The organism is uncultured Fibrobacter sp., assembly GCF_947305105.1.
Taxonomy (GTDB): domain Bacteria; phylum Fibrobacterota; class Fibrobacteria; order Fibrobacterales; family Fibrobacteraceae; genus Fibrobacter.
The window spans coordinates 1-57,671 of record NZ_CAMZCS010000011.1 but is presented as its reverse complement, the minus strand read 5'-3'; the positions used below and the strand labels follow the sequence as shown (position 1 = coordinate 57,671).

Sequence of the window (57,671 nt, the reverse complement as noted above, 5' to 3'; positions counted from 1 at the left end):
GCAAGGCGTGCCCAAGTCCAGCAAGCAAGCCGGTGCCATGAAGCTCGGCTCCGACATGCTGCCGCCGCTCCCGCGCGATGCCACCGACCGTAACCGTACCTCGCCGTTTGCGTTTACCGGCAACAAGTTCGAATTCCGCGCGCCTGGTTCCAGCCAGAGCTGTTCCGAGCCGAACGTCGTGCTCAACACGATTGTGGCCGAAGCCTTCGACATGATTGCCGAACAACTTGAAAAGCTCGACGAGAAGAACTTCCACACGGGTCTCCAGAAGCTGCTGCAAAAGATTGTGAAGGAACACAAGCGCGTCCTTTACAACGGCAACGGCTATACCGACGAATGGGTGAAGGAAGCGGAACGCCGCGGCCTCCCGAACATCCGCACCTCCATGGAAGCCCTCAAGGCGCTCGTCAAGGACGAAAACATCGCCCTGTTCGAGAAGTACGGGGTGATGAACCGTGCCGAGATGCGTTCCCGCTACGAGGTGAACGTCGAGGATTACCACAAGCGCATCCACATCGAGGGCGAAATTGCCCGCGACCTTGCCAAGAACGTCATCTTGCCGAAGGTGGTCGAGGCCTATTCCGGTGCGCTCAGGACGAACGAGATGGCCCTGAACCAGGGTTTCCCCGGTCTGGACGGCTATGCGAAATCGCTGGGCGAGGGCTGCAGCAAGCTCATGGATGCCGTTTCTGCTGTAGAATCGGCCCTGGATGGTGAACATGAGGGCATCATTTCGGCCATTGCGGATCTCCGCAAGGTGGTGGATAGCCTTGAGAAGGTTGTGCCCGACGAACTTTGGCCACTGCCGAAGTATCGCGAAATGTTGTTCATTTACTAGTAGGTGAGGCCTTTTTCCCTTAAAATTGAAGCGGTTCCTTTTTTTGGAACCGCTTTTGTTTGTATATTTGCGTTGCCTTATATCCTGGTAAAGGGGGAGATGTTTGGGAAACACAGGAGAACGTATGCTGAGAATGTCCAGAGTCGCATCTAAAATGCATCGGGCTTTGATATTACTATCCATTTCGGGTTTGCTTGCTTATGCCATGGCCGCGAGTGTGCCTGTGGCTCCGTTCTCGTTCGGAAGCTCCGGTGCTGATGCTGCCAAGTGGGACAAGCTCATGAAGTACAAACTGTGGGCTTTAGGAAGTGGCGCAAATACACCGGCAATTACTTTTGAATCGGACGTCCATATAACCGATACGGTTGGTTTTGTGGGTTCCCCAAAAGGCGGCCTTCAATTTATAAACGATCAGCACTCTTTGGGTGGCCCGCTTCTTTTTGCCGGAAACTTCACGAATGCAAATGGAAGTGATACGATTATAACGGGGCCGTTCCGTTTTGCGACATTTACAATCGCAGATAATAGTCGCAATAGCAACTATTTCTATGGACCATATTGTGTTACGAGCATGAGCTCGCATATCAGTTTGAATCATGGAAATGCTGTTGATTCTTGTGCAATCGTTCCGCAGGTAGATTCTGATCTTTCCTTGCCGACGGTCGGTTCTCATACGTATAGCGCTTCGCTTGGAACAGTTGATCGAAATGGTAATGCAAATAGTATCACTATTCATGTGCCGTCAGGTTCTACCGTTTATGATGTCAACATTTCTGCTTTGTATCTCAGAAATGAAGCAAACCTTTATGTGGCGATGCCCCCAGGCGGTCGTCCGACCCGTATTTTTATTATGGGTAATGTAGAATTGTCCAGTAAGACTTCTTTTAAAGTCATTTATGCGAAGAATGCGTCTCAATGGAAAAACAACGCCTGGGATGTAGGTCCTTCTGATGCGGCGTCGAATGATAAATATAATGGCGATCTTCTTGTTTATTTCAAAAATGGGGTGTCCTTTCCTGCGGGCGAGAATAGAATTATGCAGGGAACGCTCATTTCTTCATCGGATATTAGAATCCAGCAGCACATGAGTTTTGCTGGCCAGTTGATTGCAAAAAGCATTTACATCAATTCGGATTTCAAAGCTGACCAGTTCCGTTATGTGCCATTCGATCCTCCGGTAATCAATTCCACGGCCTTGGCTTCGGGAAGCCTTCATGAGGGAAGAACGAGTGAAACGTTGAATGTCCAGTTGGACAAGGCTCCCTCGGTCCCGGTGACGATTAAATATTGTATTGCCTTTGATTCAAAAGCGAATGCGAATCAGGGAAAGACGGGGAAGACGGGTTCTGTCATTACGGCTGCAGCACAGGCCGACCTCAATACAAGTGGAGTCACATTGTGCTCTAATAACGGCTCTAAGTCGGCTACCTTTAAATCTGACGGTAAATCTTTGGAAAATCCGATTACCCTAACTGCTACGGACGATATCCTCGCTGAGAATACGGAGTTTTTCTATCTGCGGATTTTGGACATTACCGGTGGTGTCTTGGAGAATGGAGCGCGTTCTGGAGACTTCAAAATCTACATCGAGGACAATGACAGCGAACCTAGTGGCAAGGACACGATCATTACCACGATTGTAAGTAGTGCGGGTGATTCCATCGGTTATGAGGACGTTCCCTTCAAGATTGAATCGTTCCCAGCTTACTACAAGGCGACGAGCAATATCAATAATGTGGTACTTACCCCGATGACGGACTACAAGGTCCAGATTGTAAACGCTCCCACGAAGGGCTCCCTCAAAAATGGAGCTGAGGCTGTCGATGGGGGAAGCGTCATTAGCTCTGCAGACATCAAAGCTGGGAAGTTGACCTACGTGAGCGGTTTGAACGAATTTGGTGATACGACTGGGACGAATCCAGAATTCAAGTATTCGACATTCACATACAAGATTGTCGATGATTATGGTGAGGCCTCTAAGAATACTTTCACGATGACTATCGCGATGAATCCGGTCAACGACAAGCCTGAAATTACAAACGCATTGTCGTCGGATTCGAAATTGCATTTGACGGTTAAGGAAAATTCCGCGATCGGGGTTAAAGTCGGCACGATTACAGCCCAGGATAGCGTTGATTCGAACCGAGATCTCGGGAACACCCTCACATACAAGCTCGAAAACATTTCCGGGAATCCATCCAGCGTGTTCCAGATTAACTCCAAGAACGGTGCTATCACGGTGAAAGCGGCTACGCTGGATTACGAAAAGCAAAAGACATATGAAATGAGAATCATCGTGACCGACAACGGTGTGCCGGGCGACCGCTCGAAGAAACTTACCGATACGGTTGTGGTGCATGTCGATGTTGAGAACCAGAACGACCCGCCGGTGATTTTGCGTGGAGATACCACAATTTCTGTACGTGAACATGCCCCGAAGGATTCCATCTTTATCGAGTACAAGGCGACTGACGAAGATGCTGGCCAGCATGTGACGTTCCGTATGGAATCTGCGGATGGTGCTACATCGCTTCCGTTTACGCTCGTCGCGCTGACAGACAGCGATAGCGCCTATATTAAGGTGGTGAGCATTAACTACGAAACCCAGCCGACGGTGTACAATCTCCGTATTATTGCCGACGATGGAAATGGTGGCAGTGCTACGGCAATGCTCACAATCAACATTCTGGACGTGAACGAAACTCCGACTTTTGCACAGTCCAGTTATGAATTCTCCATCGACGAGAAGTACAAGGGTGGCGATCTGGTTGGCCAGGTGACTGCAGCGGATAAGGACACCAAGGCTACCCCGAAGACCGTGCTTACGTATTCTTTGGTGGGTGTTAACGACGTGACGAATGGTTCCACTGCAGTAACGGGCTTGTTCACCGTCAATTCTTCGACTGGAGAAATTAACGTAGATCCTTCCATCAGCGGAATGTTGGGTCAATCTTATGCGAACCACGATTATGAGGTGACGGTCAAGGTTACGGATAACGGTAAAGAACAGAACTTCTCCGTGAACAAGAAGAACCTTTCCAGAAACATCAAGGTGGCCGTCCACATTGGGAATGTCAATGATCCTCCGGTCTTTGACAAGAAAAAATACACGTTCAACGTCAATGAAAATACTCCGCTTAATACGCGCTTCGGCAGCATCAAGGTCACGGATGAAGATGAAGAAGACGGTATGACTCTCAGCATTATCACTTCTTCGATTCCGTTCACTATTGCGACCGTGAAAAAGGGAGAGTACAAGCTGTCCGTGAACGGCGCTCTCGATTTCGAGACGAAAAATTCCTACTCGTTCAAAGTGCGTGTGACGGACGGTGTGGCTAGCGATACTGCCGATGTGGTGGTCAAGATTAACGATGTGAACGAAAAGCCCGTCATCGCCGACTACACGTTCAATGTGGATGAAAATTCCCCCAAGGGAAAAACGGTGGGCACGGTCAAGGTGAAGGACGTGGATACTTGGACGGTCATGGGTTATGAGCTCAAGGATTCCACAAAGAACATTGCCAACGTGTTCACGATTACTCCGGCGTCCAGTTGCGACAAGGGATATTTCTGCGGGGACATCAAGCTCAAGGATTCCGTGCTGGACTTTGAAAAGACCGCAACCTACTATATGTATGTGATTGCGACAGATAACGGAGAGAACGCGGGCTTCCCGCCGGACATGTCGGATACAGCTGTCGTGACGATTAAGATTAACGACAAGAACGATCCTCCTGTCATTGGCCCGGTTGCTGCGGATGTGAATGTCAAGGAACATGGGAGCGCCGGTGAATTCCTGGTTGGGTTCAAGGCGACAGACCAGGACAAGAACCATTCTCTCACCTTCAGCATGGTGTCTAAGAATGGCAAGACGTTACCGTTTGACATTGTGCCGGTTTCGGGTAAGGACAGTGCTTACGTCAAGACCAATAAGGAATTGAATTACGAAACGATGGACACGGTTTACAATATCTATGTCATTGTGAACGATGGCACGGCTAAGGATACGGCGAACTTGACGGTCCATGTCCAGGATATCAACGAAGCTCCGGCTTTCGACAAGGGTGAATACAACGCTCGAATCAACGAGAAGTACAGTGGCGGTGATTCGGTCTGGATTTTTGAGGCGAAGGATAAAGATACCAAGGCCAAACCCGCTACGGTCCTGACTTATTCACTTGGCAAGGTCTACGATGTGACGGATGCCTCGAACAAGGTTGAAGCGGCCGGATTGTTCAGCATTACCTCTGCGAGTAACAAGGGCTATGTCTTGGTGGCAACTTCGGGTATGCTGGGTCAGGCCTATGCCGGCCACACGTTCGAAGTTGTCGTGACGGTGAAGGACAATGGTTCGAAGCAGAACTTCTACGATAACAAGAAGGATCTTTCCGCTACGACCAAGTTGAAAATCGTGGTGACCAACGAGAACGATCCTCCCTACCTCGAAAATAGGCCTTTCAACTTTGATGTCGATGAGAATTCTAAGTCGGGAACGCTTGTCGGAACGATCAAGGCTGAAGACGAAGACCTGAAGGATAAACTGACATTTGATATGGTGCTGTCCGGTTCTGATGTCCCGTTTGAATTCCAGAAGGTATCCGACAGGGAAATTAAGGTGGTCGTGAAGAGCAATGCGAAGCTCAATTACGAAGCCGATAGCCTCTACACGTTCAAAGTCGCTGTGACGGACGGAATTGCCGGCGATACGGCCGATGTGACCATCAAGATTAACGACGTGAACGAGTATCCGAATATCGTGACTGCCGACCTCTACATTGACGAGAACTCGTCGACCGGAACATCAGTCGGTAAGGTCAAGGTCACGGATGAAGACCTCTGGACAAAGATGGACTACAAGCTCCTGGATTCCACGGCGGGTGCTACGAGCGTCTTCAAGATTTCCTCTTCGTCCACTTGTGATAAGGGCTATTTCTGTGGTGAAATCACTCTCAAGGATTCTGTCCTCAATTACGAAAAGGATAGCGTCTACTATATGTATGTGGTTGCTACGGATAATGGAAAGAACAAAGGCTTCCCGCCTGACCTCGCCGATACCGCGGTTCTCAAGGTTCATATCAACGACAAGAACGATCCTCCGACCTTTGACTCGAGCTCTGTGACTGTCGGTGTAGACGAGAATTCTCTGGTGGAAACGCTCGTGGGTTCTGTTTCCGTCTATGCCAAGGACGAGGACAACCTGATCAAGAAGAAGGATACGCTTGTCTACTCGCTCATCCCCGTTTCCAAGAATTCCACGAAGTTCTTCAAGATTGACTCTCTGACGGGTGAAATCAAGGTGGCGGAAGATTCGCTCGATTATGAGTCGGTGGCTGTGTACCAGGTGAAGGTGCGCGTGACCGACAATAGGGATCCGCAATCTGCCGATACGATGCTCGTCATCATCAATGTCAACGACGTGAACGAAAAGCCGACGGTTGTGCAGCAGAAGTTCGATATTGACGAACTGGAACCTGCTGGCTCCGTGTTGAACGGAAGCCCCGTCAAGGACGGCGATTTGGATACGGCCAAGGCGTTCAAGATGCACAAGTATTTCGCTATTGACGGCGATACGGCCAAGTTTGCTATTGATTCCCTGACGGGCGAAATCACGACGAAGGAAGTGCTTACTTACAGCAACACGGGCGCAAACGACTACTCCTTGACGGTACAGGTTGTTGACTACAGCGTGCCGAGCAAGTTGCTCGTTGCCGAAGAGGTGATGCTCATTGCCGTGAACGATGTCAACAAAGCGCCTGTCATCGCTCCGGATTCCTTCGTGGTCAAGGAAAATTCTCCAGAATCCACGTTTGTCGGCCAGATTAAGGCTACCGACGACGAAGACTCGCCTTCGCAGTTGACATTCACTCTCGTGGGTACATCGAAGGAATTCGATCTTTCGACAGACGGCATTATCACCGTGAAGAAGGGCGCAAACATTGACTACGAACGCACCAAGTCTTACACGTTGCAGGTTGAGGTGGCCGACCTTAAGGGATTGACCTCCATTGGCAAGGTGAAGATTAATGTCGAGAATGTGCCCGAAGCTCCGGTTCTCGAGGCCGACACCTTCCACGTGGCCGAAACGGCCGTGGCCAAGACGCTTGTCGGTAAGGCTATCGGCATGGACCAAGAAGACGCCGATTCGCTGTTGACCTATACGCTCATTGGCACATCGGAAGAGTTCGATGTTTCTACGTCCGGCCGCATTACCGTGAAGAAGAGCGGCGTGCTTGATTACGAATCGACGACCAGCTACATTTTGGAAATCTACGTGACCGATACGGACAGCATGTCCGATACGGCCCGGTTCCTGATTATCGTGGACGATGTGAATGAGGCCCCGGTAATTGAGCCTGCCGAATTCCATGTGGCCGAGAACTCTCCGGCAAAGACCAAAGTCGGGACTGTGGTGGCTCACGATGCCGAAGACCCGGATTCCGTGTTGGTGTTCTCGCTTGCGGAAAGTTCCAACGAATTCGAGATTTCTTCTTCTGGTCGTATTACCGTGAAGAGTGGCGCAAACCTTGATTACGAAACCAAGAACCACTACGATTTGAAGGTTTTCGTGACCGACACGAAGAAAGTTTCTTCTACGGCGATTGTGAAAATCTGGATTGATGATATCCGCGAGATTCCGACGATGGACGATACGACTCTCGTCATTCGCGAAGATGCCAAGCCGGATACGACTTTTGCCAAGCTTGTCATTGATAATCCTGAGAACGACAAGGTCAAGGTAACTCTCATTAACAATGTCAAGGAATTCAAGGTGTCGGAAAATGGCGAAATCAAGCTTGTTGAAGCGCTAGATTACGAGACCAAGAAGAAGTACGAACTGGTTGTGGTTGTGGAAGGCGACGATGGTAGCCTCGATACGGCGCACGTGACTATCAAGGTGCAGAACGTCGTCGAAGTGCCCGATGTCAAGATTACCCGTGCAAGCGATGAGGATTCCCTCTGGCTTGAACCCGATACCATCTTTACCAACTCCAGGAAAATCGATTTCGAATGGACTGTCGACAATAAACTGCAGCCGGATACCACGGTGAAGTTCCCGAAAGACAGCACCTACATTGTCAAGGTCTGCTTTGACGACCCGACAAAGGACAAACCGGGCTGCGATTCCGTTGTCGTCATTGTGGACAATTCTATCCCGAAGGTGACGATATCGAAGATTGCCGAAGATACGGTTGCCATTTCGAACGTGACGATTGTTGAACAAGTCGACGAGAACGATACGAACTTCTACGTGAACCACGAATTGAACGAGGTGCGTATCCATATCAAGGACAAGGCGACCGAGACAGACTCCACGTTCAATACGAATCTCCGTCTCGATTCCCTGTTGAATATCAGCAAGTCCTTGTCGGATGTCAAGAAGGTGTCCAAGAAGAAGGACATCACGATGGATGACGCCGAATCTGCCGAGACAACGCGTAACCTGATTAACGACAAGACATACGAAGTCTCCTTCGACATGAAGGTAGACGGTAAGAAGGTGAAGGTCTCTTACAACACCGACAAGAAGGGTCGCGAAATCAAGAACGAAGACGGCGATGTGGTGATGACGGTCAAGTACCAGACGGTCATTGGCGGCAAGGATGTCACGGTCTCTTACAAGGTGAACGGCACTACCGGTGAACTGATTAAGGACGATAACGGTGGCTCTTACGAATACTCCTACGAGTTCGACGACGACTTCGGCGGGCATGTGGGCGTCCGTTATTCTGTAGATGACAAGGGCGAAATTGTCAAGAACGAAGAAGGCAACTACGGTTACCAAGTCAGCTACACCTACAAGAACAAGTTCGGCAACATTGCCACGAAGAACATCTTCATCGTCGTGGACAAGGTTGTTCCGGTGGTCAAGATTACCTCTCCCGAGAACAAGGCTATCGTGCGCACGCGCGGAGTCAATGTCACGTGGACTGTGGATGGCGAAGTGCAAGACACCCTTACGATCCAGGGCTTGAAGGTGGGCATCAACGCCATCATACGTACATACCGCGACAAGGCGGGTAACGAGGCTTCGGATACGGTCTTCGTTGTCATGAAGAACCCGAAGTCCATCAATGTGCATGTCGTAAAACCGGTCACGAAAATCGATGCGGATTCCGTTGCCAAGTACTATGGCGACAATCCTCCGAAGGATGGCCAGTCGTTTGCAGTGAGCCTGTACAATCCGAAGGAAGACAAGGAAATGAAGACGCTTGTCGGTGGCTCGTTCGGCAAGAAGAAGGGTGACCTCGAAGAACCCTATCCGGGAGTCAATGGGGGTCACCTTGGTCCGACGCTCTCCTTTGATGCTGTGGCGCCTCGTTGCGGCGACAATCCTGCTTCCGGCCTCTGCACCTTGGACGACCTCCTCGAACGCGATGGCCTGATTTCGCTCGATGTCGGTGGTGGCTGGGACCGCGAGAAGGTGACTGTTGATGAATACGTCAATAATTACTGTAATGCCGAGTTCCGCAAGGAATACAAGGGCGACAACGCGAAGGCCAACCTCTTCAAGATGAAACTGCACGTGAATGTCTGGGTTTATTCCAATCTGGGTTCATTCTTGAACGAATACCGTTTTGAGCAAGACTTGAACGATCCGGAATTCGTCAACGATGTTGGCGAAATCAAGATGTTCTTCGAATTGACTCCTGACTTAAATGGCGACGTGGTGACGCAGGAAGGCCGCTTGCTTGGTACGGGCGCGTACATCTTCAAGACCGAAGTCAAGTCGGTTGCCGAGCTGCGCTGCAAACTCCCGGATGAGGAAATCGGCCACAAGCGTTATGCTTCGGACGAACTGCTCAAGTCGTTCGGCTACAAGAGGCCGAAGAAGAAAAAGAAATAGTGGCCTCGCTGCCATAATGAAATTAAGAGCATGCCGATGGGCGTGCTCTTTTTTTATAGCCGGGATGGCTAGGAGTAAGGGACTCTTAGCGACGGCGTTGAAGTATGCTGTTGGCGTGCTCCACTTGCTCGGTTGTCGGGCTCGGCGTGTCGCGGAGCGTATAGGGTATTTTGAGGTCGTCCCACTTGTGGATGGCCATGTTGTGGAAGGGGAGTACTTCCACTCGCTCAATGTTCTTTAGGGGCTCGATGAAGTCTGCCAGGGCCTGCAGGTCCTCGTCGCTGTCGGTAAGGCCTGGAACGAGCACGTAACGCAGCCAGACGGGCTTGCCCATGCGGGCGAGCCGTTGCGCGAAGTCCAGTGTGGGCTGGAGGGGCTTGCCGGTGAGTTTCTGGTGTGTCTCGGGGTTCATTTCCTTGATGTCGAGCAGCACGAGGTCCACGCTGTCGAACCATTCGTCGGGTAGGCCCGCGGCAAGGAATCCCTGCGTGTCAAGCGCCGTGTGCAAGTGCAGCTCGTTCTTAGCTCGCTCAAAGATGTCGTGTACGAAGTCAGCCTGTACGAGCGGTTCACCGCCGGTGATGGTCAGCCCCCCTGCCATGCGCAGGAACCCGGCGTATTTCCCTATTTCGGCCAGGATGTGGTCCGAATCCGTCTCGTTGCCGTCGTGGAGGTTCCAAGTGTCGGGGTTGTGGCAATACAGGCAGCGGAACGGGCAACCCGTAGTGAACAGCGCAAAACGAACACCGGGACCGTCAGATGCGGCCCCGGTGATGAAAGAGTGTACATAGCCTTTAACAGCCATTTCCGTTTAGAAGAAGATGTTTATACCCGCTGTCGTGTAGAACGTGAGCAAGGTAGAGTCCATGAATTCCTTCTGTGCGACCAGCGTCTGGTTCAAAAGGCTCGTGAAGCACTGCACCACGCGAATGTTGAAGTGTACGTAGCGGCTGAACATGTAGCCCAAGTCAAGCGCACCGCCGACTTCGACACCGGACGTGGCGATGGTGTTCTCGTAGTGCTTGTCGTTGCCCATGTCGAGGCCCATATCGAATTCCGAAGAACCCGTGAGCTTGAGGCCGATGTTGAGACCAAGGCCGAGATAGACGTTGTAATCTTCGAGGACATAGCGCACGATGATCGGGATTTCGAACATCATGATGTCGATGGAAGCTTCGTTCGTGCCGTAGTCCGTGCTCTGTTTGTAAAGGTACTGGCGGAAGTTGAACGTGAGTTCCGGAACGACAAACAAGTCCTTGATTCCCAGGGGCATCTTGACCATGAGGCCGCCACCGGCCTGCCAGCCCAAACCCCATCCGTCGGAATTGGTCCCGAAGAACGTGTTTGTACCGCCCTGGGCGCGCACGCCGAGCATGATGGCACGGGCGAAACCTTCCGTACGCTGACGGTTGATTTCGGCCTTGGAAGTCGCCTCGTTCTTGTAACGGGCGTAAGCCTGTGCGTAATCTTCGTCGTTTGCGAATTCGCTGTCATCTCCGCCGTCGTAGGAGCTGGATGCTGCTGGCCTACTGCGGCTATTGGAATCACCACCAATCCAATCATCCGAATCGTCGTCCTGTGCAAAGACGGCTCCAGAAAACGCGAAAATAAAAGCACAAATCAGGGAAAGTGTTTTCGTTTTCATACTTGAATTATAACAATATTAATTGTAAACAACGCTCTCCTAAAAATATCTTCAAAAATTTGTGTTGAGAAAATATATTGGTAATTTGTTTTTTACGAAAAATGTGCAAAAAACGGGCTTTTGGGGCCCGCGGATAGTTTCATGAATAAATTAGAATTGGTAAAAAATGCCGAAAGAAGCGTTAAAAGGCCATAATTCGGAACCAAACAGTGAGGATTCCGCCAAATTGTCTTCGTCCACGAGGTTGGTAAAATATTGCACGATGCGGATGTCGAACCCGAAGTGGCTGTTGAAAATAAAGCCGAAGTCAACTACCGCACCCAGTTCTACGCCGTTTGTGGGGATGGTCTTGTCGCGTTTGTCCTTCTGCATTTTCCCTTCGATTTGCGTTTCTTGCCGGAATTCGGAAAATCCGGAGAGCTTGAGGCCCAAATCTCCGCCCACGCCGAAGAAAAATCCGTCGTCTTCGCCAATGTAACGGAGCATGAACGGAATTTCGAACATGTACATCTCGACATAGGCTTCGTTGTCGCTGATTTCCGTGGTTTCTTCGTGCAGGTAGCGGCGATAGCTGAAATCCAGTGCCGTCATTATCCTGAATGTCTGGGCGCCGAACGGAATCCTGACGAACAGCCCGAAGTTGCCGAGATAACCGGGGTTCCAGGTGTCGGCTTTTTCGCCGAAAAGCAAGTTGACGCCACCACCTAGGCGGAATCCCAAATTGATGGAGGTGTAGAAACCTTCCTTGCGGGCGCGGTAAATTTCACGGTTCTCGTTTACGTATAATGCGTCGGCGTCTTCGTTGTATGTGACAGATTTCTTGGATGCAGTGGAATCGGCCGTGTCGTCGGCGCAGTCCGGATTGGCTGAATCGGCCGGAGTACACTCTTCTTCGTCGTCTTGGTTGTTTGCGGCTGCACTTTGCTGAGTGTCGCCTTGCCTAGTTTCGAAGGTGGTCACACCGCAGCCGTCACCGATACAGTCGGGGTTGGGCTCGTTGTTCCCGTCGTTCAGTTCTGTCCTGCCGCCGTTCTGGGAGGCAATCCATGCGGAGTCAACATCGGTCTCATAAGTGTTTTGACCGAATGATGTGACGCACATCAACAAAAAGATGACAGCAAATATGCGAAGTTTTGATAACATATTATAAAAATAGTTTTAATTCTTTTTATTAGGGCGGTGTAGGGCTGTTTTTTTATATCCTATTATGGAATATTTCTATGGAATAAAGGCTTTTGTGAGCAAATTTTCAAAAAAAGACAGATTTTGGCCCAAAATGTTTGCAATTGCCGAGGTCCTTGAGGCCTGCGCCTATTTGGAGCGACTTGCCAAAGCGTTATAAGAAAGTCTTTCATGACGAATTTTTTTTGCCGAAAGAAAGTGTGTGTTCAAGGGGTGACGAGGAAACATTCGTTTGTTTGAACTATGAGAGGAATTTCGCTTTTGGCGGTTTTTTTGTGTCCTGAGAATACGTGTAAAGAAAATATTGTTGCCAATATGTCAATAAGCGGTGCTTGTTGAAATTGTTTACAACAAAAACAAGTTTAATTGTTTTAGAAGGCTTTTCTTTTTTTTTATCTTAATATAAGAGATGCCAATAACCCGAAGGAGTCAATCATGTCTATGTTGTTCGAGAAAAATAAACGGATTTTCAATATTGCTGGCGTGTTGACTTTCGCTCTGACACTTTCTCTGACTGCCTGTAACGAAGACGGAACGTCACCTTCGGTGATCTCGATATCTGGGGATGGTCCCGGTGCCGAGACTCCGTCTCCCTTGACAAACTCGCCTTTGAAAACCGGGGACTTAGTTTGTAGCGATAGCATGGAAGTCGATGGCCGATATCTAGAAATGGTCAGCACCAGCTCTTCAAAACCGGCTGAAAAAGCTTACTACAAGTGTGAAAATGGCGAATGGGCCAGCGTCTCTAATGCGGAAATTCCTGTTGCGGATGATTTGATCTTGCATAAATGCTTGGGTGTTGCCTGCCTCAATACGAGAACCTTCGCCGATTTCCAGAAGTGCAATGCCAAGAACGAAGGCCTTGTTGATTCAACGGTAACTCTCGATGAGGGCGTGAAATATTACATGTGCGAAAAAAGCGAGTGGAATTTGATTAACGGCACTCTCGCTAAGTGTACCACGGCAGAAACAAAGGTTGGTGATGAATGCTGTGATGTCATTTATAGTACTTTTAAGGTGACATACCCATCTTATAGCGTCCTTTATAAGTACACTGAAGATGGCTGGACGAATCAGGGCGTATATAGCGACCTTGAATGTAAAGAATTCAGCTATGATCCTGCAGATTCGTGCTCTGTTCCGGCCGATGCGTGTACTGAAAGCATCAACAATAAAATTGATTCTACGCTCAAGTCTGCAAAAACTTCGAAGACGTGTTACTCATTATGCTTGAATAAAGAATGGAAGACGCTTTTTGCAGATGAGGTGGCGGTGCATTCCTATTGTGGCGAGCCGAACAATGGAAACGATAATCGGTGTTGCTATACGCCGCCTGCGGAGGTTACTGAACAGTATCCTTGGTATGGGAGTGCCATTTATGTTTACGAAACCTATTTTGGATGGAGAGTCAAAGAATATTACGATTTGCCTCATTGCAAGGAATCGGCGGAGTAAATTATCATGTCAATATTGCCCATGAAAAATAAATGCTTGTTCAAGGCCGCTTGCGCGCTGGCCTTCTTGCTGGCGCTTTCCTTGACCGCCTGCGATGGCGATGATAAGACTATGGTGCGATTGGATGATTCCGGTGCCGAGACTCCGTCTCCTGCAACAAAGTTGCCCTTGAAAGTTGAGGATTTGATTTGTAGCGATGACATGCAAGTTGACGGCCGATATCTAAGAGTCTTCACTCCAGAAGATGATGAATATTCTTACTATAAATGCGAAAATGGCAAATGGATCAGCGTTACTGAAGCGGAAGTTGATAAAGCATATGAATCTACTGAGGAAGATTTGGTTTTCAGTAAATGCTTAGGCGTTGATTGCCATATTAAAAGAGACCTCGCCGATTTCCGGAAGTGCAATGCCAAGAACGAAGGCCTTGTTGATTCAACGGTAGATTTAGATGATTCTAGAGAAGTAAGTTTTTATACGTGCGAAGACAATATGTGGGTGTATGATATTGATGCTACATGTGATGCATATCTTCGTGATTTTGAACCGAATATATTGTGTGATGAATCGTATGAGATTGATGGGGCGTTTTACAAATACAGTAGTTTTTATAATGGAGGTTGTGGTGATAGATATTATAAATGTGAGAATAATAAATGGTCTATTTCTAGGGGTGTAGATGGAATTGTGTATGATCCGTTTCCATTATCAAGTAGGGATTTAATCCAAAGACTTCGTTTCAAGAAATGCAACGCTGAAAATGAAGGGCTGGTAGATTCCGTCGTTCATATGGCTGAGTCAAAGTTCGATAACGGGTACACAGATTATTACAAGTGCGAACAAGGCTCTTGGATTAAATATGATAGCCATTATGAAAATGTTTGTGCAGTGAACGATTCTGATGAAGACGACTCGAATCTCGTGTGCGATACTGCGGGAGTGTCAGTAGGGGCAATTTGTAAAAGATCGGTTTGCGTTAATACGGGAAAATCCATCATGGGATGTCATTCTGTTTGTTATGGCAAAAATACGTATCTCTATATGGGTGACGGCGTTTGGGAGCCTTTGGCCTTTTCTGATGTTCTTGGTAATCGAAGTAATTCTGATAGCTCTTTGGCTCAATGGACAATGGAATGTACTGCTGAAAACGAGGGGAGAAAAGAAAAACATTCTTATGGTGTAGCTCCAGATGTTATTGAGTTCTATTACAAGTGCGTTGACGGCAAGTGGATCGAGATGAGTGAAAGCGATTATGAAAACGATTATGAAAACGATTATGAAATTGAATATTATTGCACTGCGGAGAAACTGGAGAAACCGAAAATTGGCGATACATGCTCCGTCAAGTTGGGAGATAGCACGCGGCATTATTTGTTTATTGATGTGCAACTGGAAAGTTCTCAGGACCCAAGAAATATGTGGGTAGAATCCACTGTAGACTCTGTGCTTGGCTACTGTCCGCAGGTTCATACGGAAACGAGGTATATTCAGAAAGACGAAAAATTTTATTACTGCTATGGGGGCGAGTGGTTGGAGGCAGGTCTTGTCCCGCATCAATATACGGATCCGCGTAAAGAGGGCCTGACCGACGAGGAATACGATGTGCTGGACTTGCCGAAAGAGGCTTCGGTAGGGGACCGTGTCGGCGGCTTGTTGGAGAAATGCTTTAATAGTAAACTAATTACTGAAAATTATGATGTATATTTTTGTTTGCGTCAAAACTACTATCGTTATCGCGAGGATGGTACCTGGACTTTGGAAACATGGGATGACATACAAGATGACCCGTCTTTCGATGTCCCCGATTGTACTCCAGAAACAGAAGGTATGGAATGGAGTAAGCCGCCTACTTCAGATGAACCGGGAACAATTTACAAACGCGAGAAGGTGGTGACTCCATGGGCTTCTGAATCCGGTCCCTATTATGATTGTGAAGATGAAATCATTGATTACATTTTTGTTAGGTCCCAAAAGAAGTAGGCTTGCTTTGTGTTCTTATTGTATTTTTTAAGTGCTCTTGTGCATGGAAGGTGAGATGTCAATGTTGCCTATGAAAAATAAATGCTTGTTCACGGCCGCCTGCGCGCTGGCCTTCTTGTTGGCGTTTTCCTTGACCGCCTGCGATGGCGATGATAATGTGTCGGCATCCGAGAATGATTCCCATGAGGCCCATTGCGATTCTCTTCGTGCTAGCGTTATTAAACCGATGCAACCTTGCAATGATTCTTTAGAGGGATATTTTTTTGCGAGCAGAGGGAGCAATAATTGGATTTTAGAGTCATCACCATGTGGCGCATCGCCTGATATTATTTATTACAAATGCGAAAATAATGAATGGAACGCTGTTTCTAGTACAGAAATCCCTGTTGGTGCGGTTTATGTATCAACTGCAGATAATAGAGACATGTTCCAAAAGAATGATTTTAAGGAATGCAACGCTGAAAATGAAGGGATAGTCGATTCTATTGTTGTACCAGATGGCCCTATCGAACTCAAACACTATTACAAGTGCGAACAAGGTTCCTGGGTTAATGACGATGTAGGATTTACTTGTGGTACCACGGACGTGCAAGTTGGGCAACCATGTTTGTATACAATTTATTACAGAAGGGGCTCGGTCGCGACAGCATACATATATACAAGTGATGGAATTTGGGAGCCTGCAGAAGATATATTGGGCGAATGCAATAATGAATATAAGGATTATTCATGGATTGTTGGATCAGATACGATAGTACGTTCTTATCGATGTATTTATGGAGATTGGTTTGATGGGGATGCTCGTACTGTGGAAGAAAATTGCGCCAAAGAAAAACCGACAGATGGGGATACGTGTTCCTATGAATCGGACGATGGCAAGATGGAGTACTATTACTTTGTTGAGCAATATGGATGGCGGGAAAGTACGTATGATTCCAAGTTTGGTTATTGTCCGCACCTTTTTGATCCGGAATATAGAACGATTTATGCTAAATCAGATGATGAGAAATATTTCTATTGTGATGGTGGCGAGTGGTTGGAGGCAGGTCTTGTCCCGCATCAATATACGGATCCGCGTAAAGAGGGCCTGACCGACGAGGAATACGATGTGCTGGACTTGCCCAAGGATGCCAAGGTTGGAGACCGTGCCGGTGGGCTATTGGAAGATTGTTGGTATAATGCATATCTAGAATTTGGGGATTCGGTTGGTGATAAGTACGATTACTGTTTGCCACGAAACTATTATAGGTATCGCGAAAATGGCTCTTGGACCTCGGAAACGAAAGACGATATAGAAAAAGATTCTCGGTTTGAGGATTTTGAATGCTCAGAAGAAAACGAGGGCCGTGAAGTTGAAGTATTGCCTACTTCAGAAGATGCGTATCCGCCTGGTGAGATTTACAAATGTACTTCTGGAAAGTTGGTGTTTGTGGACTATAATTATAGTCGATCACAAAAAAGTGGCTTGTAACTCAAGAAGTCAATTATGTCAATATTGCTCACGAAAAACAAATGCTTTTTCAAAGCCGCCTGCGCGCTGGCCTTCTTGCTGGCGCTTTCCTTGACCGCCTGCGATGGCGATGATAAGACTATGGTGCGATTGGATGATTCCGGTGCCGAGACTCCGTCTCCTGCAACAAAGTTGCCCTTGAAAGTTGAGGATTTGATTTGTAGCGATGACATGCAAGTTGACGGCCGATATCTAAGAGTCTTCACTCCAGAAGATGATGAATATTCTTACTATAAATGCGAAAATGGCAAATGGATCAGCGTTACTGAAGCGGAAGTTTCTGAAGCAAAAGATTCTACTGAGGAAACTATAGTTTTCGAAAAATGCTTGGGTGTTGCTTGCGATGTAAAGAGAACCTTCGCCGATTTCCGGAAGTGCAATGCCAAGAACGAAGGCCTTGTTGATTCAACGGGGCAAGAAAATGTACACATGTTTGTAGATTTCTACACGTGTAAAAACAATGAGTGGGTGCGTGATGATGAAACTTCGTGTGAAGCGTCTCTTCGTCATTTTGAAATTGGAGAGTCCTGTGATGAATCGCTTGAAATTGATGGTGCATATTATAAAGTCACGGAAACTTGTTCCTCGATGCCGCGATATTGGAAATGTGAAAATAGTAAATGGTCTCTTCTTTCCAAAGGGGATGAACCGCCTGATAGTGCGATGGTGCTAACTTATGCTATTGAACCTTTTAGGTTTAGTGGTGAAAGGGAGATGCTTGAATTCAAGAAATGCAACACTGAAAATGAGGGGCTGGTAGATTCCGTCGTTCATATACCTTGGAACCCAAAGATCGATTACGGTTACACAAAATATTACAGGTGCGAACAAGGCTCTTGGAATGAATTTGATGGCCATTATGAAGGTCTTTGTGGAGTGGACAATTCTGATGAAGACGGCTCGAATCTCGTGTGCGATACTGCGGGAGTGTCAGTAGGGGCAATTTGTAAAAGATCGGTTTGCGTTAATACGGGAAAATCCATCATGGGATGTCATTCTGTTTGTTATGGCAAAAATACGTATCTCTATATGGGTGACGGCGTTTGGGAGCCTTTGGCCTTTTCTGATGTTCTTGGTAATCGAAGTAATTCTGATAGCTCTTTGGCTCAATGGACAATGGAATGTACTGCTGAAAACGAGGGGAGAAAAGAAAAACATTCTTATGGTGTAGCTCCAGATGTTATTGAGTTCTATTACAAGTGCGTTGACGGCAAGTGGATCGAGATGAGTGAAAGCGATTATGAAAACGATTATGAAATTGAATATTATTGCACTGCGGAGAAACCGGAGAAACCGAAAATTGGCGATACATGCTCCGTCAAGTTGGGAGATAGCACGCGGCATTATTTGTTTATTGATGTGCAACTGGAAAGTTCTCAGGACCCAAGAAATATGTGGGTAGAATCCACTGTAGACTCTGTGCTTGGCTACTGTCCGCAGGTTCATACGGAAACGAGGTATATTCAGAAAGACGAAAAATTTTATTACTGCTATGGGGGCGAGTGGTTGGAGGCAGGTCTTGTCCCGCATCAATATACGGATCCGCGTAAAGAGGGCCTGACCGACGAGGAATACGATGTGCTGGACTTGCCGAAAGAGGCTTCGGTAGGGGACCGTGTCGGCGGCTTGTTGGAGAACTGCTTTAACGATATGGATATGGGATTTTACGTGTCGCATAAATTGTATTACGAGACGTATGATTACTGCATGTCGAAAAAATATTATCGATATCGTGAAAATGGCACCTGGACGTTGGAAACGGAAGAAGATCTGGAAAGCGACAAGCACAAGAATCCACCTGAATGTACTCCTGAATCGGAAGGCGCGGAATACATCTCTTTGCTCGAATCGCGAGAGCCTGGAAAGAACTTCAAGCGAATCAGCGTTGAGTGTGAGAGTGAAACAGAATGCACTTGTAAAGACGAGCTTGTGGGGTATACTTTTGGCCGGTCCGAAAAGAAGTAGATTTGCTTTGTGTTCCTATTGTATTTTTTAAGTGCTTCTGTGCATGGAGGTTGTCATGTCAATATTGCTCACGAAAAACAAATGCTTGTTCACGGCCGCCTGCGCGTTGGCCTTTGGCTTGACTCTTGCCTTGACCGCCTGCGACGATTCATCGTCGGCCCCTGTTCTGGAGTTTGCGCCTGAGGCCCCTGCTCTGGGGTTCTCAGAAACACATTCTGTTAAACTAGATTCTGCTTATTGCGATTCCGTGACTCGCACTGGACTGCCATATGTATGTGGCGATTCATTGGAAATAGACGGGGTATACTACAGAGAGACCGGTATCTTGCGGCAAGAGGCTGCAGGTTGTACTTATAAGTGCCAGGACAATAAGTGGTCCTTCGTTCCCGCCAAGGATATCCCTGATACTGCGATCATCGTTTCGGACGAGGACCGTATCGCTGAACCAGAATACGCTCAAGTACTGCATTTCAAGAAATGCAACGCCGAAAACGAGGGCATTGTCGATAGTTTAACGACTGGAAGTCCCAATCCCAAAGGCGGGAACGCACGTGTCTATTACAGATGTGAACAAGAGAATTGGGTTGAAAGTCCGGCATGGGTTGCCTGTGATACCACCGGGGTGAACGAAGGGGATCTTTGTCGGCTGCAAACTTCTTTTCGTGGAATCCAGTTTGGTTCCGACACCTGGGAATGCTACAGGTATGCTGGTGATGGTTCTTGGAAAAATGTAGATTGCCCTGCGGGTCCAGAAAAAGAATGTAATGACGAAAACAAAGAGGTTAAAGAAAAGCTTGTCTTCACCAATGATACGCTTTTTTATAAGTGCAATGGCGGAAAGTGGGTGGAGTTAAGTATAGAGAATTATTATTGCGCAACGGAAAATGATGTTTTTGGAGATACATGTTCTTTTGAAAGATTCGGCAAAATAAATTTTTTCCGGTACGATAGCGTTGATACGGATGTCGGCCGTTGGACTGCAGCAGTCTTTGACCCCGAATTAGGTTTTTGTACGGAGAACGATGGTAACTATTGGCGCCGTCGGTATGCTAAAAAAGGCGAGGAATACTATTACTGCGACGTTAACTCATGGTTGCCGACAAAGTTTGTACCGCGGCAATATACGGATTCACGGAAAGAAGGCTTGACCGACGAGGAATACGATATGCTTGATTTGCCCAAAGACGCCAAGGTAGGCGACCGCGCTAGTGGGCTGCTTGAATATTGTGAACATAATAAAACCTTGGGTTTTGATTATCCGAATGTCTACGATTACTGCTTCTCCCCGAATCACTATCGATACCGTGGGGATGGCAAATGGTCGCGGGAAACAATCGAAGACATACATGCCGATGATATTGACCTGGATAGTTTACCCTGCGGAGGCTCCACGTGGTGTTGTACGGAGACCGAAGGAATGAAGCGGAGGGCTAATGGGTATTCTTTTGATGAACCCGAAAAAATCTACCAGTGCATTTCTGGCGAGACGGTTCTAGTTGAACGCCTTTGGAATCGCTACGAAAAGAAGACAACGGCGGATTAGCTTTATAAATGCGCATTTTTGTGGATGACTAGCCCCGGGATTGCAAGCCGCTCTCCCGGGCTTTTTCTAAATTTATGCCCGAAAAATATAGAGCTATGAGGTATGGGCTCGGCGACCTCAAACCTCATACCTAGCAGAATCTATTGAGGTATAAAATAATGGCTAAGTATAATCCGCAAGAGATCGAAACCAAGTGGCAAGCCTACTGGGAAGAACATCAGACTTTCAAGACGGGCACCGATAAGTCCAAGCCCAAGTATTACTGCCTGGACATGTTCCCGTACCCGAGTGGCGCAGGCCTCCATGTGGGCCACCCCGAAGGTTACACCGCTACCGATATCATCTGCCGCTACAAGCGCAGCCGCGGTTTCAACGTGTTGCACCCGATGGGTTGGGACGCTTTCGGCCTCCCCGCTGAACAGTACGCCATCCAGACCGGTACGCACCCGGCCATCACGACCAAGAAGAACTGCGACAATTTCCGCCGCCAGATCAAGCGCCTTGGCTTGAGCTACGACTGGAACAAGGAAGTCAACACCACCGACCCGAAGTATTACAAGTGGACGCAGTGGATTTTCAAGCGCCTTTACGGCACCTGGTTCGATGAAGAACAGCAGAAAGGCCGCCCCATCGAAGAACTCCCGATTCCTGCCGATGTCGAAGCAAAGGGCAAGGAAGAAGTCCGCAAGTACAAGGATTCCAAGCGCCTCGCTTACTACGCCGACGCTCAGGTGTGGTGGTGCAAGCACTGCAAGATTGTGTGCGCGAACGAAGAAGTCTTGAACGACGGCAGCCACGAAAAGTGCGGCACCAAGGAAGTGGAACGCCGTAACCTCAAGCAGTGGCTCATGCGCATTCCTCTGTATGGCGACCGCCTGCTGAAGGGCCTCGACAAGCTCGACTGGCCGCAGGGCGTGAAGGACATGCAGAAGAACTGGATTGGCAAGAGCTTCGGTGCCGAAGTGGATTTTGCCATCGCCGATGCTGAAGGCAAGCCGACCGAAAAGAAGCTCCGCGTCTATACCACCCGTTGCGATACGCTGTTCGGTGCCACCTACATGGTCGTCGCCCCGGAACACGCCATGGTGCCGGAACTCACGACTGCCGAACAGAAGGCCGCCGTGGAAGAATATGTGCACGCCGCCGCTTTGAAGAGCGACCTCGACCGTACCGAACTCGCCAAGGAAAAGACCGGCGTGTTTACCGGTAGCTATGCCGTGAACCCGCTTACCGGCACCAAGATTCCGGTGTGGGTCGCCGACTACGTTCTGACCGGCTACGGCACGGGCGCCATCATGGCCGTGCCCGCCCACGATACCCGCGACTTCGATTTCGCGAAGAAGTTTAATTTGCCCGTCATCTGCATCATGGAACCCGATGCAAGCTGCCCCGAAGATGTGAAGCCGCTCGTGCTCAAGGGCGAAGCCTGCTGGGCTGCCGACGGCACCTACATCAACAGCGAAAATGCAACGCTCTGCCTGAACGGCCTCAACAAGAAGCAGGGTATCGCGAAGGTCATCGAATGGCTCGAAGCCAACAAGATCGGCAAGGCCACTGTGAACTACAAGCTCCGCGACTGGCTCTTCAGCCGCCAGCGCTACTGGGGTGAACCGTTCCCGATTATCCACTGGGAAGATGGCGAAATCTCTACCGTCGATGATTCCGAACTGCCGGTGCTGTTGCCGGAACTCAAGGACTACAAGCCGGGTGACGGCGGACGGTCTCCGCTCGCCAACGCTACCGAATGGCTCCAGGTCGTCGACAAGAACGGCCGCAAGGGTATCCGTGAAACGAACACCATGCCGCAGTGGGCTGGTTCCTGCTGGTATTACCTGCGCTACATCGATGCCTGCAACGGCGACGCATTTGTTGCAAAGGAACTTGAAAAGTACTGGATGCCGGTCGACCTCTATGTGGGCGGTGCCGAACACGCCGTGCTCCACCTGCTCTACAGCCGCTTCTGGCACAAGGTGCTCTTCGACCTCGGCCTCGTCTCTACCGACGAACCGTTCCAGAAGCTCTTCAACCAGGGCATGATTCTCGCCTTCGCTTACGAAGACGCCGCTGGCTCCAAGGTCCCGACTGACGAAGTCGAAGAAAAGAACGGAAAGTTCTTCAAGAAGGGAACCGACATCGAGCTCAAGCAGATTGTGGCGAAGATGAGTAAGTCCCTCAAGAACGTTGTGAACCCCGATGACGTTGTGCGCGATTACGGTGCCGACAGCCTTCGTTTGTACGAAATGTTCATGGGCCCGCTGGATGCCGTGAAGCCGTGGCAGACCAAGGGCATCGAAGGCATGAACCGCTTCCTCGGCCGCGCCTGGCGTTCTGTGGTGGGCGATTCTGACGAAGCCCCGGTGTTCGTTGATGAAACTGCCCCGGAAGCAATCGAGAAGGTGATGCACCAGACCGTCATCAAGGTCACGAGCGACATCGAGAACATGAGCTTCAACACCGCGATTAGCCAGCTGATGATCTTCAACAACGAAATGATGAAGATGGACAAGCGCTACCGCGAACCGTGCGAAACCTTTGTGAAGTTGCTGCACCCGTTTGCCCCGCACATCGCCGAAGAAATGTGGAGCATCCTCGGACACAACGAATCGCTCACGAACGTCGCCTGGCCGGAAGCCGACCACTCCAAGGCCGTCGAAAACACCGTGGAAGTCGTGTTCCAGGTGAACGGCAAGGTCCGCGCGAAGGCATCCGTTGCCAAGGACATGGACAAGGCCGCCCTCGAAAAGCTCGCCATGGAAAATGAACGCATGAAGGAATTTATGAACGGAATGCAGGTTGTCAAGTCGATTGTTGTGCCGGGTAAGCTGGTCAACATCGTTGTGAAGCCGGCATAATCCGCATGTCATGGCGAGGGGCGAATAGCCTCATTGTCATTGCGAGGCCGAAGGCCGTGGCAATCTCTAACAGCATTAAAAAAGACCGTAGCCTAACCGCTGCGGTCTTCTTCTATTTCCTAAACAACTCGCTGTGCGAGCCTGTTCGCGCTAGCGTCAATATGAGCGTGTCGCCTGAAATCTTGTAAATCAACAGCCAGTCCGGCTGAATGTGGCATTCGCGAAAAGAAACCCAATCGCCGACGAGGGCGTGGTCATGGTGCCGGTCGTCTAGCTTTTTCCCTGCCGCCAAATCATCAACGACCTTTTGCAGGAGGGCCATATTTAGCCCTTTCTTTTTTGCCTGCTTAAGATCCTTCCTGAACTTTGATGTGGTCTTGATTTCCATTATTCGTTTAGAATGTCCTTGATCATTGCGTTTGCGTTCTTGTAAGATTTAGCCTTGCGCTTGCCGCTGGCAATTTCGTTTGCTTCGGTCATGGCAGCGATGGTCTCGTCGTTTGGGGTGTCAAGTGCAATTTCAAAAGGAATCTTGCGTAGACGGACGACCTGCTTCAAGAAAACGGTGATTGCCGTTGACATGTTCATCCCGAGTTGGTCGAACAGGTTTTCGGCTTGTGTTTTGAGCTTTGAATCAATTCTTGCGCTGATTGTATTCATTGTGGTTCCCATAATGCGCTCCTTTTTACTAAAAAATACATAAAATTTAGTAAAAGAGCAATACAATGTATTAAAAATCATTCACTTTTGCCTGTTTCGGAACAAAAAAACACATAAAAATCCCCTTGAAAATCAGGAATGATTAAACTTCCAACAGTTACAAATATATAAATAACAAATGTCAGAATATGACAATTTGTGTTTTTTCTTAAGGAGGTCTTTTTACAAATTAGACAACTGTCTAAATAATTTTGCCAGTGTTAAATGTTATTGGTGGAGCAAGCCGCTTTCGTGGTCGACTTTCCGTGAATTCTTCATCTCTTTCTTGATTCGGTACATTTCTTTTTCGGCACGCTTTTGGACCATGGCGACGTTTGTGTCGTTGATGTCTTTGAGTGAATATCCGCATGCGATACTCAACCGTTCCCAAGCGCTCTCGGCTGTGGTCGATGCGTTCATCCTCTTGTTGATGCGCGTGATGAGGTCGCCGCGGTTTCGCAGGTCGTTGCCCATGAGAATGACAACGAATTCATCGCCACTGATGCGGAAAACGGGGCTATGACAGAAAATATCGCATATCAACTTGCAGCAGTTGACAAGATAGGCGTTGCCGTTGTCGTGCCCGTAATTGTCGTTAATGGACTTTAGGTAGTTGAGGTTGCAAACCAGGATGCCGAATTCGCGCAGTTGCTTGCTCGCTATTTTTGTGTCTACTTCTTTGCAGTAGGCGTCGTAAGCGGTGCGGTTGCGTATGCCGGTAAGCGAGTCCCTGTAGGCGAGCCCTTGGATTTGGCCAAGGTATTCTTGCATGTGGTCTTTCGCTGTCTGGAAACTTTTAGAAAGGTCGCCAATTTCGTCGTTGGTCTCGACCTTGAATTGCACCTTCATATTGCCGCTAATCAGCTTGTTCGCTGTTTCTGTCAAGTTGAGGATGGGCCTTGTGATGGAATAGGCCACCATTGCCGATATGAACGAGAACAGGATTAGCAGGAAGACGGCGAAGATGAAAATTTCCACAAGGAGCTTGTAACGCTCGGCGTTGATTTCGGCTTCGGGAACCCGGATGCCAAAAGACATCCCGTTCGGTAGCTGGGTGCGCAGTGCGCGGTACCCTTTTTTAGGTTTGAGGGTACTGCCCGGTTTCAGCTTGGGGTGGACGATGATTTTCCCGTTTTCGTCTTCGAGGAATGCGTATCCTGTTTGGTAAACTTTAATGCTAGAAACGAATTTGATAATATGGCTGAAGTTCAGGTCGATCCCGATGATGCCGATGTCCTGGTCGAACTTGGTGAGCGGGACAACGTAAGAAATCATGTAGACGTTGATATTCTTGTTCTGGTAGGGGAGCAGCCATGTGGGTTTGCCGACTTTGGTGGGTTGGTAATACCAGCCTACGTGCTCCGTATCGCTGGAGTCGTATTTCGAAAGGTCGGTGGGGGTCATGTTCTGGAATTCGCCGGTTTCCGGATTTTTCGAGATGAAAAGCCCGGAGGTGGGGGGCGTAAGTTCCGGATTGTACCGCAAGTAAGCCGAGGTTGCGTTCTTGATGTTGCCCAGCGAGGCCATGATGTAGTCGTTGATTTTTTCTGTAATCTCGTTGCGGGATTTTTCTTGCTTGAGGGCTTCTATCGAGGGGATGTCGCTGAGGATGGGTGCTGCGATGCCGTTTGCGAAATGCTCGATATCGGTAAAGAGGGGAACAATCTTGTGCTGCTCAACGATAAGCCTGTTCTGGAGGAATTCCTGCGAACGCTTCTGCAGAATGTCGCTGGTGAAATAAAGTGCCAGCCCTCCTAGCGAGAGGGTACAGAGGATCAAGCCGGACAGCGACAACCCGAATATTTTCCTGTGAATCGGTATTCTCATGTCTTCTCCCTTCTGTCACTTTCCTCGCACTTCGATGACCTTCTTGTTGCTAGTGCTCCCCAACACGACTTCTACATCCCGCTTGTGGACTTTGAAGTGATTTGCAACAAGTTCGCAGATGGCTTCGTTGGCCGCCCCGTCTACGGGTGGGGCCTTGACATCCACCTTGAAACTTCCGTCGGGCAGGGCCGTGATGCTGTCACGTTTGCTCCGCGCATGGACCTTGATGTTGATGCGCATGGCCCGATATTCCCGCCTATGCCAAAACGTTCCCGATCGATCCGCTGGTGGGCTCCTTCGGAGACATGGCTTCCAGCTCGCGTTGGTCGGTTTCCATAGCTTCCAGGAGTTCTTCCTGGCCACGGATGAGTGCACGGCAACGGATAAAGTAGTTGCTGCGGAGCTGCTTCAGCTGCTCGATTTCCATGCGGAGGTTTTCGGCTTCGCGCTTGGTGTTTTCCACTTCGCGGGTTGCCCTGGCCTTGGCTTCGGCGATGATGATTTCAGCTTCTTTTTCGGCAGTCGCTTTGACTTCGTCTACCGTCTTCTGCATGGTGACGACTGCGTCTTGGATGGTCTTCTCGATTTGCTTGTAATAGTTTACGCGTTGTTCCGCAATCTTGAGCCGTTCGGTCAGGTCGGTGCGGTCTCTTGACATCTGTTCAAAGGCGACGGCGGCAGTCTCTAGGAATGCCTTGACCTCGTCCGCGTCGACTCCGCCGAAATTTTTCTTGTGGAAAGTTTGATTTCGGATGTCCAATGGTGTCAGTTCCATATATTTACCTACCGAGGGTTGCTAGTTGGATAACTAAGGGCCATTTCTAAATCAATTTCTTGTAAATAAGGCATTTTTTAGAGATAGCCTAAGAAAAATATAATAAAGTGAAGAGGGGGGAGTCCACTAAAAAATGAACATAAAATAGGTTATTAACTCCATCAAATGAATTTTTTTCGGCAGTAATCAGGCTTTTAGGCGAAAAGTCCATTTTCCTTATGGTATGTAGACCCCCATTTTTTTGTAAATTATCCGTGGATTTCCTTATTGGCTATATTTTTAGGAGGAGTCATGAGAAGGAAGAAGTCTTTTTTGACAATGGGACTCCTTGTCTCGGCTGTGGCTACTTTTGTTGCGTGCGGGGACGAGGTCACCGAAGTCAGCGAATATTATACGACGGGTCTCGAGGTTCTTGAATCCAAGCAGAAAATGCCCACCTGCGACAAGAATGCACTCGGTGATATGCTGTATGTGACCGATTCCAGTAGCGTTTTTTATTGCAACGGGAAAAAATGGATCAACGTGAAAAGCCGTGATGGCAAAGATGGAATCGACGGCCAAGACGGTATTGACGGGGAAAAGGGCGCGAAGGGCGATCGCGGCGACAATGGCACTAGCTGTTCCGCACAGACGGTATCGAACAAGACCAAGACCCGTAAGGGGATCGAAGTGCGCTGCGACGAGGAAGTCGTGGATACGCTCTGGAGCGCCGATAGCCCCGATATGGATCTCGGCTGCAATGCAAGAGTCATTATGAGCAAGGATAGCACCGATTACGGAATCGAGATGGAATGTGGAGGCTACGTTATAGATACCCTTTGGGGCTTCATCCAGATTGCCCCGGATTCCGAGGAGACCTTGTCCGATTCGGGCAAAAGCTCTTCTAGCAAGAAGTAATGTATGAAAAGGAAATGGTACGGCGTTTCGGTGCTTGTCATGCTGCTCCTTCTCGCGGCGTGTAGCGTGAATCGTGGGAATACCGCCCTGCTTCGGGGCAAACTCGTTGTTCCGGAAGAGGGAACCTATTACAAAAAGCAACTTGAGGCTATCGAGCGCGACTCCCTCTCGGCCGTTCCCTATACAAACTGGCGCCAGTTCCGCACTGCCTTTTTCAAATGCCGCCTTGCAAACCCGTCAAATCTCGGCGTGCCGCTCAAGACGACGATGGAACTGACGAAGGCTGCGAATGGCAGCTATGAGGGGGACGTTGCAAAGCTTGCTTACGATATCTTGGAACGAGACTACACGAGCATTGCGGCGCATGCGGCCTTGTCGAAAAATCTTTCGATTTACCCGACCGTGCGTGAATTCCATGGTGCTGTCAGGAATGCGCTGGTAAAATCCATTGTCAATAGCGGTGATGGCAAGTCTCCCGAGACTGCTATGTACGTCATTGGCGTTGCCGAAGAATACGAAGCGCTCCAAGAACTCGGATTGACGCAAGAATCCCAGAGATTGGAACAGAAAAACAATCGCCATTACGACGTGTTCGCTGCCCGCGATTCCACGGGCGAAAAACGGGATGTGTATTTTGCCGTAGATGAGTTCTACGGGATGTTCTACTAGTCTAGCCTAGTTTTGATATTACTTGATCTGCTTGCCGCGCCCGTTTTCCCACTTGAATATCGAGAAGGGAAGGCCGTTGGGCAGGTAGATGGTCTGGGTTCCGTCGATGTAGTAAATCTTTTTGCCCTCTGAACGGCTTGTGCCGTGGAATTCGTGCATCATGTTTCCGCGGTCGTTGTAAATAAAGTAAAATTCTGATTTATTGTACTCGGTAGACAGGTTGCCGTTGTCGTCGAAGAACTTATACGAAATTGTTTCGCCGTTGACCGTGTGCAGTTCAAATTCTAGCGAAGTGCCGTTCCGGTACGACTTGCTCGTGACTTTGTCTTGTATTGTCCCGGCAGAATCAGTGATTTCTTGCCAGTATTCAATGTATTTCTGCCCCTTCTCGTTGAACGAGGTCACGTGGCATTTGCCCGAACACGCCGCCTTGTCCACATTGATGGTCACGTCCCCTTCGTGATCTTCTTTAGGAGTCCCGCTCGGGTAGTACGACTTGTAGTGGTGGGACTTTTGGAAGTCTTTCACAAGGACTTCGCCTTCGTAGCCTTTCTCTTCGGTGATAATCCCGTCGTTTACGACAAAGAAGTTTTTCCCTGTCTGCAAGCGGTAGTTCTTGTCGGGGGCGTCCTTGCTGTATTCGATGTCGAAGAATATGTAGTTGACCGCGTTGCGCTTTTCCCCGGCTTTCGTAATTCTGCCGTCACGGGTCTCGGTGAATGTTTCCGAGGAGTCGTTCGCAAGCGATGCCTGCAACGTCGCCGAGAATCTCTTGACGACGATATCCGGCAGTTTGGACTGGATCATCGCCATCGAAAGGGCGCTCCCTTTCAGGAAGTCTGCAGTGACGGAATCCTTGACCGCTCCGTTTTCGTAGGTGTATTCCTTGCCGGCTTTGTGGTTGTCAACAAAGTGTGCCAGTCGGACCAACTTGCCGTTTTCAAATTCCCTCTGTTCTCCGTTGTATTTTTTCCCTTGTACGGCAGTTTCCTGTATGTGTCCGTTTGCTAGAGTGTCCCGTTGGATGTACTTGCATTCCCCGCACGGAGTTCCGTCGGAAAAAAGGGGAACCTTGGGGGACGACTGAAATAGGGCACAAGAGGCAAGAATGAGCGACAGCGGCAGGAATGTTAACCAGTAGAACATTGCCTAACCATAGCATTTTTGGCGCTGTTTTGTATTTATGCTGTGCTGAAAATAATGGAAGAGCGGTCTCTTTTTCAAGAGAACCGCTCTCATGAGTTGTCTGCAGGAGTATATTGGAAAACAAAAGGTTGATAAATGGACTCTAACAACCTTTTAAGGTGCTTCAAAAATATATTCTTGGAATTATGTTGTCCAATAGATTATATATATTAAATTGATAAGAAAAATCTATTGGTTTTTTTCGTGAATGGATAAATTAATTATTATTATAAGTAAAGGTTTATATGGGTTGATTGAGATATGGAATTAACACACTTAAAATATTTTTTGGAAGTTGCTAAAAACGAACACGTTACCAAGAGTGCCCGCAACTTGTGTATTGTCCAGCCGGCGCTGACGCAGGCAATTCACAAGCTAGAAGCGGAGTTGGGCGTGGACCTTTTCAAAGTACAGGGGCGTAACATCAAGCTTACGGAGTGCGGCCGATTTTTCTACAAGAGCCTCAAACCGCTCTACGACGATATCGAGGCGCTGCCAGACCGCCTTCGTGCGATGGCGAACGAACTAAACCAGACTGTGAACTTGAATGTGCTTGCGGCCTCGACACTCGTGACGAACGCCGTGATTAAGTATAAGCAGACGGATCCCGGCTTGAGAATTAACTTGATCCAGAACGAATCGACGACGTTGTACGATGTCTGCGTGAGTACCAGCGAGAAGTATGTACCCGTGCAGGGCTCCGACGAGGAGACATTTGTCTGTACCGAAAAGATTTTCCTTGCGGTTCCGAATACGCCACAGTACAAAAAACGGAAGAGTGTTTCGCTCAAAGACTTGAAAGACGAAAACTTTATCGGGCTCTACGGGTCGAAACGCTTGAGTTCCATTTATGCCGAGTTCTGTAACCGTGTGGGGTTCCATTCCAACACTTCGTTTGTGAGCGACAATGCGACAGCGGTCAAGGATGCCATTGCCGGTGGTGTCGGTGTAGGTTTCTGGCCTGAATTTTCGTGGGGAAGGATGGACCGGCACAAGGTTCGGTTGCTTGAAATTACCGATGGGGAATTCAAGCGCGATATCGTTGTCCGCTTGCGCAAGAATAAACAGAACAATGCACGCGTTGAACAGTTCTTTGCATTCCTGTGCAGCTTTTTGAAAAAGGAAGCACAAAAGCATAGGCAGTTGGCGAAGTAGTTTTTGAGAACTTCATGAATATAGACAAGGATTTGTTGCAAGAAATAGTCCGTAAGCGGATAAAAGCTTCGTTGCTGTCGTTCGCGTTGCTCCCTATCCTCATTTTTGCAATGTATTTCTCACAGAATTATGGTGGCTGGGAAAGTGCTGCGGAACCGAGACCATCGCACCATGTAGACCTCCAACTGCTTTACTCGTTTCTCGTTCGCGGTGTGGAAGATTCTTCGCTTGGAGCTCCGTTCAAGGCATACCCGATAGATGTGGACGGTCACCATGCGACATTGGTGGAGTACCCGTTCGGGAGTTCCCCGCGACGCACAGATTCCGCTTCGACTCCCAAGGGAATCGCATTGTACATACACGGATTCAACGATTATTTTTTCCAGAGAGAAATGGCGGAAAAGATGGATTCTGCAGGGTATGCCTTCTTTGCTGTGGACTTGCATGGGTATGGTCGCTCCATTCGCGAAGGCGAGCCGCGTAGCGACATGCACTTTGCTTCGGAGTTCTTTGCCGAAATTGATTATGCCGTGGAGATGGGTTGGCATTTGGTCAAGTCGAATCTGGAGCACAAGGTTTATGATACAGTGCGGGATTCCTCGAACGAGGTGATTACAAGGGCTATTACGGCGATAAAGCGCCCGCCGAGTATATTGGTGGCTCATTCGCAAGGTGGCTTGATTGCATCGCTCTACATGGAAGATGGCCGTAGGGACAAGTTTGGTGCGGTCGTGATGAACAGCCCCTTTTTGGAGATGAATTTTGGTTTCCCGATACGCAAAATTGTTTTGCCTTTGGTTGCTTCGATTGGCCTTTATTTCCCTGATTATTCGGTGGGTTCCACCGGGAACCCGAACTATGCGAATTCCTTGTACAAGGGAGAGAAGGGCGAGTGGGAATACAATACGGACTGGAAACCTTTCAAGCGTCCGGAAACGTATCTCCATTGGGTGCGCGCGATTCACAAGGCTCAAACCAAGGTGCGCGAAGGCCTGCATATTGCATCCCCTGTACTTGTGTTGCATAGCGGTTGCAGCGTGAAGGGAGAGGAATGGGTGGAAGAATATACCCGTTGCGACGGTATCCTTGATGCGCGTCTTATCCGCGACGCATCGCCGAAATTGGGACCGAAGGTGCAAACGGCCCAAATTGACGGTGCCTTGCACGACGTGTTCCTCTCGAAAAAAGAAGTGCGCGACAATGCTTACGATTTGACATTCCGGTTTATCAATGAATCCCTTGCGGGGTCGCAGGGACACTAGCCCTTTTCTATATTATAGCCAAACGAGGCAAAGTATTATGATTATCGATTTGAATGGCATGGAGACGACTGTCCTCCCGAACTTCAAGGGTGGCGAGAAGGAATTCAAGGCCAAGATGTATTTCGACGGCACAACCCGCATTATGCGCGGCACGCTTGAACAGGGCGCTTCTATCGGGTTCCACAAGCACGAGACCAACAGCGAAATCATGTTCATCTTGAGTGGCGAAGGCAAGGTGCTCTTTGACGACGGCGTGGAATACGTGAAGGCCGGACAGTGCCATTTTTGCCCCAAGGGCCATTCCCACAGCTTGATTAACGAAAGCGCAGAACCGCTCGTGTTCTGTGCTACCGTGCCGGAATTGGGATAGTTGCAAGGCCATGCCGATTCTTACCGCCCAGAACCTGCTCTTGCGTATCGGTGCGAATGCACCGCTGCTCGACAACGTGTCGTTCGACATCGAGGCGGGCGACCGCATTTGCCTGGTCGGCCGCAATGGCGAGGGCAAGAGCACGCTGCTCAAGGTGCTTAGCGGTGAGATGGAGGCCCAGTCGGGCGACATCGTAAAAAAATCCGGGCTCCGGATTTCGCGCATGATTCAGGAAATCCCTGCGCACATCGAAGGGACGGTCCGTGATGTGGTGATGGCAGGAGTGGTTTCCGACAGTGCGCATGATTCCCACGCCGAGGCAATTCTTGGCAAGACGGGTATCGATGCGACCGCCCTGTACGACGACTTGAGCGGTGGGCAAAAGCGCCGTGTGCTTTTTGCGCGTGCTGTGGCGCAGGATCCCGATTTGCTCTTGCTCGACGAGCCGACAAACCATTTGGACATTCCCGCTATCCAGTGGCTGGAAGGAATCGTGACGCGGCTGAATTGCGCCGTGATGTTTGTAAGCCACGACCGTGCCTTTGTGCGCCGCGTGGCAAGCCGCATCTTTGAACTGGACCGTGGTCGCTTGCGCGGCTGGGATTTCCCTTACGACAAGTTCGTGCAGTTCAGGGATCAGGCACTCGCCGAAGAAGACAAGGCCAATGCGCTTTTCGACAAGCGCCTTGCCGAAGAAGAAGTCTGGATCCGCAAGGGAATCCAGGCGCGGCGGACCCGGAACGAGGGCCGCGTTCGCGCATTGATTAAAATGCGCGAGGAGCGTGCCGCCCGCCGTACCCGCACAGGTAGCGTGAACATGCAGATTACCGAGGCGGAACGCTCCGGGCGCCTGGTGGCTCGCCTCACCGACGTGAATTACTCTTACGACGGCGCCCCCCTCATTAGCCACTTGACGACCGAGGTTTCCCGTGGCGATCGCATTGGCATCGTGGGCCCGAACGGCAGCGGCAAAACGACGTTGCTCCGCCTGATTCTGGGGGAACTTCAGCCCGATTCCGGTGACGTGCGCCTCGGCACCAACTTGCAAATTGCCTATTTCGACCAGATGCGGACCAAGCTTCGCGAAGACAAATCGCTGGTCGAGAACATTGGCGATGGTCAGGCTTACATTACGCTGAACGGCGTTAAACGCCATGTATTAAGTTATCTGCAAGACTTCCTTTTCTCGGCAGACCGCGCCCGTGGCCCTATCAGTGCGCTATCGGGTGGCGAAAGGAACCGCCTTTTGCTCGCTTGCCTGTTTAGCCATCCGAGCAACGTGCTCGTGCTGGATGAACCGACGAACGACCTCGACATGGAAACGCTAGACTTGTTGGCGGAACTATTGGCCGATTACAAGGGGACCGTGCTTACTGTGAGCCACGACCGTGCCTTCTTGGATTCCGTCGTCACGAGTGTTCTGGCTATCGAGGAAGGCGGCACCGTCTTTGAATCGGTAGGCGGTTACAGCGATTACGAGGCCAAAAAGAAAGTCCGTGACAAGGAAGCGGCGAATGCGGCCCGTATCGCCGCCGAAAAAGAGGCCGAAAAGGCTGCTCGGGTATCCCAGAATTCCGAGGTGGTTGCTGCCCCGGCCAAAAAGAAAAAGCGCAGTTACAACGAAGAGCGCGAATATGCGGCCCTGCCCGACAAAATCGAAAAACTGGAGGCCGAAATCGCCGAATTCCAGTCGGAACTTTCAAAACCTGAAGTTTTTACCAATGCGGCCCGTATTGTCGAACTCCAGAAGGAAATTGCCGACCGCGAACAGGAACTTGAAAAGGCTTACGAACGCTACGAAATCCTGGATTCGTATTCTTCCTAAGTCCCGTGTCTATTTATTGCTTTTTTTATCACGAAAAAATGCAATTCTACTAGCCATTTTTCCTTTTTTTTGCTCAAAATCGCCGTTGTAAACATTCTAAACTATATTTTGAGTTTCCCGTGTGACAAAATGCACATTTTGATATAATTTTATAGTAATGTAATTGAAAGATGACGAGGGAGATTCCAATGGTTTTTATTGAAAGAAAATATTCTTCCATACTGCCTCTCTGTATGGTAGCGTGCTTCTGTTTAGTGGCACAGGCCGGAGCGGCCGAACGTTTAATATGGGATGAGAGTGGCGTAAGCGAATACTATGGTCCGCAGAATATTTATAGCTATGAATATCCTGGGGATAATGGCAAGAAGGACATCTTTATTGATCTGGATACTGCCGAGATAACCGATGCGCCTTATTACATGAAGGCGACGTTCGAGGCGCAAGAGAAGGCCAAGGGCGGAGCCGGCTTTGGGTTCTATTGGAGTGTGGACGCAGAGTACAATCCTACAGTAACCAATCTTTCATCTTTTGGTGGCGTTTGCTTGAATTACTCGGCCACGAATCCAGTGCGTATGGATTTTGTGCAGTACGATATAAGGCAGGACGACGAGGTGAATCCTGATGGTGATAACAACTATTTTGGCTATAGGCTTCCGTCTACGGATGGCCAGAGAAAGAACGTGTTCGTCGCCTTTGCAGACCTTGAATTGGGTTGGGACAAGAATACATCGCAAAATGTATGGAAAGTCAAGCAGCAGTTGGGTCTCCAGTTCAGTTACAAAGCGGATCTTGCTAGTAGGTTCGGGCAGAGCAATGTTTTCAGTATCCATGCTTTAAATTTGGCTGATGAATGCCCGCAGCATCCTCCTGTGGTGAATCCGGAATATCCGACCCGTGTTGAATTGCAAGAGGGGCAATCGTTTGTTGTGCGCCTTTCTGAAGTGTTCAGTGATGCAGACGGAGATACCCTTTCCATTACTGCGAAACCGTTGGGCTCTGGCGTGAATACCGATTTCAACGATACAAAGCAGTTCTACCTGGGTGATTCCATGACGTTTGTGTCGGTGGCTAATCCGAAAGAAACTGACTCGCTAAAAGTGGAACTGATTGCAGTAGAAGTGAAGACCAATAAGAAAGTTACGCATAATATGGTTTTCAAGCCAATTGACCTTGCTCATGTCCCCACAATCCGTGATACGACGTATAAACTGTCTCAAGGGGATACGATTGGGTGTACGGGAAAATGCTCTTTCTACGATACATTCGCTTACGATCTTGACGAGGATGAGTTTGACCTTTATCTCTTAGATGAACCGGAATTTGGTGAGTTTAGTTTTGATGCAGAAAAGGGTCAGTTTACCTATATCGCACCTACGGACACCTTCGGAGAAGTGTATTTCTCGCTGTACGCTATAGAAACGAATAATCCAACAAGTGTTAGCGATACAGTGAAGTTCAAGATTAACGTGCTGGATATCAATGATCCTCCGACTGTGGAAATTTTGGATTCCGCGATTAACTATGTCATTGGGGAGGGCGATACCGCCCAGATTAAGCTCGACAATTCAAAAACGTTCATCGAAGTGGACGAGGATTTCGAAGATTCCATAAGTGTGTTTATCACTGCGGATAATGCTGTATTCAGCGATGTGGATTCGGATATCAAGATGCGTGTGAAGACGAACGGGCTGGTAAATGCAGAAATTGCGACAATCGGCAAGTTCCAGTATATCCTGGTTACCGCTAAGAAAGATGCCAATGGCCTGGCCAAGGTGACGTACTATGCAGATGACGGAGAATTCCAGGCTGGTGTAGACTTTTATGTAAAGGTGGCTCCGGTCGAAGATCCTCCGGTGGCCGTTGACGACAAGTACGATGCCGTTCAGGATTCTACAATCAAGGTGGCCGCAAAGAAAGGCGTACTTGCAAACGACAAGAATCCGGATGATCCCGATGCCGAACTGAAGGCCAAAGTCAAAACGAAGCCGGAACATGGCACGTTGACCCTGAGCGAAGATGGTTCCTTCAAGTACGAGGCCGATGAATCGTTCCGTGGCAAGGTCACCTTCACCTATATCTGTGTCAACGCAGACGGTGTGGAGTCTGAACCGGCGACCGTCACTATCAATGTCGCTGCCAAGAACATGCCTCCTGTGGTCCGCGAGGGAATCGCAGACTCTCTGGAAACCGTGCTTTCTACTTTTGTCGAAGACAAGATTACCACGGCGAAGACTTTCAATACGAAGGTTTTGAATTCCTGGTTCGAAGATCCAGATGATAATCCGATGACTTTTGATGCCGTCAATGAAGATGGCAAGCTCAAAATCACTGTTTCCAAAACGGCTATCGTGCTGTCTCCGGCTCCAGATTCCTGCGGTGAATCCGAAGTGACCTTCATTGCAACGGATAGCCTTGGCGCAGAGACGAAGCTGACTGTGCCTGTGAAAATCAAGCCGGTCAACGACGCTCCTGTTGTGGTCTCTCCCGAGGATGCCCGTTACAAAGTTGAAACTAGTGGCTGGGAGATGAAAATTGATTTGGATACTCTTGTTTCAGATATTGATGACGATTCTTTGACCTATTCTGTTGCCAAGAGTTCCTCTAGGTTGTCGCAATATCTGGATATGAAAATCAAAGGTTCTATATTCACTATCAAGCCGCATTCTATTGGCCTTGAAAAGAATACCGATTATCCTGTCACGATCGATGTCAAGGATTCCGAGAAGTCCGTGCAATTGGTGCTGACGTTCACTACAGGCTCGTCGACCAAGCTCAGGACCATTGTCCAACCCAAGAAGGATTGGATGGGCGAAATTGCCGCCAGCCGTGGTGCAGTTGTTCTCCTTGATATGCAGGGCCGAGTGATGTGGACGGCTAAACTTCCGGTGTCTGAGGCCCAGGTTCGCGCCGCTGCCGCTGCCGTGCAGGGCCGCAAGATCCTGCGGGTGAATAACCAAACTTGGACGGTCAAGTAGTAGGAAGTAGACAGTAGAATGTAGACAGTAAAGGCTCCGCGATGCGGAGCCTTTGCATATTTCAAGTAGCCTGGCGGATAGGCCCGTAGGGCCACTGTCTACTGTCTACTTCTAACTTCCTACTTTACTAATGCTTCGGTGTCGAGCGCAATCAGCAGTTCTTCGTTGGTGGCGACGACCATGGCGGTCGGCGTGCCGTCCTTGCTGATGATGTGGCCGGAGTTCTTGCCGTTGTCCTCGTTGCGGGTGTCGTCAATCTGGTAGCCGAGAATCTTCAGGTTTTCCATGACGGTCTTGCGAACCACGCGGCTGTTCTCGCCAATACCGCCGGTGAACACGAGTGCGTCGATGCGCGGGAGTGCCATGGCGATGCCGCCGATTTCACGGGTCAACTTGTAGCAGAAGGTTTCAAGGGCAATCTGTGCGCCGAGGTGGCCTTCGCTTGCGGCCTGCGTCAGGGTGCGCATGTCGTTGCTTAAGCCGGAGAGGCCGAGCAGGCCGGATTCCTTGTTCACGAGCTTGTCGAGACGGTCGATGTCGTAGCCGTACTTCTTGCTGATGAAGAAGAGGATGGCCGGGTCGAGGCTGCCGGAGCGCGTACCCATGATAAGGCCGTCGAGCGGGGTGAAGCCCATGGTGGTGTCGGCGCACTTGCCGTTGAGAATCGCGGAGCAGCTGGAACCGTTACCGAGGTGGGCGGTGATGAAGCAGCAGTCTTCCGGCTTCTTGCCGAGGATGCTTGCGGCTTCGGCGGTCACGAAGCGGTGGCTGGTGCCGTGGAAACCGTAACGGCGGATGGCGTCGTCTTCGTAGAACTTGTATGGGATGCCGTAGAGGAAGGCCTTGCGCGGCATAGTCTGGTGGAAGGCGGTGTCGAACACGGCCACTTGCGGGAGCGTCGGGAAGAACTTGGTTGCGCATTCCATGCCGGTCGCATGTGCAGGTTCGTGCAGCGGGGCGAACAGCGTGATGCTGCGGATGTAGTCGATGACTTCCTGCGAAACCTTCTCGCTCTTGATGTACTTGCCGCCATGCACCACGCGGTGACCGATGGCTTCGATCGTGTCGATGAGCTTCTGTTCGGCGAGGAACTTCTGGACTTCGGCGACGGCTTCGGCGTGCGTGGGGCAGTCGAAGTTGAAGTCGATGTTGCCTTCGGGGCCCTTGGCCTTCACGTGGCCGTTCACGCCGATATTTTCGACGAGGCCGCTGGAGATGGACTGCTTGGTCTGGGTATCGATGACGGCGAACTTGACCGAAGAACTGCCGCAGTTGAGAACGAGTACGCGCATAGTTAAATTAGGGGTTAGGATTTAGAATCTAGGGTCTAGGGATGATATCCCGTCCTTTTGTTTAAATAATAGCATTTTTTTCTAAATTCACCTTGATGCTCAACGAAAACGCAGATTTTGTTCAGGCCAAGGATTTCTTCAAGGGAATCCTTCCGGACGAGCGTGTCTTTTTCTTGGTGAGGCATGCCGAACGTGACCACATCAAGCCCACCGATGCCGACTATGGTGCGCATGTCGGCCTTACGGAACGCGGCCGTGAACAGGCGCTGGCTCTGGGGCGCTGTATTCCTGTTGATGGTGATATGGTGTTTTTTTCGAGCCCGGTGGGGCGTTGCGTGGAGACCGCGCGATGCATAGGGAAGGGGCGTGCTGCCGCCGCTGGTGTTGCGTTGGCTCCGGACATGCCGCTGGTGGAACCTCTCGACGCTCTTGGCAATTTTTTTGTCCAGGACTACGACGAGTTCACGAAGGTGCTGCGTGCCGGTTTTTACGAGGGCATCTGCGAATGGCTGGTGAACGAGGTGGCTGGCAATCCGCGTAATCAAATCGAGGCGTTCTGCCCGCTTGCGAACCGTTCCGAAGAGATGCTTGCGATGATGCTTGAAAAGGGAAATATGCGATTCAATATTTTCGTGACGCACGACGCTTGGTCCGTTCCGTGCCTTACGCATTTTTGCAAGATGCGCTTTACGCCGCAGCGTTGGATGAACTTTTTGACAGGGATGGCTGTGGTGACGGATGCGCAAAAGAATGTCCGTCGCATTGTACCCGTGACCGGCCTTGAAACCGGCTGGTTGGAGTTTTGAAACTAGAGAATAGAGACTAGAGAATAGAGGCTAGTGAATAAGAATCACGCACTTCGTGCGTCAATATAAGACGGCGAAGCCGTGAAATTTTTCCCTAGCTCCTAGATTCTAACCCCTAACCACTTTATTATATTACTACCATGGTCTCCTCTTCTAGTACTTATCGCCGTGTTTTTGTGCTGGGTTCCGGTTTCAGCAAGTCTTTCTTGCCGAGCATGCCCACGCTGAAGGATTTGAATGCCCTGATTCCCGATGGCATTCCGGACGAATTCCCGCATTTCAAGGAATATTGCCAGCGTTTCCTTTGCCTTTGTAACGGACAGCGCGAATATCTTGGCATAGAACAGTTGGCCACGTCTATTCTCTCGGCCCGTATATTCCCGGGCGAACGCGACCGCCTCTATCGTGCGACGTTGCGTTTTGAACTGCTGCGTTTTATTGCGAGTGTTATTCGCCGTGACGAAATCGTGAAGGGCGAGGCTTCGTTTATTCTGAAGAATTTTCTGAAGTCCTGTGCTAACCACACTGCATCGGGTGAACGCGAGACGCTGCTGCTCAGCTTCAACTACGACACGCTTATCGAGACGGCCATTGCCAACTATCCCGAACTGTCGGAACAGATTTCCGTGGACTACGGTGTCCGCATCGAGCCTGCCGACCGTTCCGCCCACCGGATTGCCGCACCCCAGACGGTCGACTTCATCAAGCTGCACGGCTCGCTCAACTGGTTCCCGGTGAAGGGCGCCACCGACGAGCTCGACCTGAAGAACGTCTGCCAGGTGGAACCGCAGGACCGCAGCTTCCCGATCTACAGCGAGGACACTCCCATCTATATCCCGATGGCGCATGCAAAGGAATCTTTTTTGCGGGGGAGCCTGTTCAATCTGCTTTGGTCGCGGGCTGACTACTACCTCGCTCATGCGCGCGAAATCATTTTTGTCGGGTACGGTTTCCCCAAATCCGACGTGAACAATCTTGAGTTCTTGCTCAAGCATCGCGACCGCTTCAAGACTGCCGTCATATTCGAGAAAGAAGGAACTCCGGATTTGGAACGCCTCCGGGCCCTGCTTGGTAAGGACATTGTCGTGGACTGTGACGCTAAGGAGTACTTGAAGTCGACTTGCGGGTAGTTTTTGCTATCTTACATGGCGGAGATTCATTGTATGTTCAAGAGAATCCTGATAGCTGTTACTTTGTTCTATATCGGTGCGGCCAATGCCCAACTTGTGCAGAAGGGCGGCGCTCCAGAGGACAAGGTGAATTTATCTATGCAGCAGCCGCTTGTCGTGACTGGTGATTCACTCAATAAGGTAAAGGCTCTGGACGATTCCGTCAATACCGTGAACAAGGATCCGACGCTAGTCGATGCGGTGCGTACAGGAGCCATCTCGAAAGGTGCCGAAATTGTCGGGCAGACGTTGAAGGGGATGCTTTCCCCGAATTCCATGGAAGCCAATGCTGTGGAAAAGGAACGCGAATACCGCTGACAGGGTACAAAAAAAGACGGTCCCTTCGGTTGAAACACTCGAAACTACTAATCTTGTAATGATAGCAGCGCCTCGGGGCTTTGTTTTTCGCATCGGAGTGCGCCTAAACTGAACCGCAAGAGCAACGAGCTGTATAAATTCTGTTAGATCGGGCGTTAATACCGTGGGACCGCCGATGATTATAATATACTATCGGGAAACTGAGAAAGCAAGTAATATTTTTGTATTTTTTATCTCGCGATATTCGCCTAAAATCGGCTTTTTTTAACACAAACGTGACAAAACAGCCGTGGGCTATATCTGTTGCTCGGGGCGGTCGATGCCCTCTTCGAGCAAGCTCCCGAGGTCTCTGGCGGACTTGTCCATCTGTTCACAGTACAGTTTTGCACGGCGCATGTTCTTGCGCACCTCGAACAGCTCCGAGGTCAGTTCGACTGCAAGGAGCGAGAGCCGCTTCTTGTAGTCCATCTGGTATTTTTCGTAGCGCTTGAAGCGTTCGTCGATAAAGGCGATGATTTCACCCAGTTCCGCATCGGGCAAATCCGTGCGGATCTGGATCCTTTCCTGTGCAACCGTGACTGTGACGGATCTGAGTTCTAAGTCTGCCATTATCTCATTCCTACGCCGAATGGATCATCGTCCATCAGCCACTTTAGCCGAAAAAACCGCCTTGCGAGCCTCCATTGCTCGCAAACAGGTCGTTGTCTCTTTCGTTGGCCGGGTGAACTTCGATGGCGGGTTCGTCATCGATGGAGGGTTCTTCTTGCGGGATATCGAAATCGCTGCGTGAAGACTGGATGATAGGTTCGTCGGCTGGTTCCTCGGCAGGGGCGGCGGCCTCTTCCAGAGTTTCCTCGGCGGGGGCTTCGGGCTCCTGTATGGGGTCTTGTGCCGGCATGGTGTGCTGCTCTATGGGAATCTCGGTGCCGAGTTCCTTTTCGATAGTGGCGAGCAGTTGCTGGAAACGTTCCTGCGCTTCGGCGATTTCTTCGCCCTGGGAATTGATAATCTGAATCTTTTCTTCGAGAAGGCGGCCTTTTTCGATGACCTGTGCGTTAAGGGTGTCAATGAGGCCGTTTTTCTCGGCGACTTGCGCATTGAGCGTGTTGATAATTTCGTCCTGCTCGCCGATATGGTCGTTCAGGCTGCCGATTTGGGTGTTCCGCTCTTCGACTTGCTTGCTAAGTGTCGCGATGGAGCTGGCTTGTTCGGCAATTTTGCCATTGAGCATGTTGATGGCGTTTGCGCTTTCGGAGAGTTTGCCGTTGAGCATATCGAGCTCGGAACGCATTTCGTTCAGGGATTCGTTCTGTGCGGCGGCTTGGTTGGCTCGGGCGTTCAGGGCAGCCTTGCAGTCCATGAGGTCTTTATTGGCTGCGTCAAGTAGCATGGACTTGTCATGAGCTTCGGCCTGCGAATTCTGTAGCGCTTGTTGCAGGGCGCCGACTTGCGCGCGCAGGTTCCTTACCGTGGTCAATACTCCCTCGACCTTCTGCGAAAGGATATTCATGTTGTCAAAATTCATTTTTTCTCCGTTATGGCGTTCGAGCCGTTCCTTATGGTTATAAGATAATTAATATTTAAGCCGTAAGAAAGAAAAAGTTTTAGTTTTTCTATGAACAGATGATTGAAGTGAACGAACATATAGGCCGCCGTATAGCCGAATTGCCCGAAAGGCCCGGAGTCTACCTGATGAAGAACGCGTCGGGCAAGATTATCTATATCGGCAAGGCGAAGGTCCTCAAGAACCGTGTCCGCAGCTATTTTGACGGGAGCGACCATGCCGGGCACCGTGCGGCGACCTTGATGCTCCCTTTTATTCGCGATATCGAGTGGATTATTACGGAAAGCGAAGAAGAAGCGCTGATTCTCGAAGCGACGCTAATCCGCAAGCATACGCCCAAGTACAACGTTTTGCTGAAAGATGACAAGCATTTCCCGTACTTGGCTTTTTCGGTGAAGGAGCCGTTCCCGAGGCTGTTTCTGAGCCGGTCGGTCCATAAGGACGACTGCCTGTATTACGGCCCCTACATGAATTCGCGCGTGGTGTCGCAGCTGACGGATTTGGCGGCGAGGCTTTTCCATATCCGCGAGTGCCGGCTGAAGTTGCCGCTTGCAAGCCCGGCGCGGCCGTGCCTCAACTACCATATCGGTCGGTGCGATGCGCCGTGTGCTGGGCTTATAAGCGAAGAAGATTATGCGAAGTCTGTTGCCCAGGCAAAGCTCCTGCTCGAGGGCAAACGCGACGACCTTGTTGCGCAGTGGCAGGCCGAAATGCAGCAGGCGAGCGAAAATCTGGACTTTGAGTTGGCGGGCAAGAAGCGCGATGCCATCCAGGCGCTGCAGGCTACCGGGATTCACCAGAAGACGGATACGAGCGACCCGAACCTCTCTTTGGACGTGCTCAGTTTAAAACGCAATGGCTCCATGGCCGCTGCAGTAATCCTGGAATACCGCAAGGGCGTGCTCACCGGGCGGCGTCATTACCGCATGGAATGTAGGCTAGAAGACGATGTCGCAGAAATTTTGAGACAGATGCTTGTGCAGTGGTACATGGACGTGCCCATGGTTCCGTCCGAAATCGCGGTAGACGTGGAAGACCTTCCGGACCGTGATATGCTTGCCCAGGCGCTGTCGGAGAAATCTGGCCACAGGGTGCTCTTGACGCAGCCGCAGCGCGGCGACAAGGTCGGGTTCCTCAAACTGGCCGGAGCCAACGCTGACATGATCCTTGTGGAAATGCGGGCCGAGGTGCAGAAGTACAGCGAAGTCGACCAGAGCGTGTTCGAGTTGCAGAAGGTGCTCGGGCTCAAGAAGACTCCGTTCCGCATCGAGTGCGTCGACATTTCGCACCTGAGCGGCACGAATACGGTCGCAAGCCTCGTTGCGTTCAGGAACGGGCGACCCGACAAGAAGAACTACCGCAAGTTTATCATAAAGACAGTCGAGGGCGTGGACGACTTTGCCAGCATGCGCGAGGTGATGACCCGCCGTATCCGCAGGCTCGAAAGCGAGGGAATCCCCATGCCCGATTTGTGGGTGTGCGACGGCGGTAAGGGCCAGGTGGATGCGACGATGCAGATTCTTAAGGAACTAGGCCACGACAAGGACTTGCCGCTGATTGGCCTTGCCAAACGTCTCGAAGAAATTGTGTTCCCCGACGACCGCAAGTCTATCGTGCTGCACCGCACGAGCCCGGCCCTAAAACTTTTGCAGAATGCCCGCGACGAGGCGCACCGTTTCGCTATCACTTATCAGCGCAGCAAACGCAAGAAGGACCTCGAGGTGGAATGGCTCAAGATTCCCGGGGTGGGCCACGAGACCCGCGTCAAGATTCTGTCGAAGTACAGGAGCGCCGAGGCGTTCATGGCCGCTCCGCTTGAAGATATCGAGCTTTTGTTCGGGAAGGTGCGTGGCAACAGGCTCCGTGAGCAGGTTGCCCAGTATTGTGCCGACGAGCCTGAAGATCCTAATCTTTCAGAAACATAAAAAAAACGGCCCGTCGGGGCCGTTCCTTTAAAGTCGATATTTTCCAGATTACTTTGCCTGGACGCAGCGGACGCTGAAGCCCTTGGCTTGGCTATCGAACTGGAACTTGGTTTCTTCGTCGCCATACCCGGGGGCGTCTGCGACGAAAATCATGGCGCAACTACTGCCGTTATTGCAACTGTCGCTGATCTTGTCGTCAGTTTGAGCTTGCTCGTCTGTGCTAAGCCAGTAGAAACCCATGTCGCCCATGAAGTCTTCGTTACCGTCTTTGCCGCGGCCACCGTATTTCCAGAAGTCTGTCAGGTTTCTGGCTGCTTCAAAATCGGAACGGGAAGGAAGTTTCCAACCTGCAGGGCAGGCTTCCTGTGCGGCAGAGAGGTTGTACAGCCTGCCGTATTGCTTGCAGTTGTTGTTGTCGCCCTTATAGCAGTTGCTGCCGGTGAGGGAAATGTTCATGTTCTGGGTCCAGATGGTCCCATTTATGTCTCTGAGATTGTATTTCTGCGAGTCGCGCATGTCGGTCATGACCAGACCTTCGATGACAGGAGGCGCATCCAGGTTGGGCTTGTTGGGCACGTCGCTGCTGAGGGAAATCGAATCATCGGGCGGAATGTCCGGACCAGAAGCGGAGGATGCCCATTTTTCGCAGCCTTCTTCCCAGCAGAAGACTCCATCGCTGGAGTAAGGAAGATCAAATTCGGTGGCTCCGGTGTCAATCGTGACTTGAGTTTCCATGACAACAGAGTCCTTCTTTCCCTTGCTGCTGGAAGAAGGAGTGGCCGTCTCGGACGATGAATCCGGTGTTTTCTCTGCGGATGCAGGCTTAGGAGCCGCTTCCTGGCTAGAAGAAGAAGTGGCTACTGCAGAATTGTCGGGACTAATCGGATCAGGCGCATCGTCGCCGGAACATGCGTAAAAAACGGAAATAACCCCTACGATACCCAAAAGAGATAAAAAGTGTTTCATGCTATGAAATATAGTTTACAAAAGAGCCATAGATTAGCAAAAAGAATTTTACTATTATTGGTGTCACTATGGGAAATGTTGAAATATTCGATACGACATTCGCCTTGACCATTTTGGTCGTTATGGCGCTTTGCATCCCGACCGTTCTTCTTTTGGCGAACTGGGTCTTGCATCCCGGCAAGATCAAGCAGGTCCTCATCAAGGGGTCCTCCTATGAATGCGGCCTTGCCCATGTTTCCGGTACGGCAAATGAACGCTATCCGGTCAAGTATTACATGGTGGCGATGCTTTTCCTGGTTTTTGACCTCGAAGTGGCGTTCCTCTACCCGTGGACGGTCCAGTTCCTCGTCGGTGGCTGGGAACTTCTCTTTGTCCTCCTGGGTTTCCTCGTTATTCTCGAAGCGGGCTACATCTACCTCCTCAAGAAGGGTGTGCTGGACTGGTCCCGCATTACCGACTAAAGGCTATTCTATCTCAAAATAAAGCGAACGCGGGCCTTTGGCCCGCGTTTGCCGCTTTATGCGGCTGCGCCCGATGGGGCGCCGCTAGAATGCTTGCCTGATGTAGATGGTAAGGCCGATGGACTCGTAGTCCACCCACGAAATATCGCCCCTCGCATACAGGCTTTCTTTCATGTTGAGGCCCAGCTCGCCACCGAACCCGACCGACTGGTGCCATTTCTCGCGCCTGAGGTCGCTAAAGTAGTCCCCGGCCTTGCCTCCTTCGAAAAAGATGGTGCCGGCGAGCCGCCAAAACAGCACCTTGCGGAGTTCGGTCTGTAACAACAGGGCCTGGTTCCCGCGGAAGTAACGGTCTTCTACTCCACGGAACCGCGACTTGCCGTCGGGGCCCGCGAGCATGTCGAACGGGACGTCTCCGTCGGTGCGCTGCCAGAGGGCGGCTACGGCCATCGAAGTCTTCCAGAACAGGAACGTGTAGCCGCGCAGGTCGAGCTCCTGCCGGGTGAATTCGCAGTCGCCCATCATGTCGGTAAAGAAGAGGTGGTTCCAGTGGGCATAGAAGCCGTGCCTAGCCCAGTTCTTGTTGTCGCGGGTGTCGTAGGCGAGCCGGTAGCCTAGCCCGGTTCTCAGTTTTTTGTCGGTATCAGGTTTTGCGAGTGTTCCGTCGTACTTGCGGAAGTCGATGTCCGAGTATTCCACATGGAACGACGGGCCGTAAGTGAAGTTGTTCCATGCCTTGGGGAGCCCGAGATTGGTGAGCGTTGTGTTTGTCGCCCTGAAGGTGTTGCGGTCGAATGTGCGTCCGTCGTCCAAGTCAGGATCGTTGCCGATGCCGTAGTAGTGGCTTACCCAGTTGTCGTAGACGAATCCCGCTTCGCCGATGATGCGGTCGCGGTAAAAGTAGTAGCGCGGCACGATGAGCACTTCGAGTTGCTTCTTTGCCGTGCCGATGACGGCGAGGTCCACCATGGAAGTTTTTCCGCCTGTGTACTCCGGCTTGAAGAACAGGAGCAGCATGGCTCCGTATTCCAGGCCGGTTTCTTCGGTGTAGCCGAGGATGGGGAGTGCCGAGAAACGCTGGAAATCGTCCGCTTCGGTCTTGGTGGCGGACGTATCTGCAGACTCTGCCCAGAGCACGCCGGTGCAAATCCAGAGGATGAGGAACGCGACGAGCCGGTTTGTTTTTTCTAAAGGCTTTCCCTTCACGTGACTCAATATAGATATTGCTATAATTCCAACCGAACTGCAAAAAACGAAATGCAGGAAGAAGAGGTTTCATGTCCAAGCTGATGCGTTCTATTTCGGGTATCCGCGGAATTGTGGGCGATACCCTGACCCCCCAAGTTCTTAAAAGCCATGTGAGTGCCTTTTTGCAGATTACGGCTGCAAAGCGCGTGGTTATTGGCCGCGACAGCCGCCCGACGGGCGATGCCATCAGCCAGTTCGTCGCCGGTATCTGCCGCCTGTCGGGCGTGGATGTGGTGGAAGTCGGGCTCTCGACGACTCCGTCGGTCGAAATCCTCACGACCGAACTCAAGGCCGATGCAGGCATTATCATTACCGCAAGCCATAACCCGCTCGAATGGAACGCCCTCAAGTTCCTCAACAACAAGGGCCTTTTCCTCGGTCCGGACGATGTGAAGAAGTTGTTTGAACTTGCCGATGCGGACAAGTTTGATTACCCCGACTACCGCAACATGGGCAAGTACGAGTTCATGAAGGACGCTGACGGCGTTCACGTGGATGGCACGCTCAAGATTCCGTTCGTGAACGTGGAGGCTATCAAGGCGAAGCATTTTAAAGTGGCTGTCGATGCCGTGAACGGCGCCGGCTCCTATATCGTGCCGCGCCTGCTGGAGCAGCTCGGCTGCGAAGTCGTGCGTGTGCATTGCGAGCCCGACGGCACGTTCCCGCGCGGTGCAGAACCTATTCCCGAGAACCTGGGTGACTTGCGCAAGGCTGTCAAGGACAACGGCTGTGCGGTCGGGTTCGCTGTGGACCCCGATGCGGACCGTTGTGCTTTGGTCGATGGTTTGGGACAAAGTATCGGCGAAGAATACACGCTTGCTATTGCAACAGAGGAAGTGCTTTCGCAGAAGAAGGGAAGCGTTTGTGTGAACCTCTCTACGAGCCGCATGAACCAGGATGTCGCCGAGAAGTACGGTTGCGAGTTCAGCCGTGCGAAGGTAGGCGAAATCAACGTGAGCTTGCAGATGATTGAGAAGGGCTGCGTCATCGGTGGCGAAGGCAATGGAGGCGTCATCCTCCCGGCACTGCACTACGGTCGCGATTCCCTGGTGGCTGCGGCACTCGTGCTCAGCTGGATGGCCCATCACGATGGCGGTCCCGAAAAGTTCGTGGCCGAAAACCCGTCGTACGCGATGCCCAAGAAGAAGTTTGAACTCGGCGACAAGAAGGTCGCGGACATCCTTCCGAAGGTCAAGGCCGAATTTGCCGGCTGGGAAATGGACGAACGCGACGGTCTCTGGCTCGGTCAGGGCAAGTCGTGGGTACACGTGCGCGCCAGCAACACCGAACCCGTCATCCGCGTGATTGCCGAAGCTCCTACAGCAGCAGAAGCCGAAAACCTCTGCTCCCGCGTAGAAAAGCTTATTTAGGAATCGCGGTTGCTCCGCGTTAGAATAACCACAGAGTGGCTCCGGCCTGCGCCAGCCACTCACGTGGACGGATTTCGTCGTAAAGGTATTTGGCTACCCTGTCGTTGAGCAGGGGGGTGAGGCCGAATGTGAAGTTCCAGTACAGTTCCAGCACCCTGTTCCCCGGAAGCGGAAACGTCTTGCCCGCTGTTGTATAAACGCCCAGCTCGACGCCTGCCGCATAAGAATGGAAGTCCAGCGAAATTAAGTCTACTTTGAGGTTCGCAGAGAGAATGTAGGCGAACAATCCCCCGATTTCGATAAAGTACCCTCTCGGCGCCTTGTAGCGGATGCCGAGAGGCAAATCCAGGTTCCAATAGTTCAGGACGATGTCGTAATTCCCTTTACTGCCGTCTTTGTAGCTTGTATGGTCCAGTTCGTCGTCTTGGTAGTATTCGGTTTCCCTCCAGTGGTGTTCCGTGGCATTCACGAAACGGTGCCGTAGGGATATGTACAAATTTATATGTAGCGCAAGTTTTTCTCCTAGATCCCGCATCCCAGAAATCCCGAAACTGAATCCGAGACCCTTGAAATCGTGCCCTCCAGAAAGGTACTGCTCGTAATGTTCTTTCTCCAGCCCCTCGTCTGTTTCCGTCTCCGAATCTTTTTTCTTGACGTACACGTCGTTGTTCAGGTGCCAGATGCCGATATACGCTCCAGCTGCAGAAAAACCAAGGTGGTAATGCTTTGTAGCATCAAAACCCTCCGGGGTTTCTGCCCGAAGGGTTGTGGCCAATACGGCTAAAATCAAGATGGGAATTACAGGAACCAGTAGCCTACACCGAGACTGATAATTAAATCCTTAGGATTGGCGATTTTGGTTCCGTCAATGGAGTAGTTTTCTGCTATTTCAGGAACGCTGATGTCGTCGCTTACGATGTTGGTGAGACCCATCTGGAAACGCAGACCGAAATCAAGTTGCTGGCTGCCCGCAATTTTTAGGGAATAGCCGACGTCTGCTGCGAGGCCTATGACAAGTGTTGTCGTGTAATCGTCAATGTCCCTCTTGAAAATGGATGCCTTACCGTCGGTATCGAGATTCAAAGAAAAGACTGGACCTGCGCCAAGGTAAACTCCGGCACCCGTTGTGAAACGAAGCAGAACCGGAATTTCCAGATACCACTGAGTCAGTTCGACATCGTTCATGGTAAACATGTTGTTGTTGGAATTTTCGTTGTTATAATAGAAAGTATAGCTGACATCATCGTCGGTATAAACGCTGTTGTCGCGCGAGTTCGTTGCTGCGACCGCTGTTATGTCGGCAGTGCGGTTACGGTAGGAGAAAAGGAGTTCGGGGGCGAGTGCGATGCTATTGCTGAGGGAAAGCATAAAGGTCAGGCCGAAATCCACACCCAAGCCACCGGCGTCATCAAGGCCATTGATCTTAACAGAGGCTCCGTCAAATTGGTCTTCGAACTGTTCGGAACTGATGCCAAGGGTTCCTGCGTCTATGGTAATGTCTGTATTCCAGAACATGTTGTATGTGCCAGCCACCTTGGCGCCCATGTGGAAGTTGCCACCTGCGAATGCGCTAGTCGATGCGATGATGAGGGATGAAACCGCTACTTTGAAGATGTCCATGCTGGAACCCCTTTGGTGAAATGGAATTTGTATGCGAAATTTAATTCATTTATTACTTCAACACAAGGTGGAAAGTAAATCTTTTTTTTGCATTTTGGCAAAGAGAAAAATTAAACAAAAAACCTTCCCGCAAAGGAAGGCTTTTTGTATGAAAATTGTAGCAAACGTTAGAACTGGGTGAAGAATTCCCAGGTTGTTTGCGGAACCCAAGACTGATTCTGGCCGGGGTCCTTGTGATCCCACTGGTGGCCGGCATTATCGGTGCACCACTTCACAGGGAAGCGCTCGTCGACATCCTTATAGTCGTAGCACTTATGCTGGCCACTGTTGGATTCTTCTGCATTTTCCTTGGTGGCATCCTTGCCCTCGGCGCTTGCGTTTTTCAATGCGGTGTCGCGAGCGGAGCGTCCCATGGCGGGAGTGCAGAGGTTGTCGCTCATTCCGTGGACACCCATCCATGCGATGGGCTTGTTCACGACATCCGGGAGCCAGATGTTCACGTCGGCCGTTTCATAGACGGCCACAGCACGAAGGACATGCTGATGGTTCCTGGAAAGACCGTTGGTGAACATCGAACCGTAGCTGAAACCAGAGGAGAACACGCGGGAAGAGTCGATGCAGAGTTCGCTTTCCAGCTTGGCCAGGAGTTCGTCGAAGAAGGCGTAGTCCTTTTCTTCCCACGGGGCGCACATATTCTCGTGGCACTTTCCGTCGGGAGCGACAAAGATGGTCGTGCCGTCCTTGTCAAACGGCTTCATACCGTAGTAGTTCTCGCCGCGGGCCACGTTCTGTGCAGAACCGCCCATGCACTGCATGCCAAAGATGAGTCGGTAGGGCTTGTTCTTGTCGTAGTTGCTCGGGAGGTCGTAATAAACGTCGCGCGTGGTGCTTTCGCCCTTGTAGGTCCAGGTGAACTTGAACTGGCCGGACTTGGACATTTGCGTATCCTTGCCGCAGCCGCTGGACGGGACGGGATCGTTACCCTTGGCCCAGCCAAAGGCGTGGGTCTGTTCGCTGGAAACCTTCGTGAGTTGCAGGGTTATAGTTGTGTCGAGATTGGGAAGGGCGACATTCAATGTGTCGAACCCTTCGGCGATGATGCGGAGAGTGTCGCCTTCGCCGGGTTTCAGCAGCGCCTTGTGACCGCCTTGGCGGATGGCGTTGCTGACGCGGGAACCATCAGATGTGAAACGGACTGTCTCAACTGCACTGCCAACGTGGACGCGGGCGTAATAGGCGCCTTGGCTGGTCACTCCCTGTCTCAGATCCACCTGGCCCGATCCGCGCAGTTCCTGACGGAGGACGAGGTTTCCCATCATGTCGAATATGCGCACCTGTACTGGGGCGTTGCTGCTCTGCGAAAAACGGAGTACGCCATCGACAATGTCGATGTGCCCGGGTTTAAAGGCTCCTGCGGAAAGACCAAGGGGGTCATCTTCGTGGAATGTGAACTTGCCGTTGCTGTCGGTTGTTGCCGTGTCACCTTTGACGAGAAGTTTTGCAAGTGCGCCCGAAACGGGGCTTCCTGTGTCGTCGTTTACGGTTCCGTTCAGCGTGTAGGCTGATGCCGCTGTGAATGCTGTTGCCAGTACGACTGGTAAAACGGAAAAGATTGCTCTTTTCATCTTTTTTGTCTCCTTCCCCATACCACCATTTACTATCGGTTAGGGTTGATAGTTATCAGAAAGAATATAATTCCGAAAAAAAAGGAATCGACAATGTAAACGAAATTTTTCAAAGTGGCGTTTTTGGGGTAAAACGCATAAAAAGGAAAAGTTCCCCCCGTTTCGAGACGGCAGGGAACTTTAGGTTGTTGGGGTTGGAGAGTTATACTTTTTTAGAACTGGCCGAAGAACTTGTTGACCTCTTCGGGTACCCAGGTGCTCTGCCAGTTGCCGTTGTCATAGGCTGTCCACTGGTGCTCCCCGTTCCAGCTGCACCACTTGACCGGGAAGCGCGGGTCGACGGTCGTGAAGTCATAGCAGAGGTGACCGCTGCCGCCGACTTCCTGAGGCTTTTCGGAGCTTGCGTCGGTGAAGTTGCCATTGGCATCGGCCTTACCGTTGTTCTTGAGGATTCTCGGGAGGGCACTGGTCTTGGCTGTGTTGTAGGGGCAGGTGCCGTCTTTCTTGCCGTGCACGGCCATCCAGGCGATGGGCTTGCCCTTGTTCTGCGGCAGGTAGATATTGTAGTCGGCGGTCGCGTACACGGCCACGGCGCGGAGGCGGTGCTGCATGTCCTGGGCCATGGAATTGGTGACCATGGCGCCGAAGCTGAAGCCCGTCATGAAGATACGGGTGGTGTCGACGCAGTAGTTCTCGTTGATGGTCGTGATCAGCTGGTCGATGAACTTGTGGTCCTTGTCGCTGTTCATGCTCCACGGCATGCCGTCGGTATCGCCACGCGGGGCGACGAAGATGAATTCGCCCTTGGTGTCAAGCTTCTGCTGGCCATAGTACGGACTCGGATGGTCCTGGTCCGGATTGTGGTGTACGAAGTCTTCGGCGTTACTACCCATGCAGTGCATGGCGAAGAGGACCTTGTGCGGCTTGGTGTTGTCGTAGTTCTTTGGCAGGGTGATGAAGTATTCGCGGTTCTCGCTTCCGACCTTCATTTCAAAACGATCACCGTTTTCGACGCTCCTGGTCTTTTGCAACGTGGAATTCTTTCCGCAGCCTGTACTCGGACGCGGCGCATTCTTGAGCGCATAGCCAAAGGCGTAAGTCTGCTCGCCGGGTTCTAGGGATGTGGCAGAAGAGGAAGACGAAGAAACTGCGGAAGAAGATGGCGAAGAGGCTCCAGAAGAGGAGGGGGAAGAAGACGGAGACGATCCCGCTGTGGACTTTTTCAGCGTGAGGGCCAAGACCGTATCAAGAGAAGGGAGGTAAATTTTGAGTGTGTCGAAACCATTGGCGACCACTTGGAGGTTGCCAGCCTTGCCTTGTTGGATCAAGTAGAGGGCACCATTCTTTTGGGCCGTGAGGGCGCTGCTGTAGCTACCACTTGCCGTGAAACGGACGGCCTGTTCGGCATTGCCCATGCGGACGCGGGCGATGTATGTGCCGTGGGCGCTCACGCCCTGGCGCAAGTCCAGCCTACCAGACCCGGTGAGGGAATGGTTGAGGACTTGGTTGCCCATCATGTCGAAAATGCGGATTTTCACGGGAGCGTTCCCGTTCTGCGAGAAATCCAGAACACCGTCGTTGATGTTGATGTACCCGAGCCCCGGTTTCTGTGCGTGGATTGCGTTCATGGGCTCATCGGTAAGAACGAATTTGCCCTCGACATCCGTCAATGTAGACTTTGCCTTTTGAACGAGAGTGACGTTGGCTCCCTGGATCGGGGTCCCGGCCTCGTCCTTAACGGTTCCGCTTACGTTGTAGGCGAAAGCGGTGGTGCACAAAAACGCTGCCAGTGCAAGTGGCGTTGTAGAAAAACGTGTCATTTTCATGGCTACTCCTTTTTAACCAGCCCATACAATAATCCCGACATATAAATTATCTCGGGAAACCTTGAGAAAATTGTTAAAAAAAGCGCCCCTCGTGGATAAATCGTCCATAAACAAATGTTTACAAATGGGGCGGGATAAAGAAAAAGGAAGTGGCAGGAATCTGCCACTTCCCAGGAGGAGAAGGAATGTTATCAGTTTATTCGATTGTCAGTTTCCTGGCTGCGGCCTGCTGCTTTTTGGCAAGCGAGAATGCCAGGACGCCGTTTTCGAGGGAGACCTTGATTTTTTCCGTGTCAATGTCGTCGGCCAGCCTGAAACTGCGTTCGTAGGTGAACTTGCTGTCTTGGCGGGTACGGGTGGCTTTGACCGTGATGATGTTCTTTTCGATCTGGATGTCCAAGTCTTCCTTTTTGACACCGGGCAGTTCCACTTCGAGCATGAAGCCGTTTTCGACCTCGTAGTAGTCGGCCTTCGGCGTGTAAGTGCATTCGCCCTGCGCGTTGGAGGCGTTGTTGAGGCTGTCAATGAAATTCTGGATACCGTAGAGAGCTGTCGGGAAAAGTTGAGTGTTGATCATAGGGAAACCTCCTTAGGTTTTCGGGTTCCGGCGTTCGCCGTGGAGCCCATCTGTTTTCGCTGGGGTATATGCAAACGCCGTGCCAAAGTGGGCCATTGCGGGCATTTTGACGAAAAAAAGTTCAAAATTTTTTCAAAAACGCCGAAATTGGCTCAAAAAAGGCATTTTTTTACGCTCTCGGAATTCTGGCGCCTCGTGACCCATTTCATAAAAAAACGGCGGTGTTGCACCGCCGAAACAAAGGAGTTTTTCAAAATGAACAGGCCTAGTCGAGCTTACCCTGGTAAAGGTCGAGCAGCTTGCGGGCGAGCAGGCTCGTGTACTTGGCGTTGGTCTGCGTGATTTGCGCCTTTTCGAGGTTGTTCTTTTGCGTGAGGTAGTCGGTGTAGGTGAGGGCGCCTGCGTTCCGCTGTTCTTCGGCGACCTGCAGGGCTTCGTTTTCGGCTTGCACCTGGAGCGCGGCGGCTTTCCACTGCATGTCGGCGCTGACGGCATTGATCAGCAGCTTTTCTATGTTGTTATCAATGCTTTTCGCGGTTTCTTGCATGCTAATCTGCGTCTCGGCCTCGGTGACTTGCGCCTGCAGCACCTTGTTGTCGGTGGCTCCGCCGTCGATGATGGGGATGTTGATGCCGAGCGACACGGAGTTCTGCCAGCCGTTCTTGAGTTGGCGGCCGTAGCGGTCGGATTCCCAGGCTTGGAGCCCTGTGCTGGAGTTCGCTCCCAGTGTCACGGTGATGGAGCTTGCCTTCCCGGCAACCTGGGTGTTTTTCTTTGCGGCCTTGACAGAAACGCTGTCGGACTTGAGCCCCGGATGGGATTCTTTGGCGACCTTTCTCAATTCGTCGAGCGAGGGCAACGGGGGGAGTGAGTCGGGGCTCTCGATGCTGCTTTCGGGGGCCGAAATCTCGAATTCTTCGTTTTCGCCGAGTTCCAGTAGCTGGCGGAGAGATGTCTTTGCGCTGTTGACGGAAAGCTGGGCAGAAAGTTGCGACACCTGCTTTTGCAGCACGTTGGACTGGCTCTGGGTGAGGTCTTTCTTGGTGATGGACCCGGCCTCGTAGAGCTTGCCGTAATGTTCGAATTCCACCTGGGCGAGATCAACGGAGGCGTTTGCCGTGCGCAGGTTTTCCATGGCGGCGAGCAAGGACATATAGGCGTTCAGGACGCTTTCCTGGACGGAACGTTCGGTCTGCTTGGTCGAAAGGGCCGTGGCCTCTTTAGAGAGCTGGCTTGCCTCGACGTTCAGGCTGGTAGCCCCGCCATCCCAAATGGTGTACGAACCGGAAATGCCGAGGCTCAGGCGGTAGTGGTCGCCGTCGTCGACGAACGGGTGGTCGTAGAGGGTGTTCTGGATGCTTGCGCTCACGGTCGGGTGGTTGCCTGTCTTGGCCTGCTTTACGCTGATGTCCGCCTTCTGTTCGCGGAGCTTGGCTGTTTCCAGCGAGAGGCTCTTTTCCTTGGCCTGCTTGAGGCAGTCCGCGAGCGTCCATGTGCCGCCGAAGGCGGCTGTAGCCGGGACCAGGAACCCAAGAAGAATCGCTATTTTCGTATTCATGCCGTTTAGATGCCTCTCTGCGCGGTTGCGTTGCGTGTGCGGGGAAAATAGCAATATTTTGTACTGGAAAAATGGAAGGGAAAAACAAAAGCCGCCTTTGCGGGGCGGCCTTTTCGTGGACGGTACTGGATTTGAACCAGTGACCTCTGCCGTGTGAAAGCAGCGCTCTAAACCAACTGAGCTAACCGTCCGAGGTGGGTGCAAATATATAAAAGAAAATTCAGGATGTCAAGGGGACTTTATAGGGGTTAGAGGCTAGAATTTAGAGACTAGGGGTTTTCTATGCCTAAATTGACTGACCCCTAGATCCTAGCCCCTAGATCCTGATCCCCACAAAAACTTATCTTCGGCGGCGCGGAGGATGGTAAGTATAGGGGTTAGAGGCTAGAATTTAGAGACTAGGGGTTTTCTATGCCTAAATTGACTGACCCCTAGATCCTAGCCCCTAGATCCTGATCCCTACAAAAACTTATCTTCGGCGGCGCGGAGGATGGTAAGGAACTCGGACGGGGTTTTCGACTCGATGAGGTCCTTGCGCACGGTTCCGTCGGCAAGCAGGCGGCTTACGGAGGAGAGCGCCTTGAGGTGCGGGCCCACAGTGTTGCCCGGGCTTACGATAAGGATAATGAGGTAGACCGGTTCTCCGTCGAAGGATTCGAAATCAAGACCCTTCTCGACGGTGGCGGCCACCATGCACATGCGATCGACATAGTCGATTTTCGCGTGCGGCACCGCAAGACCGCAACCGATACCGGTGGAACGGCTCTTTTCGCGGTTCCATACGGCCTCGAATATTTCGTCGCGGTGTTCCAGTTTGTAGGCACTGCAGAGCGTGTCCACCAGCTCGTTGAGGATAGCCTCTTTGGTTTGGCTGGCAGAGTTGATCAAGATGCAGTTGTCAACAAATCTTTCGGAAAGTCTCATATAGTGAAACCTCTTGTATTGTTCAACTTGATATTTTAGAAAAAAAAATGGCTTTTGACGAGGTTTTTACGAGAAAATACTCAAATGTGCCAAAATTGTAGCATGAAAATAGTCAAATTTACTCAAATTTGTTCAAAAACGCCAATATGTCGTTTTCAGAATTAAAATTATCAAAAGTGTCCAGGGCCTTCCTCATGGTGACAACATCGATCTGGCCGGGGGCAGCACCCACTTCGATAGACCCGTAGGTGAGGTTTGCGCCTTCGTGGAGCGACCAAATTCGGGAAGGCTTGCCGGATTCGCCCATGCCGAAGGCGGCGAACATTTCAAAATTTTTTGCGTTCTTGCTTGCGAACTGGTAAAGCCGCTGGCAATCCGTGGCTCCGTTGCTCATGGCGGCAATCTTGAGCCCTGCGGCCTTGACCCGCTGGGCGTCCTGCGCGAGCTTTTTCAACTCCAGGAGAGTCGGAATGCGTACAAAGTTGTGCTCCGAGACGATGATGCGCGTGCCGCGGGGTTTGGCAAGCTCGTCCAGGTCGCCGTAGTTGTGGAGGCAGTCGCGTTCCAGGTCCATCCATTCCGGGACTTCGGCGGCGGCGAAGATGGAGGCCCATAGGGCGGGTCGTTCCGCGACGGAATCGTCGGGGAATGTCCCGCCGTCGCGGACAAGACGGACGGTGCCAATTTGTTCGGAATTCGGGGCAATCTTGCGGACACGGGCGGAGAGGCTGGCCCAAGAGCCTTTCTCGAACCAGTCGTAGCGGATTTCGAGCATGTCGCAGGCCTGGAGGTCCATGACTACCGGGCTGATAGGGTCGGCCTCGGCGGCGGAAAGGACATGCGGGCTCACAAGCCCGACCAGGTGTTTTGCTGAATCGAGTGGCATGGGATAAAAGATAGAATATAAAGGCGGGAGAGGCTAGAGAATAGAGGCTACCTTTGACCACTTAGTGCTTTAGCACTTATGT

General features: G+C 50.8%; 43 protein-coding genes and 1 tRNA gene (1 of these 44 running past the window's edge). 21 read left to right on the top strand and 23 right to left on the bottom strand.

The genetic code is table 11. The features are described 5' to 3' along the window. On the top strand, positions 1–838 hold the final stretch of the coding sequence (locus Q0Y46_RS07200; RefSeq protein WP_295681387.1) for a glutamine synthetase III. Its footprint begins 1,274 nt before the window's first position; the window shows 838 of its 2,112 coding nt (coding positions 1,275–2,112); its start codon lies beyond the left edge, outside the window; it ends in the stop codon at positions 836–838. 124 nt (positions 839–962) lie between these two features. Further along, on the top strand, positions 963–9,683 hold the full coding sequence (locus Q0Y46_RS07195; RefSeq protein ID WP_297946167.1) for a cadherin repeat domain-containing protein: 8,721 nt from the start codon (positions 963–965) through the stop codon (positions 9,681–9,683). Positions 9,684–9,768: 85 nt separating this feature from the next. On the opposite strand, the gene pflA is transcribed toward Q0Y46_RS07195, so the two are convergent. The 3 genes from pflA to Q0Y46_RS07180 all read right to left on the bottom strand — a co-directional run bounded on the left by pflA (position 9,769) and on the right by Q0Y46_RS07180 (position 12,429). Continuing rightward, entirely contained in the window at positions 9,769–10,488 is a 720-nt protein-coding gene (pflA, locus tag Q0Y46_RS07190) for a pyruvate formate-lyase-activating protein (protein WP_173842751.1), read from the bottom strand. Between the two features lie 6 nt (positions 10,489–10,494). Continuing rightward, positions 10,495–11,328, bottom strand: a complete 834-nt coding sequence (locus Q0Y46_RS07185) for an outer membrane beta-barrel protein (protein WP_173842752.1) — start codon at positions 11,326–11,328, stop codon at positions 10,495–10,497. Between the two features lie 150 nt (positions 11,329–11,478). Beyond that, positions 11,479–12,429: an outer membrane beta-barrel protein gene (locus Q0Y46_RS07180; protein ID WP_297946162.1), complete on the bottom strand. Its 951-nt coding sequence runs from the start codon at positions 12,427–12,429 to the stop codon at positions 11,479–11,481. 516 nt (positions 12,430–12,945) lie between these two features. Between Q0Y46_RS07180 and Q0Y46_RS07175 the strand changes: the two genes are divergently transcribed. From Q0Y46_RS07175 to leuS, 6 genes are all read left to right on the top strand, one after another. After that, positions 12,946–13,965 carry a hypothetical protein gene (locus Q0Y46_RS07175; RefSeq protein WP_297946160.1) on the top strand — a complete coding sequence of 340 codons (1,020 nt, stop codon included), beginning with the start codon at positions 12,946–12,948 and terminating at the stop codon, positions 13,963–13,965. A gap of 21 nt (positions 13,966–13,986) precedes the next feature. Beyond that, complete coding sequence (locus Q0Y46_RS07170) at positions 13,987–15,945, top strand: hypothetical protein (RefSeq protein WP_297946157.1); 1,959 nt, start codon at positions 13,987–13,989, stop codon at positions 15,943–15,945. Positions 15,946–16,000: 55 nt separating this feature from the next. After that, entirely contained in the window at positions 16,001–17,416 is a 1,416-nt protein-coding gene (locus Q0Y46_RS07165; RefSeq protein WP_297946154.1) for a hypothetical protein, read from the top strand. Between the two features lie 15 nt (positions 17,417–17,431). Further along, positions 17,432–19,420 (top strand): hypothetical protein, encoded by a 1,989-nt coding sequence (locus tag Q0Y46_RS07160; protein ID WP_297946151.1) that lies wholly within the window; start codon positions 17,432–17,434, stop codon positions 19,418–19,420. Between the two features lie 55 nt (positions 19,421–19,475). Next, positions 19,476–20,963, top strand: a complete 1,488-nt coding sequence (locus Q0Y46_RS07155) for a hypothetical protein (protein WP_297946148.1) — start codon at positions 19,476–19,478, stop codon at positions 20,961–20,963. Between the two features lie 158 nt (positions 20,964–21,121). Continuing rightward, a complete protein-coding gene (gene leuS, locus Q0Y46_RS07150) occupies positions 21,122–23,815 on the top strand; it encodes a leucine--tRNA ligase (RefSeq protein ID WP_297946143.1) in 2,694 nt (897 codons plus the stop codon). A 112-nt stretch (positions 23,816–23,927) separates the two neighbouring features. On the opposite strand, the gene Q0Y46_RS07145 is transcribed toward leuS, so the two are convergent. From Q0Y46_RS07145 to Q0Y46_RS07125, 5 genes are all read right to left on the bottom strand, one after another. Further along, positions 23,928–24,206, bottom strand: coding sequence for a type II toxin-antitoxin system YafQ family toxin (locus Q0Y46_RS07145; protein ID WP_366522494.1), 279 nt, complete (start codon positions 24,204–24,206; stop codon positions 23,928–23,930). After that, complete coding sequence (locus Q0Y46_RS07140; RefSeq protein WP_297946137.1) at positions 24,203–24,487, bottom strand: type II toxin-antitoxin system RelB/DinJ family antitoxin; 285 nt, start codon at positions 24,485–24,487, stop codon at positions 24,203–24,205. Before Q0Y46_RS07140 ends, Q0Y46_RS07145 begins: the two co-directional genes overlap by 4 nt. A 255-nt stretch (positions 24,488–24,742) precedes the next feature. Beyond that, entirely contained in the window at positions 24,743–26,341 is a 1,599-nt protein-coding gene (locus Q0Y46_RS07135; protein WP_297946134.1) for a diguanylate cyclase, read from the bottom strand. A 15-nt stretch (positions 26,342–26,356) separates the two neighbouring features. Then, the gene (locus tag Q0Y46_RS07130; RefSeq protein ID WP_295679933.1) at positions 26,357–26,581 is read right to left on the bottom strand and encodes a DUF167 domain-containing protein; all 225 of its coding nucleotides are present in this window, start codon (positions 26,579–26,581) and stop codon (positions 26,357–26,359) included. A 16-nt stretch (positions 26,582–26,597) separates the two neighbouring features. After that, a complete protein-coding gene (locus tag Q0Y46_RS07125; RefSeq protein WP_295679930.1) occupies positions 26,598–27,116 on the bottom strand; it encodes a DivIVA domain-containing protein in 519 nt (172 codons plus the stop codon). Between the two features lie 291 nt (positions 27,117–27,407). On the opposite strand from Q0Y46_RS07125, the gene Q0Y46_RS07120 reads away from it, so the two are divergent. Both Q0Y46_RS07120 and Q0Y46_RS07115 read left to right on the top strand, forming a co-directional pair. Beyond that, positions 27,408–28,013 (top strand): hypothetical protein, encoded by a 606-nt coding sequence (locus tag Q0Y46_RS07120; RefSeq protein ID WP_297946131.1) that lies wholly within the window; start codon positions 27,408–27,410, stop codon positions 28,011–28,013. A gap of 3 nt (positions 28,014–28,016) precedes the next feature. Continuing rightward, positions 28,017–28,682 carry a DUF4919 domain-containing protein gene (locus Q0Y46_RS07115; protein WP_297946128.1) on the top strand — a complete coding sequence of 222 codons (666 nt, stop codon included), beginning with the start codon at positions 28,017–28,019 and terminating at the stop codon, positions 28,680–28,682. 18 nt (positions 28,683–28,700) lie between these two features. Here the strand turns inward: Q0Y46_RS07115 and Q0Y46_RS07110 are convergent, their stop codons facing one another. Next, positions 28,701–29,828: a hypothetical protein gene (locus tag Q0Y46_RS07110; protein WP_295679921.1), complete on the bottom strand. Its 1,128-nt coding sequence runs from the start codon at positions 29,826–29,828 to the stop codon at positions 28,701–28,703. A 300-nt stretch (positions 29,829–30,128) separates the two neighbouring features. On the opposite strand from Q0Y46_RS07110, the gene Q0Y46_RS07105 reads away from it, so the two are divergent. The 5 genes from Q0Y46_RS07105 to Q0Y46_RS07085 all read left to right on the top strand — a co-directional run bounded on the left by Q0Y46_RS07105 (position 30,129) and on the right by Q0Y46_RS07085 (position 37,454). Continuing rightward, positions 30,129–31,022 (top strand): LysR family transcriptional regulator, encoded by an 894-nt coding sequence (locus Q0Y46_RS07105; protein WP_295679919.1) that lies wholly within the window; start codon positions 30,129–30,131, stop codon positions 31,020–31,022. 14 nt (positions 31,023–31,036) lie between these two features. Continuing rightward, entirely contained in the window at positions 31,037–32,284 is a 1,248-nt protein-coding gene (locus Q0Y46_RS07100; RefSeq protein ID WP_297946124.1) for an alpha/beta hydrolase, read from the top strand. A gap of 37 nt (positions 32,285–32,321) precedes the next feature. Continuing rightward, positions 32,322–32,654 (top strand): cupin domain-containing protein, encoded by a 333-nt coding sequence (locus Q0Y46_RS07095; RefSeq protein WP_295679913.1) that lies wholly within the window; start codon positions 32,322–32,324, stop codon positions 32,652–32,654. Between the two features lie 10 nt (positions 32,655–32,664). Then, positions 32,665–34,479 carry an ATP-binding cassette domain-containing protein gene (locus tag Q0Y46_RS07090; RefSeq protein ID WP_295679911.1) on the top strand — a complete coding sequence of 605 codons (1,815 nt, stop codon included), beginning with the start codon at positions 32,665–32,667 and terminating at the stop codon, positions 34,477–34,479. Between the two features lie 233 nt (positions 34,480–34,712). Then, the gene (locus tag Q0Y46_RS07085; RefSeq protein WP_297946120.1) at positions 34,713–37,454 is read left to right on the top strand and encodes an Ig-like domain-containing protein; all 2,742 of its coding nucleotides are present in this window, start codon (positions 34,713–34,715) and stop codon (positions 37,452–37,454) included. Between the two features lie 119 nt (positions 37,455–37,573). Here Q0Y46_RS07085 and Q0Y46_RS07080 read toward each other — a convergent pair whose 3' ends face one another. Further along, positions 37,574–38,746, bottom strand: a complete 1,173-nt coding sequence (locus Q0Y46_RS07080) for an acetate kinase (protein WP_297946116.1) — start codon at positions 38,744–38,746, stop codon at positions 37,574–37,576. A gap of 95 nt (positions 38,747–38,841) precedes the next feature. Between Q0Y46_RS07080 and Q0Y46_RS07075 the strand changes: the two genes are divergently transcribed. The 3 genes from Q0Y46_RS07075 (at position 38,842) to Q0Y46_RS07065 (ending at position 41,039) form a co-directional block, all read left to right on the top strand. After that, positions 38,842–39,552: a histidine phosphatase family protein gene (locus tag Q0Y46_RS07075; RefSeq protein ID WP_297946113.1), complete on the top strand. Its 711-nt coding sequence runs from the start codon at positions 38,842–38,844 to the stop codon at positions 39,550–39,552. 140 nt (positions 39,553–39,692) lie between these two features. Next, positions 39,693–40,682, top strand: a complete 990-nt coding sequence (locus Q0Y46_RS07070) for an SIR2 family protein (RefSeq protein ID WP_297946110.1) — start codon at positions 39,693–39,695, stop codon at positions 40,680–40,682. 33 nt (positions 40,683–40,715) lie between these two features. After that, complete coding sequence (locus tag Q0Y46_RS07065) at positions 40,716–41,039, top strand: hypothetical protein (protein ID WP_297946107.1); 324 nt, start codon at positions 40,716–40,718, stop codon at positions 41,037–41,039. 294 nt (positions 41,040–41,333) lie between these two features. Here the strand turns inward: Q0Y46_RS07065 and Q0Y46_RS07060 are convergent, their stop codons facing one another. Both Q0Y46_RS07060 and Q0Y46_RS07055 read right to left on the bottom strand, forming a co-directional pair. Then, the gene (locus Q0Y46_RS07060) at positions 41,334–41,648 is read right to left on the bottom strand and encodes a hypothetical protein (protein WP_295679900.1); all 315 of its coding nucleotides are present in this window, start codon (positions 41,646–41,648) and stop codon (positions 41,334–41,336) included. Positions 41,649–41,691: 43 nt separating this feature from the next. Further along, the gene (locus Q0Y46_RS07055; RefSeq protein ID WP_297946103.1) at positions 41,692–42,564 is read right to left on the bottom strand and encodes a hypothetical protein; all 873 of its coding nucleotides are present in this window, start codon (positions 42,562–42,564) and stop codon (positions 41,692–41,694) included. Positions 42,565–42,662: 98 nt separating this feature from the next. Between Q0Y46_RS07055 and uvrC the strand changes: the two genes are divergently transcribed. Beyond that, positions 42,663–44,528 carry an excinuclease ABC subunit UvrC gene (gene uvrC / locus Q0Y46_RS07050; protein WP_295679895.1) on the top strand — a complete coding sequence of 622 codons (1,866 nt, stop codon included), beginning with the start codon at positions 42,663–42,665 and terminating at the stop codon, positions 44,526–44,528. Between the two features lie 48 nt (positions 44,529–44,576). Here uvrC and Q0Y46_RS07045 read toward each other — a convergent pair whose 3' ends face one another. Next, on the bottom strand, positions 44,577–45,494 hold the full coding sequence (locus Q0Y46_RS07045) for an FISUMP domain-containing protein (protein WP_295679892.1): 918 nt from the start codon (positions 45,492–45,494) through the stop codon (positions 44,577–44,579). A gap of 68 nt (positions 45,495–45,562) precedes the next feature. Between Q0Y46_RS07045 and Q0Y46_RS07040 the strand changes: the two genes are divergently transcribed. Continuing rightward, positions 45,563–45,955 carry an NADH-quinone oxidoreductase subunit A gene (locus tag Q0Y46_RS07040; RefSeq protein WP_295679889.1) on the top strand — a complete coding sequence of 131 codons (393 nt, stop codon included), beginning with the start codon at positions 45,563–45,565 and terminating at the stop codon, positions 45,953–45,955. 84 nt (positions 45,956–46,039) lie between these two features. Here Q0Y46_RS07040 and Q0Y46_RS07035 read toward each other — a convergent pair whose 3' ends face one another. Further along, positions 46,040–47,161 (bottom strand): BamA/TamA family outer membrane protein, encoded by a 1,122-nt coding sequence (locus Q0Y46_RS07035; RefSeq protein ID WP_295679886.1) that lies wholly within the window; start codon positions 47,159–47,161, stop codon positions 46,040–46,042. Positions 47,162–47,232: 71 nt separating this feature from the next. On the opposite strand from Q0Y46_RS07035, the gene glmM reads away from it, so the two are divergent. After that, positions 47,233–48,573 carry a phosphoglucosamine mutase gene (gene glmM / locus Q0Y46_RS07030; RefSeq protein ID WP_297946100.1) on the top strand — a complete coding sequence of 447 codons (1,341 nt, stop codon included), beginning with the start codon at positions 47,233–47,235 and terminating at the stop codon, positions 48,571–48,573. 19 nt (positions 48,574–48,592) lie between these two features. Here glmM and Q0Y46_RS07025 read toward each other — a convergent pair whose 3' ends face one another. The 9 genes from Q0Y46_RS07025 to Q0Y46_RS06985 form a co-directional block, all read right to left on the bottom strand. After that, positions 48,593–49,348, bottom strand: a complete 756-nt coding sequence (locus Q0Y46_RS07025) for a hypothetical protein (RefSeq protein WP_297946097.1) — start codon at positions 49,346–49,348, stop codon at positions 48,593–48,595. 23 nt (positions 49,349–49,371) lie between these two features. After that, the gene (locus tag Q0Y46_RS07020) at positions 49,372–50,193 is read right to left on the bottom strand and encodes an outer membrane beta-barrel protein (RefSeq protein ID WP_297946095.1); all 822 of its coding nucleotides are present in this window, start codon (positions 50,191–50,193) and stop codon (positions 49,372–49,374) included. A 167-nt stretch (positions 50,194–50,360) separates the two neighbouring features. Then, positions 50,361–51,818, bottom strand: coding sequence for an esterase (locus Q0Y46_RS07015; RefSeq protein ID WP_297946092.1), 1,458 nt, complete (start codon positions 51,816–51,818; stop codon positions 50,361–50,363). Between the two features lie 212 nt (positions 51,819–52,030). Next, on the bottom strand, positions 52,031–53,644 hold the full coding sequence (locus tag Q0Y46_RS07010) for a carboxypeptidase regulatory-like domain-containing protein (RefSeq protein WP_297946089.1): 1,614 nt from the start codon (positions 53,642–53,644) through the stop codon (positions 52,031–52,033). Between the two features lie 196 nt (positions 53,645–53,840). Continuing rightward, a complete protein-coding gene (locus tag Q0Y46_RS07005) occupies positions 53,841–54,221 on the bottom strand; it encodes an Hsp20/alpha crystallin family protein (RefSeq protein ID WP_295679874.1) in 381 nt (126 codons plus the stop codon). 265 nt (positions 54,222–54,486) lie between these two features. Beyond that, positions 54,487–55,779: a TolC family protein gene (locus tag Q0Y46_RS07000; RefSeq protein ID WP_297946086.1), complete on the bottom strand. Its 1,293-nt coding sequence runs from the start codon at positions 55,777–55,779 to the stop codon at positions 54,487–54,489. Positions 55,780–55,895: 116 nt separating this feature from the next. Continuing rightward, positions 55,896–55,970, bottom strand: a tRNA-Val gene (locus tag Q0Y46_RS06995). 268 nt (positions 55,971–56,238) lie between these two features. Then, positions 56,239–56,703 (bottom strand): PTS sugar transporter subunit IIA, encoded by a 465-nt coding sequence (locus Q0Y46_RS06990; protein ID WP_290959209.1) that lies wholly within the window; start codon positions 56,701–56,703, stop codon positions 56,239–56,241. 118 nt (positions 56,704–56,821) lie between these two features. After that, entirely contained in the window at positions 56,822–57,589 is a 768-nt protein-coding gene (locus Q0Y46_RS06985) for a type I 3-dehydroquinate dehydratase (protein WP_297946083.1), read from the bottom strand. Positions 57,590–57,671 lie beyond the last annotated feature (82 nt).

Bases quoted from the DNA above. Each gene is read 5' to 3' on its own strand.
- Q0Y46_RS07000 (WP_297946086.1), bottom strand. From the start codon at position 55,779: ATGAATACGAAAATAGCGATTCTTCTTGGGTTCCTGGTCCCGGCTACA.
- Q0Y46_RS07185 (WP_173842752.1), bottom strand. From the start codon at position 11,328: ATGAAAACGAAAACACTTTCCCTGATTTGTGCTTTTATTTTCGCGTTT.
- Q0Y46_RS07060 (WP_295679900.1), bottom strand. From the start codon at position 41,648: ATGGCAGACTTAGAACTCAGATCCGTCACAGTCACGGTTGCACAGGAA.
- Q0Y46_RS07115 (WP_297946128.1), top strand. From the start codon at position 28,017: ATGAAAAGGAAATGGTACGGCGTTTCGGTGCTTGTCATGCTGCTCCTT.
- Q0Y46_RS07130 (WP_295679933.1), bottom strand. From the start codon at position 26,581: ATGCGCATCAACATCAAGGTCCATGCGCGGAGCAAACGTGACAGCATC.
- Q0Y46_RS07005 (WP_295679874.1), bottom strand. From the start codon at position 54,221: ATGATCAACACTCAACTTTTCCCGACAGCTCTCTACGGTATCCAGAAT.
- Q0Y46_RS07065 (WP_297946107.1), top strand. From the start codon at position 40,716: ATGTTCAAGAGAATCCTGATAGCTGTTACTTTGTTCTATATCGGTGCG.
- glmM (WP_297946100.1), top strand. From the start codon at position 47,233: ATGTCCAAGCTGATGCGTTCTATTTCGGGTATCCGCGGAATTGTGGGC.
- pflA (WP_173842751.1), bottom strand. From the start codon at position 10,488: ATGGCTGTTAAAGGCTATGTACACTCTTTCATCACCGGGGCCGCATCT.
- Q0Y46_RS07070 (WP_297946110.1), top strand. From the start codon at position 39,693: ATGGTCTCCTCTTCTAGTACTTATCGCCGTGTTTTTGTGCTGGGTTCC.
- Q0Y46_RS07135 (WP_297946134.1), bottom strand. From the start codon at position 26,341: ATGAGAATACCGATTCACAGGAAAATATTCGGGTTGTCGCTGTCCGGC.
- Q0Y46_RS07095 (WP_295679913.1), top strand. From the start codon at position 32,322: ATGATTATCGATTTGAATGGCATGGAGACGACTGTCCTCCCGAACTTC.
- Q0Y46_RS07180 (WP_297946162.1), bottom strand. From the start codon at position 12,429: ATGTGCGTCACATCATTCGGTCAAAACACTTATGAGACCGATGTTGAC.
- Q0Y46_RS07080 (WP_297946116.1), bottom strand. From the start codon at position 38,746: ATGCGCGTACTCGTTCTCAACTGCGGCAGTTCTTCGGTCAAGTTCGCC.
- Q0Y46_RS06990 (WP_290959209.1), bottom strand. From the start codon at position 56,703: ATGAGACTTTCCGAAAGATTTGTTGACAACTGCATCTTGATCAACTCT.
- Q0Y46_RS07015 (WP_297946092.1), bottom strand. From the start codon at position 51,818: ATGAAAAGAGCAATCTTTTCCGTTTTACCAGTCGTACTGGCAACAGCA.
- Q0Y46_RS07100 (WP_297946124.1), top strand. From the start codon at position 31,037: ATGAATATAGACAAGGATTTGTTGCAAGAAATAGTCCGTAAGCGGATA.
- Q0Y46_RS06985 (WP_297946083.1), bottom strand. From the start codon at position 57,589: ATGCCACTCGATTCAGCAAAACACCTGGTCGGGCTTGTGAGCCCGCAT.
- Q0Y46_RS07160 (WP_297946151.1), top strand. From the start codon at position 17,432: ATGTCAATATTGCTCACGAAAAACAAATGCTTTTTCAAAGCCGCCTGC.
- Q0Y46_RS07175 (WP_297946160.1), top strand. From the start codon at position 12,946: ATGTCTATGTTGTTCGAGAAAAATAAACGGATTTTCAATATTGCTGGC.
- Q0Y46_RS07155 (WP_297946148.1), top strand. From the start codon at position 19,476: ATGTCAATATTGCTCACGAAAAACAAATGCTTGTTCACGGCCGCCTGC.
- uvrC (WP_295679895.1), top strand. From the start codon at position 42,663: ATGATTGAAGTGAACGAACATATAGGCCGCCGTATAGCCGAATTGCCC.
- Q0Y46_RS07120 (WP_297946131.1), top strand. From the start codon at position 27,408: ATGAGAAGGAAGAAGTCTTTTTTGACAATGGGACTCCTTGTCTCGGCT.
- Q0Y46_RS07125 (WP_295679930.1), bottom strand. From the start codon at position 27,116: ATGGAACTGACACCATTGGACATCCGAAATCAAACTTTCCACAAGAAA.
- Q0Y46_RS07195 (WP_297946167.1), top strand. From the start codon at position 963: ATGCTGAGAATGTCCAGAGTCGCATCTAAAATGCATCGGGCTTTGATA.
- Q0Y46_RS07090 (WP_295679911.1), top strand. From the start codon at position 32,665: ATGCCGATTCTTACCGCCCAGAACCTGCTCTTGCGTATCGGTGCGAAT.
- Q0Y46_RS07110 (WP_295679921.1), bottom strand. From the start codon at position 29,828: ATGTTCTACTGGTTAACATTCCTGCCGCTGTCGCTCATTCTTGCCTCT.
- Q0Y46_RS07140 (WP_297946137.1), bottom strand. From the start codon at position 24,487: ATGGGAACCACAATGAATACAATCAGCGCAAGAATTGATTCAAAGCTC.
- Q0Y46_RS07010 (WP_297946089.1), bottom strand. From the start codon at position 53,644: ATGAAAATGACACGTTTTTCTACAACGCCACTTGCACTGGCAGCGTTT.
- Q0Y46_RS07040 (WP_295679889.1), top strand. From the start codon at position 45,563: ATGGGAAATGTTGAAATATTCGATACGACATTCGCCTTGACCATTTTG.
- Q0Y46_RS07165 (WP_297946154.1), top strand. From the start codon at position 16,001: ATGTCAATGTTGCCTATGAAAAATAAATGCTTGTTCACGGCCGCCTGC.
- Q0Y46_RS07075 (WP_297946113.1), top strand. From the start codon at position 38,842: ATGCTCAACGAAAACGCAGATTTTGTTCAGGCCAAGGATTTCTTCAAG.
- Q0Y46_RS07085 (WP_297946120.1), top strand. From the start codon at position 34,713: ATGGTAGCGTGCTTCTGTTTAGTGGCACAGGCCGGAGCGGCCGAACGT.
- Q0Y46_RS07055 (WP_297946103.1), bottom strand. From the start codon at position 42,564: ATGAATTTTGACAACATGAATATCCTTTCGCAGAAGGTCGAGGGAGTA.
- Q0Y46_RS07105 (WP_295679919.1), top strand. From the start codon at position 30,129: ATGGAATTAACACACTTAAAATATTTTTTGGAAGTTGCTAAAAACGAA.
- leuS (WP_297946143.1), top strand. From the start codon at position 21,122: ATGGCTAAGTATAATCCGCAAGAGATCGAAACCAAGTGGCAAGCCTAC.
- Q0Y46_RS07170 (WP_297946157.1), top strand. From the start codon at position 13,987: ATGAAAAATAAATGCTTGTTCAAGGCCGCTTGCGCGCTGGCCTTCTTG.
- Q0Y46_RS07020 (WP_297946095.1), bottom strand. From the start codon at position 50,193: ATGGACATCTTCAAAGTAGCGGTTTCATCCCTCATCATCGCATCGACT.
- Q0Y46_RS07045 (WP_295679892.1), bottom strand. From the start codon at position 45,494: ATGAAACACTTTTTATCTCTTTTGGGTATCGTAGGGGTTATTTCCGTT.